Annotated in this window: 45 protein-coding genes and 2 pseudogenes (1 of these 47 running past the window's edge); 30 read left to right on the top strand and 17 right to left on the bottom strand. The window is 70.4% G+C overall.

Annotated elements, in window-relative coordinates:
• Positions 1 to 4 precede the first annotated feature (4 nt).
• The 7 genes and pseudogenes from LIV37_RS38980 to LIV37_RS39005 form a co-directional block, all read right to left on the bottom strand.
• Positions 5 to 475 carry a hypothetical protein gene (locus tag LIV37_RS38980; protein ID WP_020872566.1) on the bottom strand — a complete coding sequence of 157 codons (471 nt, stop codon included), beginning with the start codon at positions 473 to 475 and terminating at the stop codon, positions 5 to 7.
• 323 nt (positions 476 to 798) lie between these two features.
• Positions 799 to 1,353 (bottom strand): annotated as a pseudogene (locus tag LIV37_RS38985) (LLM class flavin-dependent oxidoreductase); the annotation flags it as partial.
• Positions 1,354 to 1,410: 57 nt separating this feature from the next.
• Complete coding sequence (locus LIV37_RS52175) at positions 1,411 to 1,500, bottom strand: putative leader peptide (protein WP_020872568.1); 90 nt, start codon at positions 1,498 to 1,500, stop codon at positions 1,411 to 1,413.
• A gap of 119 nt (positions 1,501 to 1,619) precedes the next feature.
• On the bottom strand, positions 1,620 to 3,233 hold the full coding sequence (locus LIV37_RS38990; protein WP_020872569.1) for a glycerol-3-phosphate dehydrogenase/oxidase: 1,614 nt from the start codon (positions 3,231 to 3,233) through the stop codon (positions 1,620 to 1,622).
• Between the two features lie 3 nt (positions 3,234 to 3,236).
• On the bottom strand, positions 3,237 to 4,784 hold the full coding sequence (gene glpK, locus LIV37_RS38995) for a glycerol kinase GlpK (RefSeq protein WP_020872570.1): 1,548 nt from the start codon (positions 4,782 to 4,784) through the stop codon (positions 3,237 to 3,239).
• Positions 4,785 to 4,817: 33 nt separating this feature from the next.
• A complete protein-coding gene (locus LIV37_RS39000; protein WP_020872571.1) occupies positions 4,818 to 5,615 on the bottom strand; it encodes an MIP/aquaporin family protein in 798 nt (265 codons plus the stop codon).
• A gap of 275 nt (positions 5,616 to 5,890) precedes the next feature.
• The gene (locus LIV37_RS39005) at positions 5,891 to 6,655 is read right to left on the bottom strand and encodes an IclR family transcriptional regulator (RefSeq protein ID WP_020872572.1); all 765 of its coding nucleotides are present in this window, start codon (positions 6,653 to 6,655) and stop codon (positions 5,891 to 5,893) included.
• Positions 6,656 to 6,892: 237 nt separating this feature from the next.
• Here LIV37_RS39005 and metH point away from each other — a divergent pair, with 237 nt between their 5' ends.
• From metH to LIV37_RS39025, 4 genes are all read left to right on the top strand, one after another.
• Complete coding sequence (gene metH, locus LIV37_RS39010; protein ID WP_020872573.1) at positions 6,893 to 10,396, top strand: methionine synthase; 3,504 nt, start codon at positions 6,893 to 6,895, stop codon at positions 10,394 to 10,396.
• A 159-nt stretch (positions 10,397 to 10,555) separates the two neighbouring features.
• The gene (locus LIV37_RS39015) at positions 10,556 to 11,257 is read left to right on the top strand and encodes an HAD family hydrolase (RefSeq protein ID WP_020872574.1); all 702 of its coding nucleotides are present in this window, start codon (positions 10,556 to 10,558) and stop codon (positions 11,255 to 11,257) included.
• A 338-nt stretch (positions 11,258 to 11,595) separates the two neighbouring features.
• Complete coding sequence (locus tag LIV37_RS39020) at positions 11,596 to 13,194, top strand: ABC transporter substrate-binding protein (protein ID WP_020872575.1); 1,599 nt, start codon at positions 11,596 to 11,598, stop codon at positions 13,192 to 13,194.
• Positions 13,195 to 13,246: 52 nt separating this feature from the next.
• Positions 13,247 to 14,842: an ABC transporter substrate-binding protein gene (locus tag LIV37_RS39025; RefSeq protein WP_020872576.1), complete on the top strand. Its 1,596-nt coding sequence runs from the start codon at positions 13,247 to 13,249 to the stop codon at positions 14,840 to 14,842.
• Positions 14,843 to 14,895: 53 nt separating this feature from the next.
• Here LIV37_RS39025 and LIV37_RS39030 read toward each other — a convergent pair whose 3' ends face one another.
• Both LIV37_RS39030 and LIV37_RS39035 read right to left on the bottom strand, forming a co-directional pair.
• Positions 14,896 to 15,567 carry a response regulator gene (locus tag LIV37_RS39030; protein WP_009719179.1) on the bottom strand — a complete coding sequence of 224 codons (672 nt, stop codon included), beginning with the start codon at positions 15,565 to 15,567 and terminating at the stop codon, positions 14,896 to 14,898.
• Between the two features lie 14 nt (positions 15,568 to 15,581).
• Entirely contained in the window at positions 15,582 to 16,487 is a 906-nt protein-coding gene (locus LIV37_RS39035; protein ID WP_020872577.1) for a RecB family exonuclease, read from the bottom strand.
• 129 nt (positions 16,488 to 16,616) lie between these two features.
• Between LIV37_RS39035 and LIV37_RS39040 the strand changes: the two genes are divergently transcribed.
• The 3 genes from LIV37_RS39040 (at position 16,617) to LIV37_RS39050 (ending at position 19,696) form a co-directional block, all read left to right on the top strand.
• Positions 16,617 to 17,867 (top strand): site-2 protease family protein, encoded by a 1,251-nt coding sequence (locus LIV37_RS39040; RefSeq protein ID WP_020872578.1) that lies wholly within the window; start codon positions 16,617 to 16,619, stop codon positions 17,865 to 17,867.
• Between the two features lie 49 nt (positions 17,868 to 17,916).
• The gene (locus LIV37_RS39045; RefSeq protein ID WP_020872579.1) at positions 17,917 to 18,930 is read left to right on the top strand and encodes a tRNA (adenine-N1)-methyltransferase; all 1,014 of its coding nucleotides are present in this window, start codon (positions 17,917 to 17,919) and stop codon (positions 18,928 to 18,930) included.
• Between the two features lie 178 nt (positions 18,931 to 19,108).
• The gene (locus LIV37_RS39050) at positions 19,109 to 19,696 is read left to right on the top strand and encodes a hypothetical protein (RefSeq protein ID WP_020872580.1); all 588 of its coding nucleotides are present in this window, start codon (positions 19,109 to 19,111) and stop codon (positions 19,694 to 19,696) included.
• 18 nt (positions 19,697 to 19,714) lie between these two features.
• Here the strand turns inward: LIV37_RS39050 and LIV37_RS39055 are convergent, their stop codons facing one another.
• Entirely contained in the window at positions 19,715 to 20,005 is a 291-nt protein-coding gene (locus LIV37_RS39055) for a ferredoxin (RefSeq protein ID WP_020872581.1), read from the bottom strand.
• Between the two features lie 257 nt (positions 20,006 to 20,262).
• On the opposite strand from LIV37_RS39055, the gene arc reads away from it, so the two are divergent.
• The 5 genes from arc (at position 20,263) to prcA (ending at position 25,931) form a co-directional block, all read left to right on the top strand.
• Positions 20,263 to 22,029, top strand: a complete 1,767-nt coding sequence (arc, locus tag LIV37_RS39060; RefSeq protein ID WP_121824000.1) for a proteasome ATPase — start codon at positions 20,263 to 20,265, stop codon at positions 22,027 to 22,029.
• A 259-nt stretch (positions 22,030 to 22,288) separates the two neighbouring features.
• Entirely contained in the window at positions 22,289 to 23,800 is a 1,512-nt protein-coding gene (gene dop / locus LIV37_RS39065) for a depupylase/deamidase Dop (protein WP_078956995.1), read from the top strand.
• A gap of 135 nt (positions 23,801 to 23,935) precedes the next feature.
• On the top strand, positions 23,936 to 24,154 hold the full coding sequence (locus tag LIV37_RS39070; RefSeq protein WP_020872584.1) for a ubiquitin-like protein Pup: 219 nt from the start codon (positions 23,936 to 23,938) through the stop codon (positions 24,152 to 24,154).
• A gap of 109 nt (positions 24,155 to 24,263) precedes the next feature.
• A complete protein-coding gene (gene prcB, locus LIV37_RS39075; RefSeq protein WP_121823999.1) occupies positions 24,264 to 25,109 on the top strand; it encodes a proteasome subunit beta in 846 nt (281 codons plus the stop codon).
• 54 nt (positions 25,110 to 25,163) lie between these two features.
• Positions 25,164 to 25,931, top strand: coding sequence for a proteasome subunit alpha (gene prcA, locus LIV37_RS39080; RefSeq protein WP_121823998.1), 768 nt, complete (start codon positions 25,164 to 25,166; stop codon positions 25,929 to 25,931).
• 85 nt (positions 25,932 to 26,016) lie between these two features.
• Here the strand turns inward: prcA and LIV37_RS39085 are convergent, their stop codons facing one another.
• Positions 26,017 to 26,997, bottom strand: coding sequence for a LacI family DNA-binding transcriptional regulator (locus LIV37_RS39085; protein ID WP_020872587.1), 981 nt, complete (start codon positions 26,995 to 26,997; stop codon positions 26,017 to 26,019).
• A 452-nt stretch (positions 26,998 to 27,449) separates the two neighbouring features.
• Here LIV37_RS39085 and LIV37_RS39090 point away from each other — a divergent pair, with 452 nt between their 5' ends.
• From LIV37_RS39090 to LIV37_RS39140, 11 genes are all read left to right on the top strand, one after another.
• Positions 27,450 to 28,733, top strand: coding sequence for an MFS transporter (locus LIV37_RS39090; RefSeq protein WP_020872588.1), 1,284 nt, complete (start codon positions 27,450 to 27,452; stop codon positions 28,731 to 28,733).
• Positions 28,734 to 28,742: 9 nt separating this feature from the next.
• Entirely contained in the window at positions 28,743 to 30,104 is a 1,362-nt protein-coding gene (gene pafA / locus LIV37_RS39095; protein ID WP_121823997.1) for a Pup--protein ligase, read from the top strand.
• 113 nt (positions 30,105 to 30,217) lie between these two features.
• Positions 30,218 to 31,213 carry an FKBP-type peptidyl-prolyl cis-trans isomerase gene (locus tag LIV37_RS39100; RefSeq protein WP_121823996.1) on the top strand — a complete coding sequence of 332 codons (996 nt, stop codon included), beginning with the start codon at positions 30,218 to 30,220 and terminating at the stop codon, positions 31,211 to 31,213.
• A gap of 39 nt (positions 31,214 to 31,252) precedes the next feature.
• A complete protein-coding gene (locus LIV37_RS39105; RefSeq protein WP_020872591.1) occupies positions 31,253 to 31,627 on the top strand; it encodes an FKBP-type peptidyl-prolyl cis-trans isomerase in 375 nt (124 codons plus the stop codon).
• A gap of 114 nt (positions 31,628 to 31,741) precedes the next feature.
• Entirely contained in the window at positions 31,742 to 32,707 is a 966-nt protein-coding gene (locus LIV37_RS39110; protein WP_020872592.1) for a helix-turn-helix transcriptional regulator, read from the top strand.
• A gap of 20 nt (positions 32,708 to 32,727) precedes the next feature.
• A complete protein-coding gene (locus LIV37_RS39115; RefSeq protein ID WP_121823995.1) occupies positions 32,728 to 33,687 on the top strand; it encodes a helix-turn-helix transcriptional regulator in 960 nt (319 codons plus the stop codon).
• Positions 33,680 to 33,943 carry a hypothetical protein gene (locus tag LIV37_RS39120; RefSeq protein ID WP_044577890.1) on the top strand — a complete coding sequence of 88 codons (264 nt, stop codon included), beginning with the start codon at positions 33,680 to 33,682 and terminating at the stop codon, positions 33,941 to 33,943. The genes LIV37_RS39115 and LIV37_RS39120 overlap by 8 nt, the downstream gene beginning before the upstream one ends.
• Positions 33,944 to 33,953: 10 nt before the next feature.
• Positions 33,954 to 34,157: a hypothetical protein gene (locus tag LIV37_RS39125; RefSeq protein ID WP_020872595.1), complete on the top strand. Its 204-nt coding sequence runs from the start codon at positions 33,954 to 33,956 to the stop codon at positions 34,155 to 34,157.
• A 297-nt stretch (positions 34,158 to 34,454) separates the two neighbouring features.
• Positions 34,455 to 34,745 carry a Sec-independent protein translocase subunit TatA gene (tatA, locus tag LIV37_RS39130; RefSeq protein WP_044582155.1) on the top strand — a complete coding sequence of 97 codons (291 nt, stop codon included), beginning with the start codon at positions 34,455 to 34,457 and terminating at the stop codon, positions 34,743 to 34,745.
• Positions 34,746 to 34,807: 62 nt separating this feature from the next.
• Positions 34,808 to 35,770 carry a twin-arginine translocase subunit TatC gene (tatC, locus tag LIV37_RS39135; protein WP_121823994.1) on the top strand — a complete coding sequence of 321 codons (963 nt, stop codon included), beginning with the start codon at positions 34,808 to 34,810 and terminating at the stop codon, positions 35,768 to 35,770.
• A 186-nt stretch (positions 35,771 to 35,956) separates the two neighbouring features.
• On the top strand, positions 35,957 to 38,779 hold the full coding sequence (locus LIV37_RS39140; protein WP_020872598.1) for a DEAD/DEAH box helicase: 2,823 nt from the start codon (positions 35,957 to 35,959) through the stop codon (positions 38,777 to 38,779).
• A 23-nt stretch (positions 38,780 to 38,802) separates the two neighbouring features.
• On the opposite strand, the gene LIV37_RS39145 is transcribed toward LIV37_RS39140, so the two are convergent.
• The 4 genes from LIV37_RS39145 to LIV37_RS39160 all read right to left on the bottom strand — a co-directional run bounded on the left by LIV37_RS39145 (position 38,803) and on the right by LIV37_RS39160 (position 43,465).
• On the bottom strand, positions 38,803 to 40,065 hold the full coding sequence (locus LIV37_RS39145) for an IPT/TIG domain-containing protein (RefSeq protein ID WP_121823993.1): 1,263 nt from the start codon (positions 40,063 to 40,065) through the stop codon (positions 38,803 to 38,805).
• Positions 40,066 to 40,220: 155 nt separating this feature from the next.
• Positions 40,221 to 41,003: an IPT/TIG domain-containing protein gene (locus tag LIV37_RS39150; RefSeq protein ID WP_121823992.1), complete on the bottom strand. Its 783-nt coding sequence runs from the start codon at positions 41,001 to 41,003 to the stop codon at positions 40,221 to 40,223.
• A gap of 621 nt (positions 41,004 to 41,624) precedes the next feature.
• The gene (locus LIV37_RS39155; protein WP_020872599.1) at positions 41,625 to 42,506 is read right to left on the bottom strand and encodes a siderophore-interacting protein; all 882 of its coding nucleotides are present in this window, start codon (positions 42,504 to 42,506) and stop codon (positions 41,625 to 41,627) included.
• A 47-nt stretch (positions 42,507 to 42,553) separates the two neighbouring features.
• Positions 42,554 to 43,465 carry a 5'-3' exonuclease gene (locus tag LIV37_RS39160; protein ID WP_020872600.1) on the bottom strand — a complete coding sequence of 304 codons (912 nt, stop codon included), beginning with the start codon at positions 43,463 to 43,465 and terminating at the stop codon, positions 42,554 to 42,556.
• Positions 43,466 to 43,712: 247 nt separating this feature from the next.
• Here LIV37_RS39160 and LIV37_RS39165 point away from each other — a divergent pair, with 247 nt between their 5' ends.
• The 6 genes and pseudogenes from LIV37_RS39165 (at position 43,713) to LIV37_RS39190 (ending at position 52,164) form a co-directional block, all read left to right on the top strand.
• A complete protein-coding gene (locus tag LIV37_RS39165) occupies positions 43,713 to 44,861 on the top strand; it encodes a quaternary amine ABC transporter ATP-binding protein (RefSeq protein ID WP_020872601.1) in 1,149 nt (382 codons plus the stop codon).
• Positions 44,854 to 47,475: an ABC transporter permease/substrate binding protein gene (locus tag LIV37_RS39170; protein WP_020872602.1), complete on the top strand. Its 2,622-nt coding sequence runs from the start codon at positions 44,854 to 44,856 to the stop codon at positions 47,473 to 47,475. Before LIV37_RS39165 ends, LIV37_RS39170 begins: the two co-directional genes overlap by 8 nt.
• 404 nt (positions 47,476 to 47,879) lie before the next feature.
• On the top strand, positions 47,880 to 49,520 hold the full coding sequence (locus tag LIV37_RS39175; protein ID WP_020872603.1) for a TROVE domain-containing protein: 1,641 nt from the start codon (positions 47,880 to 47,882) through the stop codon (positions 49,518 to 49,520).
• Positions 49,521 to 49,651: 131 nt separating this feature from the next.
• Positions 49,652 to 50,389 (top strand): helical backbone metal receptor, encoded by a 738-nt coding sequence (locus LIV37_RS39180; RefSeq protein ID WP_121823990.1) that lies wholly within the window; start codon positions 49,652 to 49,654, stop codon positions 50,387 to 50,389.
• Between the two features lie 131 nt (positions 50,390 to 50,520).
• Positions 50,521 to 51,234 (top strand): annotated as a pseudogene (locus LIV37_RS39185) (alpha/beta hydrolase); the annotation flags it as partial.
• Between the two features lie 33 nt (positions 51,235 to 51,267).
• Positions 51,268 to 52,164, top strand: a complete 897-nt coding sequence (locus LIV37_RS39190) for a Vgb family protein (RefSeq protein ID WP_420834389.1) — start codon at positions 51,268 to 51,270, stop codon at positions 52,162 to 52,164.
• 128 nt (positions 52,165 to 52,292) lie between these two features.
• On the opposite strand, the gene LIV37_RS39195 is transcribed toward LIV37_RS39190, so the two are convergent.
• Positions 52,293 to 55,592: an amidohydrolase family protein gene (locus tag LIV37_RS39195; RefSeq protein WP_121825012.1), complete on the bottom strand. Its 3,300-nt coding sequence runs from the start codon at positions 55,590 to 55,592 to the stop codon at positions 52,293 to 52,295.
• A gap of 347 nt (positions 55,593 to 55,939) precedes the next feature.
• On the opposite strand from LIV37_RS39195, the gene LIV37_RS39200 reads away from it, so the two are divergent.
• The gene (locus LIV37_RS39200) at positions 55,940 to 56,890 is read left to right on the top strand and encodes an alpha/beta fold hydrolase (RefSeq protein WP_020872607.1); all 951 of its coding nucleotides are present in this window, start codon (positions 55,940 to 55,942) and stop codon (positions 56,888 to 56,890) included.
• A gap of 32 nt (positions 56,891 to 56,922) precedes the next feature.
• Here LIV37_RS39200 and LIV37_RS39205 read toward each other — a convergent pair whose 3' ends face one another.
• On the bottom strand, positions 56,923 to 57,671 hold the 3' portion of the coding sequence (locus tag LIV37_RS39205; protein ID WP_020872608.1) for a transketolase family protein. It continues 154 nt past the right edge of the window; the window shows 749 of its 903 coding nt (coding positions 155-903); its start codon lies beyond the right edge, outside the window; the stop codon is at positions 56,923 to 56,925.

Below are 57,671 nucleotides of genomic sequence, written 5' to 3' on the forward strand. Positions count from 1 at the left end.
TGGCTCAGAAGGTGAACGGCCCCGGGGACTGCGGCGAGGTGGCGGTGCAGTTCACCGTGATCAGACCGAAGATGACCAGCTTGAGCGACTTGGCCTCCAGGACGTCGCCCGCGGCCACCGTGCCCTTGAGCGGGCCGGTGGTCACATCGGAGCCGGTCGGGATCGCCGGATTGGCGTTCCCGGTGAAGGTCTTGGTTCCGCCGCCGCTCTTCGACAGCGTCAGCGTCGAGCTCACCGAGCCCGCCGGAACGTCGATCGGGGCCTTGATCGCCCCCGACGACAGGGTGATGGTCGCGGAGGTCCCGCTCTGCGTGGCGGTCAGGGTGGCCAGGCCCGACCCGTACGTCCCGCAGTCCGCCGTGAGGGTGGCGGACGTGGGGTCGACCGCGGACGCGGTCGGTGCCAGCGCCAGCGCGCCGGCGGCCAGTGCTGCTGTTCCCATTGCCGTGCCGATCCCGAGCTTGAACCGTCTCATGGGATTGCCTTCCGGAGTGGGGGAAAGTGCGGCTGATGTGTGGGGGGTTCCCGCCCGTCATCCACGGGCGATGTCATTGATGCGCGCACCGCCGAAGAAGGCAAGAGCGATTCAGTTGATTTTTAACGCGCGAGTAAGTTCAAAGGCCCCCGGCGGCTCGGTCGCCAACTGCCCTCCGTGAGCGACCAGTTGGTGAGACCCTCAGCTCCAGAGCGCGCTGGGCGCCGCCCGGCGCACCACCGGGGCGATCTCCTCGGCGAACCTCTGCAAGGTCTCGATCTGCCGGGACCGGCTCAGCCCGATCCCGTCGACCGTGATCGACTGGCGGCCAGCTCGGGTGAGTTCCGGCTGGTGGCCGAGCCGTGCCAGATCCTGGGCAGCCCGTCGTAGGGGCGCGGCACGGTCGTCACCTCCTTCAGCGGCGGCCGGAACTCCCACTTCCAGGTGACCTTTTCCTCGCTCCACAGCCGCCGCAGCAGCTCGTACTTCTCGGCCTGGAGATCCCGCTGCCGGTCCTCGTCGAGGCCGAAGAGGCCGAAGTGCCCGGCCTCCGCGCCCTTGCCCACCACCAGCTCGATCCGGCGCCGGGAGATCTGGTCCAGCGTCGCGTAGTCCTCGGCGACCCGCACCGGGTCCAGGATCGCCACCACGGTCACACCGGTGAGCAGCCGGATCCGGGAGATGCGGACCGGGAGCGCGCCCAGCACCACCGTCGGGCTCGAGGACAGGAACGGCCCGGCGTGCCGCTCCCCGACGGCGTACGCGTCGAAACCGAGCCGCTCGGCGGCCACCCCCGTCTCCACTACGTCCTCGAACCACTCGGCGGCGGACGGCAGCTCACCGGTCAAGGCGTGAGCCGAGCATGGGGAGGTCTCCAGGCAGAACGAATCGAAAGAGAGGCGAAAAGGAGAAAGGGCCGGGCGGCGGAGAAGCCGTCAGCGGCCCTGACAGATCGCGCTGGAGACGCGGTGCAGATCGATATGGCGGCGGGCGGTGAGCGAGATGGCGTGCTCCCGGTAGGACATCGCGCGCTCACCCCCTCCTCGAATTGATTGCTGCCTCAAACTAGCAGTCCGGGCGGCCGGGTGAGAAGACGTTTCCTCTCACCCGGCCGCCCGGACCTGGGAAGGCGGCCCTGCGGGGGTCAGGGTCGCTTGGCCAGCAGATCCTCGACCCGGCTCCGGATGTCCTCGGAGTCCAGGCCGCGGATGGTCAGGGTGGTGCGGCGGCGCAGGACGTCATCCGCCGTGCGCGCCCACTCGTAGTCCCGGGCGTAGGCGACCTGCGCCCAGATCTCCGGGGCGTCCGGGTGGATCCGCTCCGCGAGCGCCGGGTCGCCGCCGGCCAGCCGGGCGATGTCGAAGGAGAGCGAGCCGTAGTGGGTCGCCAGATGGCGGGCGGTGTCGGCGGCCATGCGCGGGCCGGGGGTGCCGCCGTCCACCAGCAGCCGGTGCTCTACGGCGTGCGGATTGGCCAGGCCCGGCAGCGGCATGTGCCGGGGCAGCAGCTTGACCGGCTCCATGTCGTCGGCGAGCGGACGGCCCGGCAGCTCGGCCAGCTTCTGCATCACGGTGCGGCCGATGTGGCGGAAGGTGGTCCACTTGCCGCCGGCTATGGAGAGCATCCCGCCCTTGCCCTCGGTGACCACGGTCTCCCGCTTGGCCTTGGCGGTGTCGCCCGGGCCGCCGGGCAGCACCCGCAGCCCCGCGAAGGAGTAGGTGATCAGATCGCGGGAGAGCTGCTGGTCGCGGATGGAGAAGGCGGCCTCGTCCAGGATCTGGGAGATGTCCGCCTCGTTGACCGCGACATCGGCCGGGTCGCCCTCGAACTCCTCGTCCGTGGTGCCCAGCAGCAGCATGTCCTCCCAGGGGAGGGCGAAGGTGATGCGGTACTTGTCGATGGGGGTGGCCAGCGCCGCCCGCCAGGGGGAGGTGCGCTTGAGGACCAGGTGGGCGCCCTTGGACAGCCGGATCGACGGCGCCGCGCCCGGGTCCTCCATCCGGCGCAGATGGTCCACCCAGGGGCCGGTGGCGTTGAGCACCAGACGGGCGCCGACCCCGAACTCGGTGCCGTCGGTACGGTCCCTGAGCTCGGCTCCGGCGACCCGGCCGTCGTTCTTGCGCAGGCCGATGACCTCGGCGTGGTTGAGGACGGTGGCACCCGCCTCCACGGCCGCCCGGACCGTCATCAGGGCCATGCGGCTGTCGTTCATCTGGCCGTCGCCGTAGACCGCGACCGCCTTGAGGCCCTCGGTGCGCAGCTCGGGGACGTCGCGCGCGGCCCGCTCGGCGCCGATCACATGGCCCACGCCGTCACGGAACGCGGAGAGCGCCGAGTAGGCGAAGACGCCCGCGCCCAGCTTGGCCGCGCCGTGCGGACCGCCCTTGTAGACCGGCAGGTAGAAGGTGAGGGGGTTGGACAGGTGCGGGGCGACGGTACGGGAGACCGCGCGCCGCTCGAAGTGGTTCTCGGCGACCAGCTTGACCGCGCCCGTCTGGAGGTAGCGCAGGCCGCCGTGGAGCAGCTTGGAGGAGGCCGAGGAGGTGGCACCGGCGAAGTCACCGGCGTCCACCATCGCCACCCGCAGCCCGGACTGCGCGGCGTGCCAGGCAGTGGTGATGCCCAGGATTCCGCCGCCGATCACCAGGAGGTCGTACGTCGCCTTGGAGAGCTGTTCCCGGGTTTCGGCTCGGCTCGGGTTCGAACCGGCAGCCGGGTGCGTTCCGAGGGAGGACGGAACGCTCTGCAGGGTGGTCATTGATTACTCCTCGTCTTCGATCCAGCCCATGGTCCGCTGCACGGCCTTGAGCCAGCTCTTGTACTCGCGGTCGCGGACGTCCGCGTCCATTCGGGGGGTCCATTCGGCCGCCCGGCGCCAGTTCGCGCGCAGGGCGTCGGTGTCCGGCCAGAAGCCGACGGCGAGACCGGCGGCGTAGGCGGCGCCCAGGCAGGTGGTCTCGGCGACCATCGGGCGCACCACGGGTGCGTCCAAGGCGTCCGAGAGGGTCTGCATCAGGAGGTTGTTGGAGGTCATGCCGCCGTCGACCTTGAGCGAGGCGAGCTCGACCTCGGAGTCCTTGGTCATCGCGTCGACGATCTCGCGGGTCTGCCAGGCGGTGGCCTCGAGCACGGCGCGGGCGATGTGCGCCTTGGTGACGTAGCGGGTCAGGCCCGCGATCACACCGCGGGCGTCGGACCGCCAGTACGGGGCGAACAGGCCCGAGAAGGCGGGCACGAAGTACGCGCCGCCGTTGTCCTCGACCGAACTCGCAAGGGTCTCGATCTCGGCGGCGCTGTTGATCAGGCCCATCTGGTCCCGCATCCACTGCACCAGCGAACCGGTGACCGCGATCGAGCCCTCCAGGGCGTAGACCGGCTTCTCGTCGCCGATCCGGTAGCCGACGGTGGTCAGCAGCCCGTTGTAGGAGTTGACCGGCTTCTCGCCGGTGTTCATCAGCAGGAAGGTGCCGGTTCCGTAGGTGGACTTGGCCTCGCCCTCGGAGTAGCAGGTCTGGCCGAACAGGGCCGCCTGCTGGTCGCCGAGCGCGGAGGCCACCGGCACGCCCGCCAGGACGCCCCGGGCGGTGTGCCCGTAGACCTCGGCGGAGGAGCGTATCCGCGGCAGCACGGCGGCCGGGATGTCCATCGAGGCCAGGATCTTCTCGTCCCAGTCCAGGGTGTGCAGGTTCATCAGGAGGGTGCGGGAGGCGTTGGTGACGTCGGTGACGTGCACGCCGCCGTTGACACCGCCGGTCAGGTTCCAGATGACCCAGGAGTCCATGGTGCCGAAGAGGATGTCGCCCGCCTCGGCCCGCGCGCGCAGCCCCTCGACGTTGTCGAGCAGCCAGCGGATCTTGGGACCGGCGAAGTAGGAGGCCAGCGGGAGGCCGGTCTCGCGGCGGAAGCGGTCCTGGCCGACGTTGCGGCCGAGCTCGCGACAGAGGGCGTCGGTGCGGGTGTCCTGCCAGACGATGGCGTTGTGCACCGGCTCACCGGTGTTCTTGTCCCACAGCAGGGTGGTCTCGCGCTGGTTGGTGATGCCGATCGCCTTGACGTCGACGGCGGTGATCTCGGCCTTGGTGATGGCGCCGGCGACCACCTCCTTGACGTTCTCCCAGATCTCGGTGGCGTTGTGCTCCACCCAGCCGGGCTTGGGGAAGATCTGCTCGTGCTCCTTCTGGTCGACCGCGACGATGCGGCCGTCGCGGTCGAAGACGATGCAGCGGCTGGAGGTGGTGCCCTGGTCGATGGCCGCGATGAACGGTCCCTGGCCGTGGGACGAGGCGCTGGTGGTGTGGGTGTCGGTCATGATCTGCTGCTCTCCTGCGAGTGGTGGGGTGGACTAGGCGAAGGCGATCTCGTAGATCCCGCCGGCGATGGCGCCGCCGATGAGCGGGCCGACGACCGGGATCCAGGCATAGCCCCAGTCCGAGCCGCCCTTGTTGGGCAGCGGCAGGAGGGCGTGGGCGATCCGGGGGCCGAGGTCACGCGCCGGGTTGATGGCGTAACCGGTCGGGCCGCCGAGCGAGAGGCCGATGCCGACCACCACGAACGCGGTGATCATGACGCCGATGACGCCTAGGCCCTTGCCGTCGCCGTTGAGCCCCTGGGTGAGGATGGCGAGCACCAGCACGGCCGTGGCGATGATCTCGGTGGCCAGGTTCTGACCGACGTTCCGGATCTCCGGGCCGGTGGAGAAGACGCCCAGCACCGGGCCGGCGCCGGTGGCCTGCTGCTGCCGGTCCGCCGCCACCGTGTCCTGGGCGCCCGGGCCGCCGACGATCTCGCGGTCGGTGAGATGGGCGTGGAAGTGGCCGAGGTAGGCGAGCCACACCAGCGACGCGCCGATCACCGCGCCGAGCATCTGGCCGAGGAAGTAGATGGGCACCTTGTTCCACTCGACGCCGCCCTCGATGGCGAGGCCGATCGTCACCGCCGGGTTGAGATGCGCTCCCGAGAGCGGTGCGGAGATATAGGCGCCGGTGAGCACGGCGAAGCCCCACCCGAGGGTGATGGCGACCCACCCGGCCTCGAACGCCTTGGATTGCTTCAAGACAACGCCGGCGACGACACCGCAGCCGAGCAGAATGAGAACGGCGGTACCGATGGTCTCGCCGATGAAGATGTCGGAGCTGGACACCCGCGACTCCTTTGTCCTTCGTCCAGGGGAAGGCGAACCCCCGGGGCTGTCCGGTGGTCCGCGCCCTCGTGGGAGGGCGTTGGTCGGCCCGCGGCGAGTCCACCATAGCGAATATTGTCGTCAGGTGTTCGACAATGCCGACCGATGAACGGCAGTTTTCTTCACGCCGAAGACCCCGTCAAGGGTCGTGTGAAGGAAAAATCGCGCGTATGTGAAACCGTGATGAAGCAGGTCATGCCGGGATATGGGGGCAGATCCACCCGCGTTGGCGCGATTCAGAAACGCAGGGCACCCAGGTCCCGGGAGACGGCACGCGCACAGTCCCGTACGGCGGCCACGAGCTCCGAGCGCAGCACCCCGCCCTCGCACACCCGCTCGACCGCGCCCGTTATCCCCACCGCGCCCACGGGCAGCCGGCGCCGGTCGTGGATGGGCGCCGCGACCGAGGCCACGCCCTCCCAGGTCTCCTCCACGTCGCAGCCCCAGCCGCGCGCCCGGGTCAGGTCCAGCACGCCCTCGAACTCGCGCTCACCGGTCACCGTGCGCGGCGTGAACGCCTTACGGTCGCCGTCGGCCACCTCGCTGTGCGCGACCGGGTCATAGGCGGAGAGCACCTTGCCCAGGGCCGTGGAGTGCAGCGGGTGCATGGCGCCGACCTCCAGCACCTGGCGGCTGTCGTCCGGCCGGAAGACATGGTGGACGATCAGCACGCCCTGCTGGTGCAGCACGCCCAGGTACACGCTCTCGCCGCTGGAGCGGGCCAGGTCGTCGGTCCACACCAGGGCGCGGGCGCGCAGCTCGTGCACGTCCAGATAGCTGTTGCCCAGGCGCAGCAGCTCCGCGCCGAGCTGATAGCGGCCGGACGCCTCGTCCTGCTCCACGAAGCCCTCCTGCTGGAGGGTGCGCAATATGCCGTGCGCGGTGCCCTTGGCCAGCCCCAGAGTGGAGGCGATGTCGGACAGTCCCAGACGTCGCTCACCACCGGCGAGCAGGCGTAGCATCGCGGCGGCGCGCTCCAACGACTGGATGTTCCGGGCCATCACCAACCTCCTGACTGCGGTTCGACAATGCTGAACACTATCGGTCCATGTCGACTGCGTGGTACCTGGTGCCGCGTGTCGGTGATCGACGGACTCGCCGGGCCCCGATCGGCCGTGCCCATCCCGGCTGATGGAACGACCATCGTGAAATGACCACTGGCAGCTACCCTGGCGTGGTGCGCCGTCCCCAGGGGAGGGCGCAAAGCCGACAGCCGTCGCACTCCAGGGAGCACATCCATGGCCTCTCATACGCCATCGCCCACATCCGCCGCCCGAGCCGACGCGCTCCGCGAAGCGCTGGCCACCCGCGTGGTGGTCGCCGACGGCGCGATGGGGACGATGCTCCAGGCGCAGGAGCCCAGTCTCGACGACTTCCAGCAGCTCGAGGGCTGCAACGAGATCCTCAACATCACCCGCCCGGACATCGTCCGCTCGGTCCACGAGGCGTACTACGCCGTCGGCGTGGACTGCGTCGAGACCAACACCTTCGGCGCCAACCACGCGGCGCTCGGTGAGTACGACATCCCCCACCGCGTCCACGAGCTCTCCGAGGCCGGCGCCCGGATCGCCCGTGAGGTCGCCGACGAGTTCGGCGCCGACGGACGCCAGCGCTGGGTGCTGGGCTCCATGGGCCCGGGCACCAAGCTGCCCACCCTCGGCCACGCCCCGTACACCACCCTCCGCGACGCCTACCAGGCCAACGCCGAAGGAATGATCGCCGGCGGCGCGGACGCCCTCCTGGTGGAGACCACCCAGGACCTGCTGCAGACCAAGGCCTCGATCATCGGCGCCCGCCGCGCCCTCGAGGCCACCGGTGCCAACCTCCCGGTGATCTGCTCGGTCACCGTCGAGACCACCGGCACCATGCTGCTCGGCTCCGAGATCGGCGCGGCGCTCACCGCCCTCGAACCGCTCGGCATCGACATGATCGGCCTCAACTGCGCCACCGGCCCCGCCGAGATGAGCGAGCACCTGCGCCACCTGGCCCGCCACTCCCGGATCCCGCTGTCCTGCATGCCCAACGCCGGCCTCCCGGTGCTGGGCAAGGACGGCGCCCACTACCCCCTCACCCCCGGCGAGCTCGCCGACGCCCAGGAGACCTTCGTCCGCGAATACGGGCTCTCCCTGGTCGGCGGCTGCTGCGGCACCACGCCCGAGCATCTGCGCCAGGTCGTCGAGCGGGTCCGCGAGCTGACCCCCACCGAGCGCACCCCGCGCCCCGAGCCCGGCGCCGCCTCGCTCTACCAGACCGTGCCGTTCCGCCAGGACACCTCGTACCTGGCCATCGGCGAGCGCACCAACGCCAACGGCTCCAAGAAGTTCCGCGAGGCCATGCTGGAGGCCCGCTGGGACGACTGCGTGGAGATCGCCCGCGAGCAGATCCGCGAGGGCGCCCATCTGCTCGACCTGTGCGTGGACTACGTCGGCCGGGACGGCGTCGCGGACATGGAGGAGCTGGCCGGGCGGTTCGCCACCGCCTCCACCCTCCCCATCGTCCTGGACTCCACCGAGGTCGACGTCATCCGGGCCGGGCTGGAGAAGCTCGGCGGACGCGCGGTCATCAACTCCGTCAACTACGAGGACGGGGACGGCCCCGAGTCGCGGTTCGCCAAGGTCACCCGGCTGGCCCAGGAGCACGGCGCCGCCCTCATCGCGCTGACCATCGACGAGGAGGGCCAGGCCCGCACGCCGGAGAAGAAGGTCGAGATCGCCGAGCGGCTGATCGCCGACCTGACCGGCAACTGGGGCATCCACGAGTCGGACATCCTCATCGACACCCTGACCTTCACCATCTGCACCGGTCAGGAGGAGTCCCGTAAGGACGGCATCGCCACCATCGAGGCGATCCGCGAGCTCAAGCGCCGCCACCCGGACGTCCAGACCACACTGGGCCTGTCCAACATCTCCTTCGGCCTCAACCCGGCCGCCCGCATCGTGCTCAACTCCGTCTTCCTCGACGAGTGCGTCAAGGCGGGCCTGGACTCGGCGATCGTGCACGCCTCCAAGATCCTGCCGATCGCGCGGTTCGAGGAGGAGCAGGTCCGGACCGCACTGGACCTGGTCTACGACCGCCGCGCCGAGGGCTATGACCCGCTCCAGAAGCTGATGGGGCTCTTCGAGGGCGCCACCGCCAAGTCCCTCAAGGCGGGCAAGGCCGAGGAACTGGCCGCGCTGCCCCTGGAGGAGCGCCTCAAGCGCCGCATCATCGACGGTGAGCGCAACGGCCTGGAGGCCGACCTCGACGAGGCCCTCCAGGAGCGCCCCGCCCTCGACATCGTCAACGAGACGCTGCTGGAAGGCATGAAGGTGGTCGGCGAGCTGTTCGGCTCCGGCCAGATGCAGCTGCCGTTCGTCCTCCAGTCCGCCGAGGTCATGAAGACCGCGGTCGCCCATCTGGAGCCGCACATGGAGAAGTCGGACGACGAGGGCAAGGGCACCATCGTGCTCGCCACCGTCCGCGGCGACGTCCATGACATCGGTAAGAACCTCGTGGACATCATCCTGTCCAACAACGGCTACAACGTCGTCAACCTGGGCATCAAGCAGCCGGTCTCCGCGATCCTGGAGGCCGCCGAGGAGCACCGCGCCGATGTGATCGGCATGTCCGGGCTGCTGGTGAAGTCCACGGTGATCATGAAGGAGAACCTGGAGGAGCTCAACCAGCGCAAGCTGGCCGCCCGGTTCCCCGTGATCCTCGGCGGCGCCGCGCTCACCCGGGCCTATGTCGAGCAGGATCTGCACGAGATCTACGAGGGCGAGGTGCGCTACGCCCGCGACGCCTTCGAGGGGCTGCGGCTCATGGACGCCCTGATCGCCGTCAAGCGCGGCGTGCCCGGCGCCACCCTGCCGGAGCTCAAGCAGCGCCGGGTGCCCAAGCGGGACGTGTCCGTGAACGAGCCGGAGCCGGAGGGCCCGTCCCGGTCCGACGTGGCCACCGACAACCCGGTGCCCACCCCGCCGTTCTGGGGCACCCGCGTGGTCAAGGGCATCCAGCAGGCCGACTACGCCTCCTGGCTGGACGAGGGGGCGCTGTTCAAGGGCCAGTGGGGGCTCAAGCAGGCCCGCACCGGCGAGGGGCCGAGTTATCAGGAGCTGGTGGAGTCCGAGGGCCGTCCGCGGCTGCGCGGCTGGCTCGACAAGCTGCACACCGAGAACCTGCTGGAGGCGGCCGTCGTCTACGGCTACTTCCCGTGCGTCTCCAAGGGCGACGACCTGGTCCTGCTGAACGAGGACGGCAGCGAGCGGACCCGCTTCACCTTCCCGCGCCAGCGCCGCGGCCGCCGGCTGTGCCTGGCCGACTTCTTCCGCCCCGAGGAGTCGGGTGAGACAGATGTCGTCGGCCTCCAGGTGGTGACCGTCGGCTCGAAGATCGGCGAGGCCACCGGCGAGCTGTTCGCCGCCGACTCCTACCGCGACTACCTGGAGCTGCACGGCCTGTCCGTCCAGCTGGCGGAGGCGCTGGCCGAGTACTGGCACGCCCGGGTCCGCTCCGAGCTGGGCTTCTCCGGTGAGGACCCGAGCGAGATGGAGGACATGTTCGCGCTGAAGTACCGCGGCGCGCGCTTCTCGCTGGGCTACGGCGCCTGCCCCGACCTGGAGGACCGCGCGAAGATCGCCGACCTGCTGGGGCCGGAGCGGATCGGGGTGAAGCTCTCGGAGGAGTTCCAGCTCCACCCCGAGCAGTCCACGGACGCCATCGTGATCCACCACCCGGAGGCGAAGTACTTCAACGCGCGGTAGACGCGCGGTAGCCCCCCGGCGGCCTTCTGTGACCGCCTTGGGCTCTCACCGGGCGCGTCGGCGCGGCGCGACGTAGACTGGTCGATCCGGTAGAGGCCGGTCGCCTTCCCAACAGCGGAAGGGGGCCGGCCTTCGTGCCCCTTATCCGGAGGTGTTTGGATGACCAGCAGCATCCCCGCCGTCGACACCCGTACGGCCGAAGGCTCGGCCCTGCAGGCCGTTCTGCTCGACATGGACGGCACCCTGGTCGACACCGAGGGCATCTGGTGGGACGCGGAGGTCTCCATCTTCGCCGAGCTCGGGCACGCCCTCGCCGAGGAGTACCGCCAGGTCGTGGTGGGCGGTCCGATGTCCCGCAGCGCCCAGTTCCTGATCGAGGCCACCGGCGCCGAGATCGCCCTCGCCGAGCTCACCGGCCTGCTCAACAGCCGTTTCACCGAGCTGATCGACGGCAGCGTGCCGATGCTGCCCGGCGCCCACCGGCTGCTCACCGAGCTGGCCGCGCACGGTATCCCCACCGCCCTGGTCTCCGCCTCCCACCGGCGGGTGATGGACCGCGTCCTGCGCTCGCTCGGCCCGGCGCACTTCGCCCTGACGGTCGCGGGCGACGAGGTCGAGCGGACCAAGCCGCATCCGGACCCCTATCTGTTCGCCGCGGCCGGGCTGGCCGCCGAGCCGGGGCGGTGCGTGGTCATCGAGGACACCGACACGGGCGTACGGGCCGCGGAGGCGGCCGGGTGCCGGGTGGTCGCGGTGCCGTCCGTGGTGCCGATCGAGCCCGTGGCGGGGCGTACGGTCATCGGCTCGCTCGAAGAAGTCGATCTCGATTTCCTGCGCACTCTGGTCACGGCGGTGCACTGATCGCGCACCGAGCGTATTCCTGTAAATTACAAACTGAATAGCGCGGGCGGACTTTTCACGTTCCGTTGGCGACAACGGAACGTGATGTTTATCACTGCATATGCCGTAGACGAGTGCGACGGATGACTGTCGCGCGTCCCGTCTGGTGCGTTTTGGGTGAGCCCTTGTGTCCGGATTGGTGGCATGGCGTACGAATCGCGGCCACGTCCGAATATCGGTCGATGATCGCGCGTTATCGGGGCGTGATATCGCCTCAACTTCGTTGTGTCTGAGCATCACTGGCGCCGCGGACTAATCTCGTCGCGAGTAGTTGATCGATGGCAGGGAGACTCCCGACAATGACGCGCAAGTCGCTGGTGCTGCCGGCTGTGGCCGGCCTCCTGATCTCCACGCTCGCCGCGTGCGGTGGTACCGACGGCTCGGGCTCGGACGGCAAGACGCTCGTCCTGGGCAGCACGGACCGCATAGAGGCGTCGAAGGCGGCGCTCGCGCCGCTGGACCCCGCCCTGGCCTACGACTTCGCGTCCTGGAGCGTGCTGCACAACGCCTTCCAGACGCTGATGCGGCTGCCCCGCTCGGGAACCGAGCCGATACCCGACGCCGCCGAGAAATGCGGCTTCCAGGACAGACAGAGCGAGCAGTACCGCTGCACCCTGCGGGACGGGCTGAAGTTCTCCAACGGCCACGACCTCACCTCGAAGGACGTCAAGTTCTCCCTCGAGCGGGTGCTGCGCATCGACGACCCCAACGGCACCAAGTCCTTGCTGTCCAACGTGGACAAGATCGAAACTCCCAGCGACCGCGAGATCGTCATCCACCTCTCGCAGCCGGACGCGACCTTCCCGTCGAAGCTCACCACCCCGGCCGCCGCGATCGTGGACAGCGAGGTCTACAAGCCCGACGCGCTGCGCAACGGCTTCGACATGACGGGCTCGGGCCCGTACAGCGCCAAGACCGAGGTGCGCGACAACCGGCTGACGAAGGTCGTCTTCACCAAGAACTCCCACTACAAGGGCGATGTCGAGCCGAAGGCCGGCAAGGTGGAGATGCGGTTCTACGACTCCGCGTCGACCATGGAGCGGGCGCTGGTCAAGGGCGACATCGACGTGGTCCACCGCGGCTTCTCGCCCGAGCAGATCGACAAGCTCAACAAGGGCGATGTCAAGGGCGTCCGCCTCTTCGAGTCTTCCGGCCAGGGCATCCGCTACCTGGTGTTCAACACCTCCGACCCGACGGTGAAGAACAAGGCGGTCCGGCAGGCCATCGCCCATCTCGTGGACCGCCAGGCGCTGGTGCGAGATGTGTACAAGCGGACCGCCGAGCCCCTGTACTCGATGATCCCCACCAGCATCTCCTCGCATATCAACTCGTTCCACAACGAGTACGGCGACCCGGATCCCGCGGAGGCCCGGCGCGTGCTGAGCGAGGCCGGTATCAACACCCCGGTGAAGCTGACGCTGACCTACACCACCGACCACTACGGCCCGGAGACGGCCGGGGAGTTCAAGGAGCTGCGCAAGCAGCTCAACGGCAGCGGACTGTTCTCCGTCAAGATCAAGGGCTACCCGTGGCGGGACTTCCGGCCCGAGCTCGTCAAGCGCCAGTTCTCCGTCTCCGGGATGGGCTGGCTGCCCGACTTCCCGGACCCCGACAGCTACACCGCGCCGTTCCTCACCAAGGACAACTTCCTCAACTCGCCCTACAGCAACAAGACCATCCAGGACGAGTTGATCCCCAAGACCCGGCAGGAGGCCCAGCGCAGCCTCGCCGACAAGGACTACCAGTCCATCCAGAACGCCGTCGCCAGCGATGTGCCCTACCTTCCGCTGTGGCAGGGCAACACGTACGTGGCCGCCCGCGGGAACGTGACGGGCGCCGAGTACGCCTTCGACTCCTCGACCATGCTCCAGCTGTGGGAGCTCGGCAAGGGCGACTGAGAACGACTTACGGGGGTCGGGTACGAAGACGTCGAGTGTGTGAGGAATACCGTTGAGGAAACGTGATCAGTGGCTGGCAGCTCCCCTCGGGGCAGGACTGGCCGCCGCCCTGCTCACCGGCTGCGGCAGTGAGGACGGCGACGCGGCGGGCACCGGTGAGCACGTGGTCATGGGGATGTCGGACGAGGTGCTCGCCACCGACCCGGCGTCGGGCTACGACCCGGGCTCCTGGCTGCTGTTCAACAACGTCTTCCAGTCGCTGCTGAGCTTCCCGAAGGGCAGCACCACACCGCAGCCGGAGGCGGCGGAGAAGTGCTCCTTCAAGGACGACACCAGCCGGGTCTACTCCTGCACGCTGAAGGACGGCCTGAAGTTCTCAAACGGTCATCCGCTCACCTCCGAGGACGTCAAGTACTCCTTCGAGCGCACCAAGCGGATCAATGACCCGAACGGTCCGGCGCTGATGCTCACCTCCATCGGGAGCATCGACGCCCCGGACAAGCGGACCGTCGTCTTCCATCTGAAGGACTCCGACGCGACCTTCCCGCAGAAGATCGCCTCCGGCGCCGGGTCCATCGTGGACCACGCGGAGTACCCGGCCGACAAGCTGCGCACGGACCACAAGGCGGTCGGCTCCGGCGTCTACAAGCTGGACTCCTTCACCAAGGGCGAGGCGGACTTCTCCGTCAACGACGGCTACCAGGGGCCCGCCAAGCCGAAGAACTCCGGGCTGACCCTGAAGTTCTTCCACGGCGGGCAGGCGCGGCTCAAGTCCGCCGTGCAGAAGGGCGATGTGGACCTCGCCTACCGCGGACTGGCCATGCGCGACCTCGCCGACCTCCAGGCGCGGAGCCTCGGCGGCGGCAAGAGCCTGAACGTGGTCGAGGGCACCGGCGCCGAGGTCCAGCACCTGGTCTTCAACATGAAGGACCCGGTGGCGGGCAAGCTCGGAGTGCGCAAGGCCATGGCGTACCTCATCGACCGCTCCACCCTGGTGCGGGACGTCTACAAGCGCACCGCCGAACCGCTGTACTCGGTGGTCCCGGCCGGTATCACCGGCCACAACACCGCCTTCTACGACAAGTACGGCGACCGCCCGCAGCCCGGGAAGGCCAAGCAGGCGCTGCGGGACGAGGGGATCACCGGCAAGGTCAAGCTGACCCTGTGGGGCACCCCGATCCGCTACGGCCCCGGCACCGTTCCGGGCCTGCGCCGGATCGCCGCGCAGCTCAACGCCAGCGGACTGTTCGACGTCGACGTGAAGAGCGCGGACGTCGCCACGTACGAGAAGGGCGTCGCCGGGGGGAAGTACGGCGTCTATGTGAAGGGCTGGGTTCCGGACTACCCGGACCCGGACAACTTCGTCGCCCCGTTCTTCGGCGCCGGCAATGTCCTGGCCAACCACTACACCTCGCCGCGGCTGACCGCGCAGCTCATCCCCGCCACCGCCGAGCAGCCCAGCCGCGAGGCCACGGTCGGCGACTTCCAGCGGATCCAGGACATCGTCGCCGACGAGGTGCCGATGCTCCCGCTGTGGCAGGGCAAGCAGTACGCGGTGGCCCAGGACGACATCACCGGACTGCAGTGGACCCTCGACTCCTCGACGGTCTTCCGCTTCTGGGAGATCGGCAAGTCGTCCGACGGCTGACGGGTGCTACCGGCCCATCGGCAGGTAGCACCCGTCAACCGCCCCGGTGACGCCTACTGCGCGCCGGGGCGGACCAGCCCGCTCTCGTAGGCGTAGACGGCGGCCTGCACCCGGTCGCGCAGCCCCAGCTTGGTCAGCACATGGCCCACATGCGTCTTGACCGTGGTCTCGCTGACGAACAGATCGGCGGCGATCTCCGCGTTGGACAGCCCCCGGGCCACCAGCTTCAGCACCTCGACCTCGCGCTCGGTCAGCGTGTGCAGGGTGTCCGGCACCGGCTCCTCACCCGACGGCAGATGCCCGGCGTACTTGTCCAGCAGCCTGCGGGTGATGCTGGGCGCCAGCATCGCCTCGCCCGCCGCCACCACGCGGATGGCCTGCACCAGCTCGGTGGCGGGCGCGTCCTTCAGCAGGAAGCCGCTGGCCCCGGCGCGCAGCGCCTCCACCACGTACTCATCCAGGTCGAAGGTGGTCAGCACCAGCACCTTGGCCGGGCCGTCCCGCCCCGGACCGGTGATCTGACGGGTCGCCTCCACGCCGTCCATCCGCGGCATCCGGATGTCCATCAGGACCACATCGGGCTGCAGCGCCCGCACCTGATCGAGGGCCTGCAGACCGTCCCCGGCCTCACCGACGACCGCCAGATCCTGCTCCGCCTCCAGAATCATCCGGAAGCCGGTGCGCAGCAGCGGTTGATCATCGACCAGTAGGACGCGGATCGCCACGGGAACTCCTTCTCCTAGACCGCGTCCATTCTGCCGGACTGCCCCGGAAGGACCGCCAGCGGATAAGGCGGCGGCGTACCCCCGAATTCCGGACAGTGCGCCTGGTGGTCGCACCAGCCGCAGAGCCTGGTCTGCCGGGGCACGAAGGCACCGGTCTCCGTGGCCAGCCGGATCGCCTCCCACAGGGCCAGCACCTTGCGCTCCACGGCCCGCAGATCCCGCTCCTCCGGGTCGTACGTCAGCACATCCCCGCTGCCCAGATAGACCAGCTGGAGCCGCCGCGGGATCACCCCGCGCAGCCGCCACAGCACCAGGGCGTAGAACTTCATCTGGAACAGCGCCTCGCCCGCGTACTGCGGCGCGGGGGCCTTGCCCGTCTTGTAGTCCACGATCCGCACATCACCGGTGGGGGCGATGTCGATCCGGTCGATGATTCCACGGAGCGTCAGCCCGGACTCGAGCTCGGCCTCCACGAACAGCTCGCGCTCCGCGGGCTCCAGACGGGTCGGATCCTCCAGCGAGAACCACTGCTCCACCAGCGTCTGGGCCCCCGTCAGCCACTCGGCCAGCCGGTCCGGCGCCGGAGCGCCGTCCTCCTCCTGGAACAGCTCCGCCAGCTCCGGCTTGGCCGCCAGCAGCCGCTCCCACTCGCCCGGCACCATCGACCGGGCCCGCGGGGCGGTGCGGTCGGCGGCCGGGGCGTCGAAGAGCCGCTCCAGCACCGCGTGGACCACCGTGCCGCGGGTGGCCGCCGCGCTGGGCTTCTCCGGCAGTTTGTCGATCACTCGGAAGCGGTACAGCAACGGGCACCGCATGAAATCGGCCGCCCGTGAGGGTGACAACGAGGCGGCGGGGCCGGACTTCGGTGGCCCGTCGGAGGGTTCGGCCTTCCCGGTGGTGGTTCCCGTGGTGGTTCCCATGGCGAAGACCCTACGACCCGCCACCGACAGCCGGACGCATACCATCGACGTTCGAGCCCCCGGCACTGCATGATCGTGGGGACCGTATCAAAAAGAAGGGTGCGATCGAGCATCCGACGAGGGGACACCGTGGACAACAGCGGGCAGCGGCAGTCCGACAACGGGGAATCGGACCGCGCGACCGAGCCCGAGGGCGGCAAGCCGCCGCGCCCACGCGACGTGGGCGGCGGCATTCTCATGGGCCGGCCCTTCGGCGTGCCCGTGTACGTCTCGCCCAGCTGGTTCCTGGTCGCCGCCCTCATCACCTGGGTCTTCGGCGGCCAGCTCGACCGGGTGCTGCCCGAGCTCGGCGCGGCCCGCTATCTGGTCTCGCTCTTCTTCGCGGTGGCCTTCTACGCCTCGGTGCTGGTGCACGAGCTCGCCCACACCGTGGCCGCGCTCCGCTTCAAGCTGCCGGTGCGCCGGATCCAGCTGCAGTTCTTCGGCGGTGTCTCGGAGATCGAGAAGGAGACCGAGACCCCCGGCCGGGAGTTCGTGCTCGCCTTCGTCGGCCCGCTGCTCTCCCTGGTCCTGTCGGGCGTGTTCTACCTCGGCATGATGGTCGTGGAGCCCGGCACGGTGCCCGGGGTGCTGCTCGCCGGGCTGATGATCTCCAACCTGATCGTGGCCGCGTTCAACCTGCTGCCCGGGCTGCCGCTGGACGGCGGGCGGATGCTGCGGGCCGTCGTCTGGAAGATCAGCGGCAGGCCCATGACCGGCACCGTCGCCGCCGCCTGGAGCGGCCGCGCGCTCGCCGTCGCGGTGCTCGTCGGGCTGCCGCTGCTCACCCAGGCGGGCGGGCTCGGCGAGGAGCCCAAGAGCTTCGGCAGCGTCGACTCGCTCACCGACGCGCTGCTGGCCGCCATACTCGCCGCGATCATCTGGACCGGCGCGGGCAACAGCCTGCGGATGGCCCGGCTGCGGGAGCGGCTGCCGGACCTGCGCGCCCGTACGCTCACCCGGCGCGCCGTCCCCGTGGCGGCCGACACCCCGCTCTCCGAGGCGCTGCGCCGGGCGAACGAGGCGGGGGCCCGGGCCCTGGTCGTGGTGGACGGCCACGGCGCCCCGACCGCCGTGGTGCGCGAGGCGGCCATCGTGGGGATCCCCGAGCACCGCCGCCCCTGGGTCGCGGTCAGCGGTCTCGCCCAGGACCTCAAGGACGGTATGCGGGTCTCCGCCGAGCTCACCGGCGAGGAACTGCTGGACACCCTGCGTGCCACCCCCGCCACCGAGTACCTGGTGGTGGAGGAGACCGGCGAGATCTACGGGGTGCTCTCCACGGCCGATGTCGAGCGCGCCTTCGTGGCGGCCATGGCCAGGACCCCCTCGGGCCGCTCCTGAGGCCCCGGGCGTGGTCCGGGCACGGCGAAGTGCCCGGTAGGCTGTTCACATGTCCGAACCGACCGGTGCCGCCCGCCGTCGCGGGCCCTTCCAGGTCGGGGACCAGGTCCAGCTCACCGACCCCAAGGGACGCCACTACACCTTCACGCTCGAGTCAGGGAAGAACTTCCACACCCACAAGGGATCCTTCCCCCATGACGAGCTGATCGGTGCCCCCGAGGGAACCGTCGTGCGCACCACGGGAAACGTCGCGTATCTCGCGCTGCGCCCCCTGCTCCCCGACTATGTCCTGTCCATGCCACGAGGCGCCGCCGTGGTCTACCCCAAGGACGCGGGGCAGATCCTGGCGATGGCCGACATCTTCCCCGGCGCGCGCGTCGTCGAGGCGGGCGTCGGCTCCGGCTCGCTCTCCACCTTCCTGCTGCGGGCCATCGGCGACCAGGGCATGCTGCACTCCTACGAGCGCCGGGCCGACTTCGCCGAGATCGCCGCCCAGAACGTCGAGCGCTACTTCGGCGCCCCGCACCCCGCCTGGCGGCTCACCGTCGGCGACCTCCAGGACAACCTCAGCGACACCGACGTGGACCGCGTGATCCTGGACATGCTCGCCCCCTGGGAGTGCCTGGAGCCGGTGTCCAAGGCGCTCGTCCCCGGCGGCATCCTGTGCGCGTACGTCGCCACCACCACCCAGCTCGCCCGCACCGTGGAGGCCATCCGCGAGCACGGCACCTTCAACGAGCCGTCGGCCTGGGAGACCATGGTGCGCACCTGGCACGTGGAGGGCCTGGCGGTACGGCCCGACCACCGCATGATCGGCCACACCGGCTTCCTGCTCACCGCCCGTCGGCTCGCGGACGGTGTAGAGCCCCCGATGCGCCGCCGCAGGCCCGCCAAGGGCGCCTACGGCGAGGACTACGTGGGCTGGGGCACCGCCAAGGACAGCGGCACCGCCAAGGACAACGGCACCGCCAAGGGCACAGGCGCCACGGAAGGCTCAGGAGCCGACAGGCGCCCCTCCGGCGGCCAGGACACCCAGGCGGACACCCCCTCCGGCGACGTCTGACGGCCGTCCGGGATCCGTCCGGCGGCCGCCCGAGGGCCCGCCCCCGGCGGAGACCGGCACCACAACGGCTCGGCGCGGCCACCGAATTCCTCGTGTGAGGGCGGTGGCCGCGCCCCTGTGAGATGTGGCACCATGCGGGTCATCTCCCGCCTCAGCCCCTCACATGGAGTCATCCCGCGTGCAGCCTCTGGGCCCGGATCTCGCGCACACCCAACCCCGTCCGGTGCACTGGGTGGCGACCGCGGCCGCCGTGGCCGCCGTCATCGCCGGAGGGTCGTTCTTCCAGCCCTCCGACGCCAAGGCCACCACGTCCACCACCGCCTCCGCGCCGGGCACCGGGGGGCTTCCGGCCGCCAAGGCCCCCGACCCCCGCGCCGCGGACTATCCGATGAACTGCGGACGGGCCCGGCCCGACGTCATCGACCGGGGCTCGGCGGACCTGGACGGGGACGGGCGGCCGGAGACCGTCGCCGTGGTGCGCTGCCCGACCGCCTTCGGCACCCCGCCCAGCGGCGTCTATGTGCTCTCCCAGCCGACCGGCCGCGCGGGCGCCGCGCCCCGTGTGGTGTCCACCTTCGTGGATCCGAAGGAAGGGATGAGCATCAGCGATTTCGCGGTGCGCGGAAAGAGGGTTTCGGCCACGTTGCTGGGATACTCGTCGGCCAAGGTCCCGCGGTGCTGTCCGGATCTGCAGCGCAAGGTCAACTGGCAGTGGCGGGACGGAAAGTTCGTACTGAAGGCGCTGCCGGTCCCGGGGAGTGTGTGAGCGGTTACTCGCGGCGTGTCACCCCGCGTCGGGTCCGTAGACCTCGACCCGGTCCGTGACGCGGCGTACATGGATGCAGTCGCCGGGGCACTCCTTGGCGGAATCCCTGACCTCGGTCAGCAGGGCCAGGGGGACCGGGGTGGTCGCGCCCTTGTCCTGCAGCAGCTCATCGTCGGCGCTCTTGACGTAGGCTAGACCGTCGATGTCGAGTTCGAAGACCTCGGGAGCGTACTGGGCGCAGATGCCGTCCCCGGTGCACAGATCCTGGTCGATCCAGACCTCAAGACCGCCGAGCTCCTCGTTCCGCACGGTGTGCCCCCTCCTGTTCCTTCGATACGCGATTCAACATTGTCTAAATATCGCCAACCCTGGCGGGTGTTGACCGTGTCGACGATACAACCGCTCGCTTTCCGATGTTGTTGGGTGGGTATTCACCTGGCGTGAGGGAGTGCGCAAGGGTGAAGATCGGACACACGCCGACCGGGTTTGTGATCTAGGGGTTTCAACCCGCACCGGCCCAGGTAGGGTCAGGAAGCGTCCAGCTCCCCTTGGAGGAGGTGAGGACCGTGGCAGCCCACGACGACGACATCAACCGCGGCATCCGGCCGGGGCGGGGGTCTGACGACCCTGCCGGCCAGGTTGCCTATCTCGAGCAGGAAATCGCCGTCCTGCGCCGCAAGCTCGCCGACTCTCCGCGTCATACGAGGATTCTCGAAGAGCGGATCGTCGAGCTGCAGACCAATCTGGCGGGAGTCTCCGCACAGAACGAGCGGCTCGCGAACACACTCCGTGAGGCCCGCGATCAGATCGTGGCCCTCAAGGAGGAGGTCGACCGGCTCGCGCAGCCGCCGGCCGGTTTCGGTGCCTTTCTGCAGGCGAACGAGGACGGTACGGCGGACATCTTTACCGGGGGCCGTAAACTCCGGGTGAATGTCAGCCCAAGCGTCGAGCTCGACGACCTCAGGCGCGGCCAGGAGGTCATGCTCAACGAGGCGCTCAATGTGGTCGAGGCCATGGAGTTCGAGCGCGCCGGGGACATCGTCACCCTCAAGGAAGTCCTTGAGGACGGCGAGCGCGCCCTGGTGATCGGGCACACCGACGAGGAGCGGGTGGTGCGGCTGGCGGAGCCGCTGCTGAGCACCACCATCCGGCCCGGTGACGCCCTGCTGCTCGAGCCCCGGTCCGGCTATGTCTACGAGGTGGTACCGAAGAGCGAGGTCGAGGAGCTCGTCCTCGAAGAGGTGCCGGACATCGACTACAACAAGATCGGCGGTCTGGGAAACCAGATCGAGCTGATCCGCGACGCGGTCGAGCTCCCGTATCTCTATCCCGACCTCTTCAAGGAGCACGAACTGCGGCCGCCCAAGGGTGTGCTGCTGTACGGCCCGCCCGGCTGCGGTAAGACGCTGATCGCCAAGGCCGTGGCCAACTCCCTTGCCAAGAAGGTCGCCGAGGTGACCGGCAAGCCCGCGGGGAAGAGCTTCTTCCTCAACATCAAGGGCCCCGAGCTCCTCAACAAGTACGTCGGCGAGACGGAGCGGCACATCCGGCTGGTCTTCCAGCGGGCTCGGGAGAAGGCCAGCGAGGGCACGCCCGTCATCGTCTTCTTCGACGAGATGGACTCCCTGTTCCGCACCCGTGGCTCCGGGGTCAGCTCGGACGTGGAGAACACCATCGTCCCCCAGCTGCTCTCCGAGATCGACGGTGTGGAGGGCCTGGAGAACGTGATCGTCATCGGTGCCTCCAACCGCGAGGACATGATCGACCCCGCGATCCTGCGCCCCGGCCGCCTCGATGTGAAGATCAAGATCGAGCGTCCGGACGCCGAGGCCGCCAAGGACATCTTCTCGAAGTACCTGACGGAGTCCCTGCCGATCCACGGCGACGACCTCTCCGAGCACGGCGGGTCGCCGAAGGCCGCGATCGGCGGGATGATCCAGTCGGTGGTCGAGCAGATGTACACCGAGTCCGAGGAGAACCGCTTCCTGGAGGTCACCTACGCCAATGGCGACAAGGAAGTCCTCTACTTCAAGGACTTCAACTCCGGCGCCATGATCCAGAACATTGTGGACCGCGCCAAGAAGATGGCGATCAAGGACTTCCTGGACCACAACCAGAAGGGCCTTCGCGTCTCCCATCTGCTCGCCGCCTGCGTGGACGAGTTCAAGGAGAACGAGGACCTGCCCAACACCACGAACCCGGACGACTGGGCCCGGATCTCCGGTAAGAAGGGCGAGCGGATCGTGTACATCCGCACCCTGGTCACCGGAAAGCAGGGCGCGGACACTGGACGCTCCATCGACACGGTGGCGAACACCGGTCAGTACCTGTAACACCGCGGTCCGGCTGCGGATGTCCTGGACGGGGCATCCGCAGCCGGATGCGCTTTTCGGACCGCATTCTTCGTATGAGTCCTACGAGCCCTACCGGAGCAATGACTGTAATGATCTCCGCAGCACCGCTTGGCCGTTCTAGGCTCTTCGGTACCGCAGTATCGCGGCACGGGGGATCGGGGGCCGCAGATGGACCGGGAGCGCAGCGGTACTTGAGCGCCGATCCCAGCCGGGGGCGGCGCCGGGCAAGGAGGGCCGCATGACCGTACGGCGCGTAATGGGAATCGAGACGGAGTACGGGATCTCCGTCCCGGGGCACCCGAACGCCAATGCCATGCTCACCTCATCCCAGGTCGTCAACGCCTACGCGGCGGCGATGCACCGGGCGCGCCGCGCCCGCTGGGACTTCGAGGAGGAGAACCCGCTGCGGGACGCCCGCGGATTCGACCTCGCACGCGAGTCCGCGGACGCCAGCCAGCTCACGGACGAGGACATCGGCCTGGCCAATGTGATCCTCACCAATGGCGCGCGGCTCTATGTGGACCATGCCCACCCCGAGTACTCCGCCCCCGAGGTCACCAACCCCCGGGACGCGGTGCTCTGGGACAAGGCCGGTGAGCGCATCATGGCCGAGGCCGCGCTGCGCGCCGCCGAGCTGCCCGGCGGCCAGCCCATCCACCTCTACAAGAACAACACCGACAACAAGGGCGCCTCCTACGGCACGCATGAGAACTACCTGATGAAGCGGGAGACCGCCTTCTCGGACATCGTGCGCCACCTGACGCCCTTCTTCGTCTCCCGCCAGGTCGTCACGGGCGCGGGCCGCGTCGGCGTCGGCCAGGACGGCCATGAGCACGGCTTCCAGATCAGCCAGCGGGCGGATTACTTCGAGGTCGAGGTCGGCCTGGAGACCACGCTCAAGCGCCCGATCATCAACACCCGCGACGAGCCGCACGCCGACGCCGAGAAGTACCGCCGGCTCCATGTGATCATCGGCGACGCCAACCTCTCCGAGCTGTCGACGTACCTCAAGCTCGGCACCACCGCCCTGGTGCTGTCGATGATCGAGGACGGCTTCATCGCCGTGGACCTCGCGGTGGACCAGCCGGTGCGCACCCTGCACCAGGTCTCGCACGACCCGACGCTGCGCCGTCTCGTCACGCTGCGCAGCGGCCGTACGCTTACCGCGGTGCAGCTCCAGATGGAGTACTTCGAGCTGGCCCGCAAATACGTCGAGGACCGCTACGGGGCGGACGCCGACGAGCAGACCCGGGACGTCCTGGCCCGCTGGGAGGACGTGCTGAACCGGCTGGAGCGCGATCCCATGAGCCTGTCCGGCGAGCTGGACTGGATCGCCAAGCGGGAGCTGCTCGAGGGCTACCGCCGCCGCGACGCCCTGGAGTGGGACGCGGCCCGGCTCCATCTGGTGGACCTCCAGTACGCCGACGTGCGCCCGGACAAGGGCCTGTACAACCGGCTGGTGGCCCGCGGCAAGATGAAGCGGCTGCTGGACGACCAGGACATCGCGCGCGCCCAGAACAAGCCCCCGGAGGACACCCGCGCCTACTTCCGCGGCCGCTGCCTGGAGCAGTACGCGGACGACGTGGCCGCGGCCTCCTGGGACTCGGTGATCTTCGACCTGCCGGGTCGTGACTCTCTGCAACGGGTTCCCACCCTGGAGCCGCTGCGCGGCACCCGCAACCACGTCAAGGAGTTGCTGGACCGTTGCCGCACGGCCGAGGACCTGGTCCGGGTGCTGTCCGGAGGCTGAAATGCCCTTGGGCCGGGAATCATCGAGGTGGCCTCCGTACGTTGTAGCGAGTGGGAGGCCGATGTCGGACCCTGCTTGTAGGGTCTGATCTTGAGACCGATCGAATCAGCGGGCGAACCGAGCGGGGTGAGGGAAATGGCGACCAAGGACACCGGCGGCGGTCAGCAGAAAGCGTCGCGCTCGACCGAAGAGGTCGAGGAGCAGACGCAGGACGCACAGGCCGCGGACGACCTCAAGGAGCGGCAGGAGAAGCTCTCGGACGACGTCGACTCCGTGCTGGACGAGATCGACGACGTGCTCGAGGAGAACGCGGAGGACTTCGTGAGGTCTTTCGTCCAGAAGGGCGGACAGTAAGGCGCGTCTTCTCCGTCCTGCGTCCCCGCGGAGGGGACGCAGGACGGATGACTTCCATGGCCAGGGGTATGGTCCGTGCATCATTTCAAGATCTGGTGGAAGGAAACGTGTGGAAGCCAACACTCGTAGCACAGGGCGTCTGCCGGCTGCCTTCCTGACGCCCGGCTCCTCGTCGTTCATGGACTTCCTGGGCGACCACTCGCCCGAGCTGCTTCCGGGGAACCGTCCACTGCCTCCGGTGCAGGGCGCCATCGAGGCCCCCCACGGCACCACCATCGTGGCGGTGACCTTCTCCGGCGGCGTGGTGCTCGCCGGTGACCGCCGCGCCACCATGGGCAATGTCATCGCGCAGCGTGACATCGAGAAGGTCTTCCCCGCCGATGAGTTCTCGGCGGTCGGGATCGCGGGGACCGCCGGTATCGCGGTGGAGATGGTCAAGCTCTTCCAGCTGGAGCTGGAGCACTTCGAGAAGGTCGAGGGCACCGTGCTCTCGCTCGAGGGCAAGGCGAACAGGCTGTCGACCATGATCCGCGGCAACCTCGGCATGGCGATGCAGGGCCTTGCCGTGGTCCCGCTCTTCGCGGGGTGGGACGTCGACCGGGAGAAGGGCCGCATCTTCTCCTACGACGTGACCGGGGGGCGTTCGGAGGAGCGCGGCTTCGCCGCCACCGGCTCGGGCTCGATGTTCGCCCGGGGCGCGCTCAAGAAGCTCTATCGCGAGGATTCGACCGAGGAGCAGGCCGCCACGACCGTGCTCCAGGCGCTCTATGACGCCGCCGACGACGATTCGGCCACCGGAGGGCCGGATCTCGCCCGCCGTATTTATCCGATCATCACCTCCCTCACCGAGGACGGTTTCAAGCGGTTCAGCGAGGACGAGGTGTCCGAACTCGCCCGCGCCATCCATGAACGGCGCCTCGAAGAGCCGGACGGCCCCCGCGCCGCCCTGCTCTGATCAGGACGGTCCTACCGGAATGCATTCGCCAATGACAGAAGGGACGGACAGCCGGTGACGACGCCGTTCTATGTTTCTCCTCAGCAGGCCATGGCCGACCGCGCGGAATACGCCCGCAAGGGCATCGCACGCGGCCGCAGCGTGGTCGTGCTGCAGTACGCCGACGGCATCGTCTTCGTTGCGGAGAACCCGTCCCGCGCGCTGCACAAGGTCAGCGAGATCTATGACCGGATCGCCTTCGCGGCGGTCGGTAAGTACAACGAATTCGAGAATCTGCGCATCGGCGGTGTCCGTTACGCCGATCTGCGTGGCTATACCTATGACCGTGAGGATGTCACCGCCCGCGGGCTGGCGAACGTCTACGCCCAGACCCTGGGCACGATCTTCTCCAGCGCCGCCGAGAAGCCGTACGAGGTCGAGCTGATCGTCGCCGAGGTCGGGGAGGGCCCCGAGGACGACCAGATCTACCGGCTTCCGCACGACGGCTCCATCGTGGACGAGCACGGCTCGGTCGCCGTCGGTGGCAACGCCGACCAGATCAGCAGCTACCTCGACCAGCGCCACCGCGACGGCATGACCCTGGCCGAGGCCCTCAAACTGGCCGTCGACTCGCTCTCCCGTGACAACAACGGCGGGGAGCGCAGCCTCACCGCCGAGCAGCTCGAGGTGGCGGTCCTGGACCGCACCCGCCCCCAGAAGCGCAAGTTCAAGCGCGTCCTGGGCGGCCAGCTCTCCCGGCTCCTGGAGTCCGGAGAGGGCGGGGCCGACGCGGAGGCGCCGGCCGAGTCCTCGGAGGAGTCCTCCTCGGAGTCCGAGGACTGACCCACCCGCCGCCGTTTCGTCTCACCGCCCACCGCCGCCCCGGCCCACCGGGGCGGCGGTGGGCGTTATGGGTCCCGGGCCCGGGTCAGAGCCGTGGGGGAGGGGCCGTGGAGCCCCGGCGGAGCAGGTCGACGGGGAGCACGGTGTCCTGGGGCGTCTCGCCGTCCAGGAGCGTCATCAGGGCCCGCATGCCCGCCGCGCCCACCGCCTCCGCCGAGAGCCGGACCGTGGTCAGCTCCGGCTCCACCGCCGTGGCCAGGGCCAGATCGTCGAAGCCGGTCACCGAGATGTCGTCCGGGATCCGCAGCCCCAGCCGCCGGGCCGCCTTGCAGGCGCCCGCGGCCAGGATGTCGTCGTCGCAGACGAGCGCGGTCGGCCGGGGCCCGGGGCGGGCCAGGACGCGCTCGGCGGCCCGGCGGCCCTCCTCGACACTCAGCCCCGCCGGTTCCGCGCTCAGCGCGGCGCCCGGAACCCCGTCCACCGTCTCCGCCAGGGCCCGGGCGCGGACCCGGAAGGTCCAGGAGTCCACCGCCGCCGCCAGATGGGCCACCCGGCGGTGCCCGAGCCCCAGCAGATGCTCCGCCACCTGCCGTGCCCCGTCCGCGATGTCGAGGTTGACCGTGGCCGCCGCGGCCGCGTCGTCCGGGTCGCTGTCGAGCATCACCAGCGGCAGCCCGCCGCCGCGCACCGCGACCAGGGCGTCGGCCGCCATGGAGGAGGCGATCACCCCGTCCAGCGAGGCGCGCGCCGAGTCGAACGGGTCGCGGGCCGGGCCCACGCCCTCGGGGGACGGGTAGAGCACCACACCGAAGCCGTTGTCGGCGGCGACCCGCTCGGCGCCGGTGTAGACGCGGGCGAAGAACTCGGTCGTGAGGGCGGGCACCACCAGCAGCACGGTCCTGGTGCGGCCCAGGCGGAGGCTGCGGGCCGCGAGGTTGGGGCGGTAGCCGAGGTCCCGCGCGGCGGCGCGCACGGTCTCCACGGTGCGCTCGGAGACCCGTCCGGGCCACTTCTCCCCGAGCACCAGGGAGACGGTCGCCTGGGACACGCCCGCCGCGCGCGCCACATCCCGGCTCGTCGCCGGCCGTCCCGCGGCCTCCCCGCCGCCGCCCGGAGCCGCTCCGCGGCTGCCTGGACCTGCTCCGCCGCCGCCCGCTGTCGCCCCACCGCCCGGAGCCGTCCCGCGGCCCGGACCTGCCCCGCCGTCGCCCGGACCGCCGCGCCGCGCCCGCTCACCCGTCCGGCCGGTTCCCCGGGAACCTTTCCCGGCGGCCCCGCCCGCCGTGTGGGGGCGGTCCGCGCTCGCCACCATCGTCTCCGCTCCCCTCGGTCGCCGTACGGCTGACCGCAGGCTGCTCATTCCGGCCCCGCGAGTGGACCCGCGGTGGCGGCCATGGTACGTATGACGCTGGACGTTATACGTACAACGTCACTCACGACCCGCGACGCGCTCGCGACAACCCGGCGGAACCCACCGGAACCACCGGAACCACCGGAACCCGCAGGAAGGGGCAGGCAATGGCGGCTGGCTACGGGGAACTGCTGCGCACCCCGCACGCGGCACGGCTGCTCACCGGCACGCTGCTGGGGCGGCTTCCGAACGCCACCGCCGCCCTCGCCGTGCTGCTCTTCGCCCGCGCCGAGGGCGGCAGCTACGCCCTCGCCGGGGCGCTCTCGGCCGTCTACGGCGCGGCCAACGCGGTGGGCCAGCCGCTGCTGGGCCGGGCCGTGGACCGCCTCGGCCAGCCCCGGGTGATGCTCCCCGCCGCCGTGGCCTCCGCGCTCGGGATGGTCCTCTTCGCCGTCGTCGGGCTCGAGCCGCTGCCCGTGGCGTACGCGGCGATGCTGATCGCCGGCGTGTTCACCCCGCCGCTGGAGGGCGGGCTGCGGGCGCTGTGGCCCACGGTGCTGCGGCGCGAGGACCAGGTGCACGCGGCGTACGCGCTGGACGCCGTGGCCCAGGAGGTGATGTTCGCGGTCGGCCCGCTGCTGGTCACCCTGTCCGTGGCCGTGTGGTCCGAGGCGGCCGCGCTGCTGGTCATCAACGCCGTCGGGGTCGCGGGCGCGCTCTCCGTCGTGGTCTCGCGGCCTTCGCGGCAGTGGCGCTCCGCGCCGCGCGAGGCGCACTGGCTGGGCGCGCTGCGCTCGCCCGGGCTGCTGGTGCTGCTCGGCTCGTTCTTCTTCATCGGGCTGGCCCTCGGCGCCATCGCGGTGGCCGCCGTGGCGTACGCCGACGAGCACGGCGGTGGCGCGGTCTCCAGCGCGCTGCTCTCCGCCCTCGGCGTGGGCGCGCTGATCGGCGGCATCGTCTACGGCGGCCGCACCTGGCCCGGCGCGCCCGAACGGCGGCTGCGGCTGCTGGTGGCCGCGCTGGCGCTGGGCTATCTGCCGCTGATACTGGTGCCGGGCGTCGTCGCGATGACCGTCCTCGCCGGGGTGGCGGGCGTGTTCCTCGCCCCGGCGCTGGCCTGTGCCTTCGTCGTAGTGGACCGCCATGCGCCGTCCGGCACGGTCACCGAGGCGTTCTCCTGGCTGGTGACCACCTTCGTGGTGGGCAACGCGGTCGGCACCGCCGTGGCCGGGCCCGCCGTCCAGTTCGGCGGGGTGGCCCCCGGATTCACGGTGCCCGCGGCCGGTGGCGCGGCCGCGCTGGCGGTGCTGCTGGCGGCCCAGCGGTTCCTCCTGGACGGGCCGCGGCCCGTCGTTCAGCCCACCACGTACCGAACACCGGATGAACCTCGTGCGGAAAATGATCGCAACCATGCCGCCGAACCCGGTTTCAGAGCACGCCATCAGGCGTAATGTTCAGGCATGGACCGCCGCATTTTCGGGCTGGAGAACGAGTACGGCGTCACGTGCACATTCAGGGGACAGCGCCGGTTGTCTCCTGACGAAGTGGCGCGGTACCTCTTCCGCCGTGTTGTCTCCTGGGGCCGCAGCAGCAATGTCTTCCTGCGCAACGGCGCCCGCCTCTATCTGGACGTGGGCTCGCACCCGGAATACGCGACACCCGAGTGTGACAACGTGACCGAGCTGGTCACCCACGACAAAGCGGGCGAGCGCATTCTCGAAGGTCTGCTCGTGGACGCGGAGCGCCGCCTGCACGAGGAGGGAATCGCGGGCGACGTCTATCTCTTCAAGAACAACACCGACTCCGCGGGCAACTCCTACGGCTGCCACGAGAACTATCTGGTGGCACGGCACGGGGAGTTCTCCCGGCTCGCCGACATTCTCATCCCGTTCCTGGTGACGCGACAGCTCCTGTGCGGCGCGGGCAAGGTCCTCCAGACCCCCCGCGGCGCGGTCTACTGCGTCAGCCAGCGCGCCGAGCACATCTGGGAGGGCGTCAGCTCCGCCACGACCCGCTCCCGGCCGATCATCAACACCCGCGACGAACCCCACGCCGACGCCGAGCGGTACCGCCGGCTGCATGTCATCGTGGGCGACTCCAACATGTCCGAGACCACCATGCTGCTCAAGGTCGGCGCCACCGACCTGGTGCTCCGCATGATCGAGGCGGGCACGGTGATGCGCGACCTGACCCTGGAGAACCCCATCCGGGCGATCCGCGAGGTCAGCCACGACATCACCGGGCAGCGCAAGGTGCGGCTCGCCAGCGGGCGCGAGGCGTCCGCCCTGGAGGTGCAGCAGGAGTACTACGAGAAGGCCGTCGACTTCTGCGAGCGCCGGGGCATCCGCACCGGCATGGTCGAGCGCGTCCTCGAACTGTGGGGCCGCACCCTCGACGCGATCCGCACCGAGGAGCTCGACCGCATCGGCACCGAAATCGACTGGGTGATGAAGTACCAGCTCATCGAGCGGTACCGGGCGAAGAACAACATCACCATGTCGCATCCCCGCATCGCCCAGATAGACCTCGCCTACCACGACATCCACCGCCGCCGCGGCCTCTACTACCTGCTGGAGAAGCGCGGCCAGGCGGCCCGGGTCTGCAACGACTTGAAGATCTTCGAGGGCAAGTCGGTGCCACCGCAGACCACCCGCGCCCGGCTGCGCGGCGACTTCATCCGCCGGGCCCAGGAGCAGCGCCGCGATTTCACCGTCGACTGGGTGCATCTGAAGCTCAATGACCAGGCGCAGCGCACCGTGCTGTGCAAGGACCCGTTCCGCTCGGTCGACGACCGGGTGGAGAAGCTGATCGCCGGTATGTGACCGGCGTACGGCTTACCTTCCCCTCGGGCCCCGTGCGTTCTCCGGACGGGGCCCGAGTCACGTCGTAGAGTGGCGCGCACTGGCCATCTCAAGATCTACCTAACGAGGACTCCGTGCGTCGACGCTCCGTACTCCTTGCCGTGCCCGCGGGCCTGCTGACACTCGCGGGCTGCGGTGACGATGAATCAGGGTCCGACAAGACCAAGCCGTCCCAGGAGCCGACGAGCCCGAGTCCCTCACCGGCCCCCACCGGCAAGATCGTCTCCGGCCCGGTGCCGGCCATTACCGCGGGTAAGAAGTTCGGTGAGAAACCGAAGGTCGCCAAGGGCACGGGGAAGCCCTCGCAGAGTCTCGCGGTCAAGACGATCAGCCAGGGCGACGGCAAGAAGACAGCCAAGGGCGACTGGCTCCAGATCAACTACCTGGCGCAGATCTGGGACACCGGGAAGGTCATCGACAACACCTTCGACAAGAAGAAGACCGCGGCCTTCCCCGTCGGCAAGGGCCAGGTCCTCCCGGGCTGGGACCAGGGACTGCTGGGCCGGAACCTCGGCAGCCGGCTGGAGCTGGCCGTCCCGCCCGCGTACGCCTACGGCAAGCAGGGGCAGCCGCAGGCCGGTATCAAGGGCACCGACACGCTGGTCTTCGTCATCGACCTCGTCGGCGCCTACAACGCCAAGAGCGCGGCCAAGGGCAGCAAGGTGGACCAGACCGACGCCGACCTGCCCAAGGTGTCCACCAACACCGACGGCAAGGCGCCCAGCATCACCGTCCCCAAGAAGTCCGCGCCGAAGAAGCTGGTCTCCGAGTACGTCATCGAGGGTGACGGCAAGGAGGTCAAGAAGACCGACGCGCTGCTCGTCAACTACAAGGGCGTGCTGTGGGACGGTGGCAAGGAGTTCGACTCCAGCTACAAGCGCGGCGAACTCGCCCAGTTCTCGCTCCAGCAGGTCGTCAAGGGCTGGTCGCAGGGGCTGACGGGGAAGAAGGTGGGCAGCCGGGTGCTGATCGTCGTGCCCCCGGACCTGGGCTACGGCAAGGCGGCCCAGAAGGGCATCCCGGCCAACTCCACGCTGGTGTTCTCGGTGGACATCCTGGCGGTTCTGTAGCCTGTGCGGGTTGCCCACCACGTCACAAGGAGCAATTTCGTGAGCATCGAGAAGCCCGAGGTCGACTTCCCGGGCGGCGAGCCGCCGGCCGAGCTGGAGATCAAGGACATCTGGGAGGGCGACGGGCCCGCGGCCAAGGCCGGCGACAACATCGCCGTGCACTATGTGGGCGTGTCCTTCAGCACGGGCGAGGAGTTCGACGCGAGCTACAACCGCGGCACCCCGCTGCGGATCCAGCTCGGCGTGGGCCAGCTCATCTCCGGCTGGGACCAGGGTCTGCAGGGGATGAAGGTCGGCGGCCGCCGCCAGCTCATCGTCCCGCCGCACCTCGGCTACGGCGACCGGGGCGCCGGTGGTGGCCGGATCAAGCCGGGCGAGACGCTGATCTTCGTCTGCGACCTGGTCTCCGTCTGAGACGGCCGTCCGTCGCGCCGAGGGCTCCTGCCGGTGAGCGGGGGCCCTCGGCTTTTGCCGCGCGTCCCGGTAGCGGTACGGTCACGTGCGTAAGGTCACGAAGAAAGGGCGTCGATGGCGATTGCCAAGGCCGAGCGGTTGATGAACCTGGCCCTGTGCCTGCTGGGAACGCGGCGTCCGCTGACCAAACGGGAGTTGCGGGGCTCCATAGAGGCGTACCTCCAGACCGACACGGCCAACGACGAAGCGTTCAACCGCATGTTCGAACGCGACAAGGACGATCTGCGTGAACTCGGCCTGATCATCGAGACGGTGGAGGGCCTCGACGGCGAGATCGGCTATCTCGCCCGCCGGGACAGCAACCGCCTCCCGCCGATCACCCTGGACGCCGAGGAGGCCGCCGCCCTCGGCCTCGCCGCCAAGGTCTGGCAGCAGGCCCGGCTCGCGGGCGCCGCCAGCGGCGCCCTGCAGAAGCTGCGCGCCGCCGGGATGCCGGTCGCCGAGGATCCGTACGACACGCCCGGGCACAGCGCGCTGGAGCCGCGCATCCCGGTCCATGAGAGCGCCTTCGAACCGCTGATGCTCGCCTGCCGCGACCGCCGCCCCGTCGTCTTCGACTACCGCAAGGCGAACGCCGCGCGCCCCGGGCAGCGGCAGGTCGAGCCCTGGACCCTGGAGTGCTGGCGCGGCCACTGGTATCTCGCCGGATGGGACCGCGAGCGCGCCGCCGAGCGGGTCTTCCGGCTCTCCCGGATCACCGGCCGGGTCCGGCTGCGGTCCGGCGCGTTCACCGCCGAGGTGCCCGACCACGTCACCGTCCGGGAGACCGTGGAGAGCTGGGCGGGCGAGACCGCCAACGGCACCGCCCGGATCCGGCTGCGCTCGGGCCACGGCTATCCGCTGCGGGCGAAGGCGCTGTCCACCCGGGAGGCCGGCGACGGCTGGGACGAGCTGGAGATTCCCTACGGGCACGGCCTGGACGCCTGGCTCGTGGAGTTCGGCCCGGATGTGGTCGTACTGGCGCCCGAGGAACTGCGGGCGGATGTCGTGGACCGGCTGCGCGCGGTCGCCAAAGGCTGAGGGGACGGATCTACTTCACCATGGCCGGAAACGCCATTGACCAGACTCGGCGGATGCTCTCCCTGGTGACGTATCTGCGCGAGCGCCCCGGCGCCCGCGTCGCCGACGTCGCCCGGGCCTTCGGCATCAGCGAGGACGAGCTGATCGCCGACCTGGATGTGCTGCCGCTGTGCGGCACCAGCTTCCGCGGCGGCGACCTGCTGGACATCGACACCGACGGAGAGCGGATCTGGTGGCACAACCCCGATGACGTGGCCGAGCCGCTGCGGCTGGCCGCCGACGAGGCCACCGCGCTGCTGGTCGCCGCCCGCGCCGTCGCCACCCTCCCCGGGCTGCGCGAGGGCGACCGGGACGCGCTGCTGCGGGCCACCGCCAAGCTGGAGGCCGCGGCGGGCGAGGCGGCGGGCGCCAGCTCCCGGCTCTCGGTGATCTTCGAATCGGAGGGCGGGGTCTTCGCCGACGTCGACCGCGCCATCTCCGAGCGCCGCAGGCTGTGGCTGCGCTACTACTCACCCGCGCGTGACGAGGTCACCGAGCGCGAGGTCGACCCGATCCGGCTCTTCGCCGTCGGCCGCACCTACATGGAGGCGTGGTGCCGCCTCTCCGAGGCGCGGCGGACCTTCCGGCTGGACCGGGTCGTCGAGATCAAGCTGCTGGACGAGGCGTCCGACCCGCCGCCGATCGAGCTGCGCGACCTGTCGGAGCTGTCCTCCGCCCTGGTGCAGACCGGCGCCGAGGACCCCGAGGTGGTCGTCGAGGTCGGCCCCGGCGGGCGCTGGGTCGCCGAGTACTACCCGCACGACAGCGCCGATGAGCTGCCCGACGGCGGCCTCCGGATCACGCTGCGCGCGCCCGACCCCGGCTCGCTGCGGCGCCTGGCGCTGCGGCTGGGCAGGGACGGCAGGATCGTCTCGCCGCAGGAGCTGTCGGACAGTGCTCGGGACGCGGCGCGGCAGGCGCTCGCGGCGTACGGTGAGTGAAGGGACGCACACAGTGACCGCACGGGGGAGTGCCACGTCGGTGATCTTCAAGGCAGCCTGTCCGCAGTGCCGCGGCCGGTTCGAGCTGGCCGCGGGCGCCCTGCGGCTGGCCATTGGGGCCAGCCACCGCACCACCTTCTACTCCTTCACCTGCCCCGACTGCGGAACCGCGGTGCGCAAACCGGCGGGGGAGCGGATCGTGGAGCTGCTCACCGGTGGCGGGGTGCGTACACTGAGGCTGCACTCCACCGTCTAGGCTCTGCCGCATGCTCTGGCCGATGCTCGCCCTCGCCCTCGCCTTCTGCGGAATCGCCGTTCTCGCCGTGCTCTCGGTGCGGGTCTACGCCGAGGTCCGCCGGCTGGCCCGGCAGGTGTCGGACAGCTCGGAGCGGATCACCCGGGCCGCGGAGGACCTGGAGCGGGCCTCGGCTCCGCTGGGGTCGACCGTCGACGCGCTGCGTCGGCAGTGACAGCCGCTCTGCGTCGGCAGTGAGGGGTCGCTCTGCGTCGGCGGTGAGGGCTCGCGCCGCGTCGGCGGTGAGGTTCGCCGCTGATGGGCACTCTGCTGCCCCACAGCCAAGCGGGGTACGCTGAGATTTCGTGGCCCCGGAAACGAGGCGGAGGGCCGCAACCCGGAGTCCGCACGGGGATTGCTTCCGGTTTACCCCCGCGCGCTACGATCGCTGACAGCACGGCTGCCGGACACCTGTCCGACCGGTCGGGCAGCCCCACCCCCAGCCGCCTCGGTGAGAAGGTAGACGCTTATGCTGTTCGGAAAGATCGGCGTTCCCGAGATTCTCCTCATCCTTGTCGTCGTGCTGCTGCTGTTCGGTGCCAAGAAGCTTCCGGACATGGCGCGCTCGCTGGGCAAGTCGGCCCGGATCCTCAAGAGCGAGGCGAAGGCCATGAAGTCGGACGGTCAGCAGCAGCAGAACGCTCCGGCCGACCCGCCCCACCCCGGTCAGGACGACGCCACTCACCGCACCATCCAGGCCGCGCCCGGAGACGTGACCAGCTCGCGCCCGGTGTCGGAGCCGAGCGACACCACCAAGCGCTGACCCAGGGCCACTTGAAGGCGGCGCGAAGGGCCGCCACCGGACGCACGAGATGAGGACGTGGGTTGCTCAAGTCTGCCCGCAAAAAGGAGAAGGACCCCGAGGGGCGGATGCCCCTCTCCGAGCATCTGCGTGAGCTGCGCAACCGGCTGCTCAAATCGGTCCTGGCGATCTGTGTGGTCACCATCGTCGCGATGTTCTACTACATGGACATCGCCGAGTTCCTGATGCAGCCGGTGCTGGACTCCGTCGGCTGTGGCGATGTCACGCTCTCCAGCCTCTCGGACAAGGGGAGTGGCGGTGGCCCCTGTGCGAACTTCACCACCAATGGTCTGCTGTCGCCGTTCACGATCATGCTGAAGGTCTCCTTCATGACCGGTGTGGTGGTGGCCACCCCGATCTGGCTGTACCAGTTGTGGGCCTTCCTCGCACCCGGGCTCCACCGCAATGAGAAGAAGTACGGCCTGTTCTTCGTCGGACTCGGCGTACCGCTCTTCGTCTGTGGCGCGTACTTCGCGTACATGATCCTGCCGACCAGCGCCAAGGTCCTCCTCGGCTTCACCCCGGGCGGGGTCAGCAACCTCCTCCCACTGGACGACTTCCTCGATCTGCTCGCCCGGATGGTCGTCGTCTTCGGGCTCGCCTTCGAGCTCCCGCTGCTGCTGATACTGCTGAACTTCACCGGCGTCCTCAGCGGACGCCGGATGCTCGGCTGGTGGCGCGCCATGATCATGGGGATCACGGTCTTCGGCGCCATCGCCACTCCCAGCACCGACCCGATCGGCATGTTCGCCCTGGCCGGGCCGGTCGTCGTGCTCTACTTCGGTGCCGTGGGCGTCTCGCTGCTCAACGACCGGCGCAGGGCGCGCCGCCGGGCCGCCGACCCGGACTTCGGGCTGAGCGACGACGAGGCGTCCCAGCTGGATCTGACCCCCGAGGCCGTGGCCGCGCCCAGCGCCGCGCCGGAGCTCACCGACGGGGACGACTCCGGCCCCGCCCGGCGCAACGGCTACGACGACGTCACATAGCCGTACCCGGCTGTACGCAGTCATATCCGGTCATATCCGGCCGTACCCGCCCATACCCGCCCGCCCGCGGCCGTCCATCGGACGGCCCGGCGGGCGGCTCGGTGAGCGGCCCGGCCGGTGGGCCGAACAAAGCCCCGATAAAGATCGCGTGCGCTGTCGGAGGTGGCCGGTAGGCTCGTAGATACGATGACCGACGAGCTATCTCCCGCCGAGCGCTATGCGGCGTCCCGCGACCGGGCCGCCGAGCAGGCCACCGCGCTGGCCCCCTTCCGCGAGATGTACGACTTCGAGCTGGACCCGTTCCAGATCGAGGCGTGCAAGGCCCTGGAGAGCGGCAAGGGTGTGCTGGTCGCCGCTCCCACCGGCTCGGGCAAGACCATCGTGGGCGAGTTCGCCGTCCACCTGGCGCTGACCCAGGGCCGCAAGTGCTTCTACACCACGCCCATCAAGGCGCTGTCGAACCAGAAGTACACCGACCTGGTGAAGCGCTACGGCGCCGACCAGGTCGGCCTGCTCACCGGCGACAACAGCGTCAATTCCGAGGCACCGGTGGTCGTGATGACCACCGAGGTGCTGCGGAACATGCTCTATGCCGGCTCCCAGTCGCTGCTCGGCCTCGGCCATGTGGTGATGGACGAGGTCCACTACCTCTCCGACCGGTTCCGGGGCGCCGTCTGGGAGGAGGTCATCATCCACCTCCCCGAGTCGGTGACGCTGGTGTCACTCTCCGCGACCGTCTCCAACGCCGAGGAGTTCGGCGACTGGCTGGACACCGTCCGCGGCGACACCGAGGTCATCGTCTCCGAGCACCGTCCGGTGCCGTTGTGGCAGCACGTGCTGGCCGGGCGCCGGATGTACGACCTGTTCGAGGAGAAGAGCGGCCAGGACGGCGACCAGGGCGGACGCCGCGAGGTCAACCCCGATCTGGTCCGGCTGGCCCGGATGGAGAACAGCCGCCCCTCCTTCGGCCGTGACAAGCGCCGCGGCCGCAATATGCGCGAGGCCGACCGGGAGCGCGAGCGCCGCCAGCGCAGCCGGATCTGGACCCCCGGCCGCCCCGAGGTGATCGACCGGCTCGACGCCGAGGGGCTGCTTCCGGCCATCACCTTCATCTTCAGCCGGGCCGGCTGCGAGGCCGCCGTCCAGCAGTGCCTCCACGCGGGGCTGCGGCTCAACGACGAGTCGGCGCGCTCCCAGGTGCGGGCCGTCGTCGAGGAGCGCACCGCCGGGATCCCCGACGAAGACCTCCATGTGCTGGGGTACTTCGAATGGCTGGAGGGCCTGGAGCGGGGCATCGCGGCCCACCACGCCGGAATGCTCCCCACCTTCAAGGAAGTCGTCGAGGAGCTCTTCGTCCGCGGCCTGGTCAAGGCGGTCTTCGCCACCGAGACCCTCGCCCTCGGCATCAACATGCCCGCCCGCTCGGTGGTGTTGGAGAAGCTCGTCAAGTGGAACGGCGAGCAGCACGTCGACATCACCCCCGGTGAGTACACCCAGTTGACCGGCCGCGCCGGGCGGCGCGGTATCGACGTCGAGGGCCATGCGGTGGTGCTGTGGCAGCGCACCATGGACCCCGCGGCGCTCGCCGGGCTGGCCGGCACCCGCACGTATCCGCTGCGCTCCTCCTTCAAGCCGTCGTACAACATGGCGGTCAACCTGGTCTCCCAGTTCGGGCGGCACCGCTCGCGCGAGCTGCTGGAGACCTCCTTCGCGCAGTTCCAGGCCGACAAGGCGGTCGTCGGGATCTCCCGTCAGGTGCAGCGCAACGAGGAGGGCCTCGAGGGCTACCGCGCCTCCATGACCTGCCACCTCGGCGACTTCGACGAGTACGCGCGACTGCGCCGCGAGCTCAAGGACCGCGAGACCGAACTGGCCCGGCAGGGCGCGGCCCAGCGGCGCGCGGCCGCCGCGGTCGCCCTGGAGAAGCTCCGCCCCGGCGATGTCATCCACGTGCCCACCGGCAAGTTCGCCGGGCTCGCCCTGGTGCTGGACCCCGGGCTGCCCGCCGGGCGGGTGGGCGGCCACCGCGGCATGGAGTACCACGACGGGCCGCGGCCCCTGGTGCTCACCGCCGAGCGGCAGGTCAAGCGGCTGGCGTCGATCGACTTCCCGGTCCCGGTCGAGCCGCTGGACCGGATGCGGATCCCCAAGTCGTTCAATCCGCGCAGCCCCCAGTCGCGCCGCGACCTGGCGTCCGCGCTGCGCACCAAGGCCGGCCACCACGATATGCGGCGCCACCGCAAGGAGCGCTCAGCCGCCGCCGACGACACCGAGATCAGCAGGCTGCGCGCGGCCATCCGCGCCCACCCCTGCCACGGCTGCAGCGACCGCGAGGACCACGCCCGCTGGGGCGAGCGCTACCACCGGCTGCTGCGCGACACCCGGCAGCTGGAGCGGCGCATCGAGGGCCGTACGAACACCATCGCCCGCACCTTCGACCGGATCTGCTCCCTGCTGAGCGAGCTCGGCTATCTGCGCGGCGACGAGGTCACGGACGAGGGCAGACGGCTGGCGCGGCTGTACGGCGAGCTGGACCTGCTGGCCAGCGAATGCCTGCGGGAGGGCGTCTGGGAGGGGCTGCCCCCCGCCGAGCTCGCGGCCTGCGCCTCCGCGCTGGTCTACGAGGCGCGGACGGCCGATGACGCGCTGCCGCCCAAGCTGCCCACGGGCCGGGCCAAGGACGCGCTCGGCGAGATGGTGCGCATATGGGGGCGGCTGGACGCCCTGGAGGAGCAGCACAAGATCAACCAGGCGGAGGGCGTCGGCCAGCGCGAACCGGACCTGGGCTTCGCCTGGGCCGCCTACCGCTGGGCCTCCGGCCATGGGCTCGACGAGGTGCTGCGCGAAATCGACGTGCCAGCCGGTGACTTCGTGCGCTGGACCAAGCAACTGATCGATGTGCTCGGCCAGATCGCCGCGGCGGCCCCCGAGGGCACCGTGGCGCGCAGCGCCCGCCGTGCGGTCGACGGGCTGCTGCGCGGAGTCGTGGCGTACTCCTCGGTCGGCTGAGCCCGTCGCCCGCAGCGGTGCGCTCAGGCCGGATCGTAGGTGAAGGGGAGGGTGTTGCTGTTGCCCGCGGGGGTGTGGAGCTGAACATTGACGGTTCCGGCCGCGTGCGCCGGAGCCGTCGCCACGGTCAGGTTGTCCGAGAGGACGCTGAAGGAGGCCGGGACTCCCCCGAAGGTCACGGAGTCGGTGTAGGTGAGGTTGGAGCCGTTGATCGTGACCGAGTCGCCGCCCAATGACGAACCCTCGTCCGGGATCAGCGAATTGATCACCGGGGTGCCGAGATAGGTGTAGTACGGGTTTCCCGGGCCCAGGGTGCTGGTGCCACCCGGCGTGGTCACGGTGACCACGACCGTGCCGGTGCCGGGAGGAGCGGTCGCCGTCAGCTGGTTGTCGGAGATCACGGTGAAGCCGGTGGCGAGGCTGGGGCCGAAGTTGACGGCGCTGGCCAGGGCCAGGCCGCTGCCGGTGATGGTGACGGAGTTACCGCCGGTGTCCGGACCGAACTGCGGGCTCACACCGGTGACGACCGGGGCGGCGACATAGATGTACGACAGCGGATTGCTGATGCCCCCCGGCGTGGTGACGGTCACGTTCACCACCGACGCCGGTCCCGCCGGCGCGCTGACGGTGATCTGGGTGGGGGTGTTGGTGAGGATGGTGGCGGGGGTGGCGCCGAAGAGGACTTGGGTGGCGCTGGTGAGGTTGGTGCCGGTGATGGTGATGGTGTTTCCGCCGGAGGTGGGTCCTGAGGTGGGGGTGAGGTTGGTGAGGGTGGGGGCGGGGGTGGTGGTGTAGGTGTAGGGGAGTGGGTTGCTGGTGCCGGCTGGGGTGGTGACGGTGACGTTGATGGTGCCGGTGCCTGCGGGGGCGGTGGCGGTGAGTTGGGTGGGGGTGTTGGTGAGGATGGTGGCGGGGGTGGCGCCGAAGAGGACTTGGGTGGCCCCGGTGAGGTTGGTGCCGGTGATGGTGACCGTATTGCCGCCGCCGGTGGGCCCCGAGGCCGGGCTGAGCGCGGTGAGCACCGGAGCCGCGACCGTCGTATAGGTGAAGAACACGTTCTGGGTGCTGGTGCCCGTCGGCCCCGTGACCGTGACCTTGGCCGTGCCGCTTCCCGGCGGAGTCCTTGCCGTGATCTGTGTGGCGCTCACGACGACCACATTGGAGGCGAGATTCGGGCCGAACCTGACCACGGTGGCGCCTATGAAGCCGGAACCATTGATGGTGACAGGGGTGCCCCCGGCCGGATTGCCTTGTGTGGGGCTGACGCTGGTCACTACGGGGGCCATGATGCCCTTCTCCTTCTTGAGCCGTGCGGACGGCCGTGCCCTGACCGGCGGGACGTCGGTCAGGGCACGGGGGATCGGAAATCACCGTGTGCCATGCGGGGTACTGACTGACCCGGGGATGACCGTGCGGGGCTTGCCCGCCCACGGTCGGTGGATCAGGTGACGGTGAAGGCGCCGGGGCCGGATGTGCCGCCACAGGTGGTGATCGTGAAGGCTCCCGCGCCCGCGGCCGCCGCGGCGGGCACCGCGGTGACGATGGACGTGGCGTCGATGGGCGTGAAGGGCAGACCCGTGAACGCGGTGGCGGCCGAGTCGGTGAACGTGACGTCGGTGATGCCGATGAGGCAGGTGGCGCCGGAGATGGTGGTCTCGGTCCCCGCCGCGCCCGTGGCAGGGGTCAGCGTGGCGGCGGTCAGAGTCGGCGCGTTGTAGTAGTCGATCAGGGTGGTGCCCGCGGTGCCCGTGCCGCCGACCGTGGTGACCGTCACCTGCTGGGTGTCGAAGCAGCCGGCCGGGGTGTGGGCCGGGGCCGTGACGGTGACCTGGGTGTTGCTGCCGCCGGCGGCGAACGCGACCGGAGTGAGCGCGCCCACGTTGACGGTGCCCCCGGCCGCGAAGCCGGTGCCGAAGACCGTGATCGAGCCACCGGCGGCGGGCAGGCAGGTCTCGTCCAGCCCGGTGGTCGTCGGCCGCACGATGACGAAGAACGGCACCGCGTTGGTCCTGGTCCCGTTCGACAGGTTGGTACTGACCGAGACCTGACCCGAACACGGCGCGGAGGAGGGAACCACGAAGGTGACCACGGTGTTGGAGACCGCCGTCGGGCTGACGACGGCGCCGCCGAAGTTCACCGAGATGGTCGTGCCCAGCGATGTGCCATTGATGTTGACAGTGGTGCCGACCGTGCCCTGGCTGGGGGTGAGGGAGGTGATGGGCATGAGTTTTCTCCTGTTCGATCGTCTTGCTGTGGGCGGGTGTGCCGAGAGAGGAGGGATGGGCACGTGGCCGTTGCCCGCACCGGCTTCCGTCGCGCGGAGGGGTGGAAGCGGAGGGGTGGAAGGGGAGACGGATCCTCGGGGGCCTGGGACGCCACGGCTTTCAGCGGGGACCGCAAGACCGGTGATGGCGACTTGAGAGGGACTCGACTCGTGCCCGGGTGCCGGCCGTAATGGGGCGAGTCATGCGTGGAACGGGTCGGCGCCGAGGTCACCGTGGTGCCGAAACTCTCGCTCGATGTGAGTGAACCAAAAGTGGGATAGGTGCGGAAGGTGCGAAAAAGGCTCGAACGGAGCTCATATGACGATATGTCAAGCCTCCGTGGTGGGCTCCCGTGAGCCGGAGTGCGCCCTCCGCGCCGCCGGAGCGATGCCGGTTGCTCTGCCGTCCCCGCCGAGGCCGGGATACGCGACGGCCCCGGCTCGTCACCGGGGCACGCGAAGGCCCCGGCCGGATGCTCCCGGCCGGGGCCTGACGGTCGTACGCGCCGCTTCGCCTACGCGACGGCCTCCTGTGCCGCGCCCCCCCCGCGCGACGACTTCGACTTCCTGGGCGGCGTCCCCCTACGCGGCGGCCTCCTCGGGCCCCGCGCTCTCCTGCTCCGCCTCGACCTGCTGGTTCCACTCCCGCTTCGACGCCTGCCAGCCGTCCTCGTCATGGCCGCGCCGCCAGTACCCGGAGATGGACAGCCACTCGCGCGGGATCTGGCGCTCCAGGCGCAGATGGCGGCGGATCTCCTTCACGAAGCCCGCCTCGCCGTGAACGAAGGCGTGCATCTGCCCGGGCGGGAACTCCAGCCCCCGTACGGCCGCCACCAGCGTCTCGCCGACCGGCGCGGCGCCCCGGTGCAGCCAGCTCACCTGGACCCCCTCGGGCGCGGTGACCTTGAGCTCCTCCGTCTCGTCCGCCACCTCGATGAACACGTGCACCGGTACCTCGGCCGCGCCACCCGCCCGGCTGTCGGTGAGCCGCTCCAGCGCCGTGGCGATCGCGGGCAGCGCGCTCTCGTCGCCCGCGAGCAGATGCCAGTCGGCCTCGGTGCTGGGGGCGTAGGCGCCGCCCGGCCCCATGAAGTGGATCTCCTCGCCGGGCCGGACCCGGGCGGCCCACGGCCCGGCCAGCCCTTCGTCGCCATGGGTCACGAAGTCCACCGTCAGCTCGCGGGCGGCCGGGTCCCACGCCCGCACCGTGTACGTCCGCGTGACCGGCCACTGCTCGCGCGGGAACTCGGCACGGATCCGCTCCAGGTCGAACGGCTCGGGGTAGACGGCGCCCCCGGTCGGGAACAGCAGCTTGATGTAGTGATCGGTCCACTCGCCCGCATGGAAGTCCGCGAGGCCGTCGCCGCCCAGGACGACCCGCACCATGTGCGGGGTCAGCCGGTCGGTGCGCACCACCTGTGCGCGATGCGGCGTGCGCGTCTTACGGGCCGGACGGTCCGCCATGGAGACCTCCCTGATCAACAAGAGTTAGGTTTACCTAACCTAACAGCTCATTCCTCAAGAGTGGACAGCAACCTGCGCAAAGATCCGCCCAATCCCCAGCGCTCCGCCAGCGCCGCCACGGCTCCAGGGTCGCGCGGCGTCCTCGGCAGCGCCGGGTCGAAGGCGGGAAGCGCCACGTCCGAGGCGACACGGACCACCTTCGGGGCGACCTCGACATACGCCCGCGCCTCGGCCAGCCGCTTGCGCTGGGCGGGGGTCAGCTTGGCGGCGGGGTCGTCGACGGCGGCCATGATCCCGGCCAGGTCACCATGGGCGGCCAGCAGCTTGGCGGCGGTCTTCTCGCCGACGCCTGGCACCCCCGGCAGGCCGTCGCTGGGGTCGCCGCGCAGCAGCGCCAGCTCCGCGTACCCCCGGCCGGTCACTCCGTACTTCTCGCGCACATAGGACTCGTCGACGAGCTGCAGGGTGCCCACGCCCTTGACGGGGTAGAGCACCCGCACCCCGCGCTCGTCGTCCACCAGCTGGAACAGATCGCGGTCGCCGGTGACGATGTCGACCGGGCCGGCCGCCCGGCCGGTGAGCGTGCCGATCACATCGTCGGCCTCGTAGTCCGCGGCGCCGACCCGGGCGATGCCGATCGCGTCCAGCACCTCGTCGATCACCGGGACCTGCGGGGAGAGGGTGTCCGGCACCTCCTCCTGGTCCACCCCGGCCCCCTCCGGGGCCTCCTCGGCCACCCGGTGGGCCTTGTAGGTGGGGATCAGGGCGACCCGCCAGGCCGGGCGCCAGTCGAAGTCCATGCAGGCCACCAGGTCGTCCGGGCGGTGGTCCTGGACGAGCCGGGCGATGAAGTCCAGGAGCCCCCGCACGGCGTTCACCGGCGTGCCGTCGGGGGCCCGGACCGAGTCCGGGACCCCGAAATAGGCTCGGAAGTAGAGAGAGGCGGTGTCGAGGAGCATCAGGCGTCGCGTCACGAACCCGACTATGCACTACCCCACTGACACCGATCCCGAGGATAATGTGAAGTGGATCACCGTTTGGTTTACGCCAAACCGATCGGGGCAGGCGCGCCCCCGGAGCGAACCCGTTCAGTGATTCAACTATTGGATTCAACTATTGCGGCGGTCAGCGGTCCGATGCCGTACCGCTCCACGACCCGCCGGCGGGGGTGGCGGGTCGTTTTTTGGTGCGATCTGAGAGGTACATGTGGCCAAATTGCGAGCCGAGCACCTGTACAAGGTGTTCGGCAGACGACCCGATGAGGCGGTGGCGCAGCTGGAAGGCGGCGCGGACCGCGAGGAGCTCCGAGCGAACGGTACGACCGCAGCGGTCATCGATGCCTCCTTCGCCGTCGAGGCGGGCCAGATCTTCGTCGTCATGGGTCTGTCCGGGTCCGGCAAGTCCACCCTGCTGCGGATGCTGAACGGGCTGCTGGAGCCGACCGCGGGGCGCGTGCTCTTCGACGACGACGACCTGACCGCGCTCACCCCCAGGGGTCTGCGCGAGGTCCGGTCCCGCAAGATCAGCATGGTCTTCCAGCACTTCGCCCTCTTCCCGCACCGCAGCGTCCTGGAGAACGCCGCCTACGGCCTCGAGGTGCAGGCCGTGCCGCGCGAGGAGCGCATCCGGCGCGCCACCGAGGCGCTGGAGCTGGTGGGCCTGGCCGGCTGGGAGAAGTCCTGGCCCGACGAGCTCTCCGGCGGTATGCAGCAGCGCGTCGGCCTCGCCCGGGCCCTGGCCACCGACGCCGACATGCTGCTGATGGACGAGTCCTTCAGCGCGCTGGACCCGCTGATCCGCCGCGATATGCAGGATCAGCTGCTCCAGCTCCAGAAGCGGCTCAAGAAGACCATCGTCTTCATCACCCACGACCTGAACGAGGCCATGCGGCTCGGCGACCACATCGCCGTGATGCGCGACGGCCAGATCGTCCAGATCGGCACCGCCGAGGACATCCTGGTCACCCCCGCCAACGACTACGTCGCCTCCTTCACCCAGGACGTGGACCGCAGCCGGGTGCTCACCGCCGGCGCGATCATGTCCGAGCCGGACGAGGTGCTGGGCACCAAGACCGACGACGGCACCACGCTCCGCACCGCGGAGGACGTGCTGGCCGCCGCGCCCGCCACCGTCACCGAGGGAACCCCGATCATCGAGCTGTTCCAGCCCTGCTCGCGCAGCGGCGTCGCGGTCGCCGTGATCGGCGACGACGGCGCGCTCACCGGCGTCGTCACCCGCGCCCGGCTGCTCGCCGCCCTCGGCGAGCCGGACGGCGGGCCCGACGGGGCCCAGCCGCCGTCCGGTGGCTCTCCGGACGCGCCCGAGACCACCAAGAAGGTGATCACCGGTGCCTAGGCTTCAGCTCGGCGACTGGATCAACTCCGGCGTCAACTGGCTCCGAGACAATCTGAGCTGGCTCTTCGACTTCATCTCCAGCGTCGTCCAGGGCATGTACGACGGGTTGAACACGGTGCTCAGCGGCCCCGAGCCGCTGCTGCTCGCGGGCATCCTGGCGCTGCTCGCCTGGTGGCTGCGCGGGCTGCTGCCCGCCGTGCTCGCCTTCCTGGGATTCGCCCTCATCGACTCGATCGAGTTGTGGGGCGAGGCGATGAACACCCTCGCACTGGTGCTGGTCGCCGGTGTGATCACCATCGTGTTCGCGGTGCCGCTCGGCATCTGGGCCTCGCGCAACCGCGCGGTGAGCGCCGTGATCCGTCCGGTGCTGGACTTCATGCAGACGATGCCCGCCTTCGTCTACCTGATCCCCGGCATCTTCTTCTTCGGCCTCGGGGTGGTCCCCGGTGTCGTCGCCACCGTCATCTTCTCGATGCCTCCGGGCGTCCGCATGACGGAGCTGGGTATCCGGCAGGTGGATGCGGAGCTGGTCGAGGCGGCCGACGCCTTCGGCACCCATCCGCGCCGCACCCTGATGCGCGTCCAGCTTCCGCTGGCCCTGCCCACCATCATGGCGGGCGTCAACCAGGTGATCATGCTGGCACTGTCCATGGTCGTCATCGCCGGTATGGTCGGCGCCGAGGGCCTGGGCTCCACCGTCTTCCAGGCGATCAGCTCCGTCGACGTCGCCATGGGCTTCGAGGGCGGCATCGCGGTGGTCATCCTGGCCATGTACCTGGACCGGATGACCAGCGCGCTCAATCAGCGCGTCTCCCCGCTGGCCCGCCGCGCGCTGGCCAAGGAGAAGGTCAAGGCGCTCAGCGGTCTGAAGGTGCTGCACTGGCGCCCCGCGACCTCCGTCGCCATGGTCGGCGTGGTCGTCCTGGCGCTGGTCGCCGGCGGCATGAGCATGTTCGGCAGCGACGACGAGGGCCCCAAGGTCTCCGCCAACGTCGGCAAGGGCCAGTCGGTCAACATCGGCTACATCAACTGGGACGAGGGCGTCGCTTCCACCTTCCTGTGGAAGGAACTCCTGGAGCAGCGCGGCTTCAAGCCCAAGGTGCAGTCGTACGACGTCGGCGCGCTGTACACCGGTATGGCCGCGGGCAACATCGACTTCGAGACGGACTCCTGGCTGCCCACCACCCACGCCTCGTACTGGTCGAAGTACAAGAGCAAGCTGGAGAACCTCGGCTCCTGGTACGGCCCCACCTCCCTGGAGGTCGCGGTCCCCTCGTACGTCAAGGGTGTGAAGACCCTTGAGGACCTCGAGAAGAAGTCCAGCACCTTCAAGAAGAAGATCGTCGGCATCGAGCCCGGTGCCGGTGAGATGAAGCTGATGCAGGACAAGGTCATGCCGGGCTACGGGCTGAACAAGAACTTCAGCCTGGTCAAGGGCTCCACCGCGGCCATGCTCTCGCAGCTGGACCGCTCCTACTCCAAGAAGGAGCCGATCGCGGTCACCCTGTGGTCCCCGCACTGGGCGTACGACAAGTACAAGCTCACCAAGCTGAAGGACCCCAAGGGCGCCTTCGGCAAGGGCGACCGCATCGACTCCCTCGCGCGCAAGGGCTTCTCCAAGGAGAACCCGCAGGTCGCCAAGTGGATCAAGAACTTCAAGCTGGACGAGAAGCAGCTCACCAGCCTGGAGTCGGCCATCCAGGACGCCGGTAAGGGCAAGGAGCAGCAGGGCGTGCGCGCCTGGCTGAAGCAGAACCCGGGCATCGCCAACAAGCTCGCCCCGGTGCCCGGCGGCGCCGACCAGAAGGGCAAGGACGCGGGCGCCGCGCCGATGATCGGCTACTTCCCGTGGGACGAGGACATCGCCACCACCTACCTGTGGAAGAACGTCCTCGAACGGCGTGGCTACAAGCCGGAGATCAAGCAGTACGACGTCGGCTCGATGTTCACCGGTATGAGCACCGGACAGGTCGACGTCGAGTTCGACGGCTGGCTACCGGTCGCCCAGAAGCAGTACTGGGACAGATACAAGAAGAACCTGGTCGACGTCGGGTCGTGGTACGACAAGACCTCTCTGGAGATCGCGGTGCCGTCCTACGTCAAGGACGTGAAGTCGCTCGCCGACCTCAAGGGGAAGTCCGGCACCTTCGACGGCAAGATCGTCGGTATCGAACCCGGGACCGGTGAGATGAAGCTCCTGAAGGGCAAGGTGCTCAAGGAGTACGGCCTGGACAAGGAGTACAAGGTCAGTGACGGCTCCTCGCCGGCGATGCTGGCCGAGCTGGAGCGGTCGTACGCCAAGAAGGAGCCGGTGGCCGTGGTCCTGTGGACCCCGCACTGGGCCTACAGCAAGTACAAGCTGACCAAGCTCGCCGACCCGAAGAAGGCGTTCGGGGCCAGCAACCAGCTCCACACTCTCGCCAACAAGTCCTTCCCGAAGAAGTTCCCCGAGTTCAACGGGTGGCTGAAGAAGTGGCACATGACCGAGAAGGAGCTGGCGAGCCTGGAGCAGGCCATCCAGGACGCCGGTAAGGGCAACGAGGAGAAGGGCGTCCAGAAGTGGATGGACGCCCACCCCGGCATCGTCGACAAGATGGCGCCGGTGGCTTCCTGACCCACCGTCCGCACCACACACACCGCGGCCCGGAGCGCATGCTCCGGGCCGCGGTGCCGTGCTGTGCGGGCGGTGCCGCGCAGCGGGGCGGAAAACCGGATGACGGCCTGGGAGGCGGCCCCCTACTGTCGTATCCGTGAACGCACCTCCCGGTGCGAAGACGACGGTTACTTCGGTCGATTTGGGTTCGATTCCTGAAACACTCCGCCCGGTGCGGGGTGGGAAACACACCGTCGTCGACTGTGATCTCGGGAGGCGCGCGCACGGCATCGGAGCGCCTGGTGCGCGGGCCGCGGTTACTTCCCTTCCAGAACGGTCCGCCGCCCACTCCTGACCTCAGGCGCTGCCGACGCACCGGCGCGCCGCCTCCTCCCAATGCCCACTCGGGGGAGAGGCATGACCGCATGACCAAGTTCAACCGCGTCCTCCGGCGCACCAGGGCCACGACGACCACCTACGAGGGCGGCGCCGCCGTCACCCGCGACAGCAAGTCCGAACTGGTGCTGCTGGCCGTGGTGAACATGGCCGGCGAGCAGACCTTCTACGAGCCCTCCGGCGACCGCGACGACCGCTTCCGCACTCTCGTCCGCACCGTCGCCGTCGAGGACGCCGACTGGACCGCCCGTTTCATCGGCTGGCTGCGCGCCGAGGCCCTCATGCGCACCGCGGCGCTGGTCGCCGCGGCCGAGGCCGTCGCGGCACGTCTCGCGGCCGGGCTGCACGGCGGCAACCGTCCCATCGTCGCCGCCGCGTGTCTGCGCGCCGACGAGCCCGGTGAGTTCCTCGCCTACTGGACCGCCCACCACGGCCGCGCGCTGCCCAAGCCGGTCAAGCGCGGCCTCGCCGACGCCGTCCGCCGCCTCTACTCCGAGCGCTCGCTGCTCAAGTACGACACCGAGAGCCACGGCTTCCGCTTCGCCGACGTCCTGGAACTGGTGCACGCCGCCCCGGACCCCGACAAGCCGTGGCAGAGCGAGCTGTTCCGGCACGCCATCGACCGCCGCCACCAGCGGGACGCCGCGCCCCCGGTCTCGCTGCGCACCCTGCGCGCCCGCGCCCGGCTGACGGCCCTGCCGCAGTGGGAGCGCCGCGCCGTGCTGGAGCGGCCGGACGCCGCCGACGCGCTCCGTACGGCGGGCATGACGTGGGAGGCGCTCGCGGGCTGGCTTCAGGGGCCGATGGACGCCCCGGCCTGGCAGGCCGTGCTGCCCTCCATGGGCTACATGGCGCTGCTGCGGAATCTGCGCAACTTCGACCAGGCCGGGCTGCCGGACGCGGTCGCCGAACGGTTCGCGGCACGGCTGGCCGACCCGGCGGAGGTGGCCCGCTCCCGCCAGTTCCCGTACCGCTTCCTGTCCGCGTACCGGGCCGCGCCGTCGCTGCGCTGGGGCCACGCCCTGGACCGGGCGCTGACCGCGTCCACGGCGGCCGTCCCGGCGCTGCCGGGCCGCACCCTCGTGCTCGTCGACACCTCCGGCTCGATGCAGACGCAGGTCTCGAGCCGCTCCCAGGTGCGCCATGTGGACGTCGGCGCGCTCTTCGGGGTCGCGCTCGCGCACCGCGGCTGCCAGGTGGACCTGGTCGGCTTCGCCTCCGGGCACTTCGGCCACCGGCTGACCCCGGGCGGCTCGGTGCTCCGCGACATCGAGGCGTTCTGCGGGCGGATCGGCGAGGTCGGGCACGGCACGGAGACGGGTGCGGCGCTGCGGGCGGCCTACCGCGGCCATGACCGGGTGGTGATCGTCTCGGACATGCAGGCGTTCGCGGAGGCGCGCCGCGGCCGGTCCGCTCCGGTCTCGGAGGCCGTCCCGGCGCGGGTGCCGGTGTTCGGCGTCAACACCACCGGCTACGCGGCCACGTCCATCGACACCGGCCGGCCGAACCGGTACGAGATCGGCGGCTTCAGCGACAAGCTGTTCACGATGGTCGGGCTGCTGTCGGAGGGCTGCGGCGGCGACGGCGGCGACGGTGGGGGCCATGGCGGCCATGGCGGCCATGGCGGCCGGACCGTCTGGCCGTGGGAGACGCCGCAGGAGGCGGCGTAGGGGGTCGGGCGGTGGGGCGGCGGGGCATTGGGGCGGCCGAGGGACATGGGAGCGCGGCCGTTGGGGCGCGTGGGTATCGGGGCGGCCGGGCGCATGGCTGGATACGCCTCGTCGCGCCGTACGGTGGGGCGATGAGCACTCGTACCCCTGTACGGCGCGTGGTGTCCCTCGTGCCCTCGCTCACCGAGGCCGTCGCCGCCACCGCGCCGGAGCTGCTGGCCGGGGCGACGGACTGGTGCACCCATCCGCCCGGCCTCACCGCGGAGCGGATCGGCGGCACCAAGAACCCCGACACCGCCCGGATCGCCGCCCTCGCCCCCGACCTCGTGATCGCCAACGAGGAGGAGAACCGCCCCTCCGACCTCGCCGCGCTGCGCGCCGCCGGTCTCGACGTCCTGGTGACCGAAGTGCGCACCCTGGAACAGGCGTTCACCGAGCTGGAACGGGTCCTGGTGCGCGGCTGCGGACTGGCCCGGCCCGGCTGGCTGGACGAGGCCGAGGCCGCCTGGGCGGACGCACGGGCCGGTGGCACGGTGCGGCACGCCGTCGTACCGGTGTGGCGGCGTCCGTGGATGGTGCTGGGCCGGGACACCTTCGCCGGGGACGTCCTGGCCCGGCTGGGCGTACGGCACCTCTACAGCTCGCATCCCGAGCGCTATCCCCGGATCCCGATCCAGGAGCTGACGGCGGGGGAGGCGGATCTGGTGGTGCTGCCCGACGAGCCGTACCGCTTCACGGCCGACGACGGCCCCGAGGCGTTCCCCGGCCTCCCGGCGGCCCTGGTCAGCGGCCGTCACCTCACCTGGTACGGCCCCTCGCTGGCGGAGGCGCCCGCCGTCCTTACGGCCGCGTTGTCGGCGGCGCGCTGACCGTAAGGGGCCGGGGGCGGTCTGGGGGAAGACGATCCGGCCCGCCCTCACCGGCCCGGACCAACCTCACCGGACATCTTCACCGGAACACTTCCAACGGAGGACCGTTGCTGAACGTCATCGCCGTACCCATGGACCCCGAGGCGGCCCGAGCGGTCCGCGACCACTCCGACGCGCTGATCGCCGCCCCGCTGCCGGACGACGCCGAGGTACGGGGCGACTGGGTCCGCGCGCCCGGCGCACGCGGCGGCGCGGTGATCTATGTGCACGGCGGCGGGTTCGCCCACACGATGCCCGAGGCCGAGCGGGTGATGACCTACCGGCTGTCGAAGGCGACCGGACGCCCCGCCCTGCGGGTGGACTACCGGCTGGCGCCCGAACACCCCTTTCCCGCGGCCCTCGAGGACGTGCTGGCCGCCTGGCGCGGCGTGCTGGACGACGGCGTCCCGGCCGCCGAGGTCGTCCTCGCCGGGGAGTCGGCCGGGGCCACGCTGGTGCTCTCCGCCCTGCTGGAGATCCAGCGGACCGGAGGCCCGCGGCCCGCCGCCGCGATCGCCGTCTCACCCATCACCGACTTCGCCCTTACGGGTGCGTCGATCGCCGCCAACGACGGTAAGGACGTGCTGAGCCGGGCGGTGCTCGGCTCCGTCAGCGCCCAGTACCTGGCCGACGCGCCCGCCGACCGGGCCCCGCAGTCGCCGCTGTACGGGGATCTACGTGGGCTGCCGCCGCTGCTGATCGCCGCGGGTACGGACGAGGTGCTCCTGGACGACGCCCGCCGCTTCGCCGAGGCGGCCGACGCCGCCGGGGTGAGCGTGCGCCTGGAGGAGTACGAGGGCATGCGGCACGCCTTCCACCTGTCCGAGCCGGGCGAGGTACTGCTGGACCGGATCGGCCGGTGGCTCGCCGACCCGGTCCGCGTCTTCACCGTCAGCGACCCGGAAGCGGGTCCCTACGCGCTCACCGGCGGCCCCGACGGCGCCCTGTGGTTCACGCTGGTCCACCAGGGCGCGATCGGCCGCAGGGACGCCGACGGCCGGATCACCGTCCACTCCGTCGGAGCCAAGCCGACGATGATCGCCCAAGGGCCCGATGGCGCCCTGTGGTTCAGCGAGTACGGCACCCACCGCATCGGCCGGATCGAGGCGGACGGCACGACCTCCTCCTTCGCCCCGCCGACCGCCGACGGCGGGCCGTACGGGATCGCCGCGGGCCCGGACGGGGCCATATGGTTCACGCTGTCGGCCGCCGACCGCATCGGGCGGATCACCATGGACGGCGGCATCACCGAGTACCCCGCGCCCGGAGCCTTCCCGTCCGCCATGGCGGCGGGGCCCGACGGCGCCATGTGGTTCACCCTCAACCAGGGCAACGCCATCGGCCGGATCGCCATGGACGGCCATACGACCGCCCACCCCCTGCCCACCGAGGCCGCCGCGCCGGTGGGCCTCGCCCAAGGGCCGGACGGCGCCCTGTGGTTCACCGAGATCGGCGCGGGCCAGATCGGCCGCGTCACGGTGGACGGAACCGTCACCGAGTACCCGCTGCCCGACCGGCAGGCCCGGCCGCACGCCATCACCAGCGGCCCGGACGGGGCGCTGTGGTTCACCGAATGGGGCCGCGGCGGGGTCGGACGCATCACCACGGACGGCCGGATCACGGCGTACGACCTGCCCCGAGCCGACTGCGAACCGCACGGAATCGCCGCGCACGACGGCGCGCTGTGGTGCGCCCTGGAGACGGGAGCACTGGCCAGGCTCGACGTCCCCCGGTGACCTTTCCGCACACCTGGCTCGACATGGCCGAGGGCCGGGCATGGCCGAGGGCCGGGCGGGGCCGGGCGGGGCGGCGCGGGCCGGGCCGGGCCGGGGGCCGAAGCCCCCGCCCCCCCCCCCCATCACCCTCAGCCGTCCACCGAGCAGCAGGAGTCACGCCGCAGCAGCCGTCCCACCTCCAGCCACTCATCCGCCGACTTCCCGTGCGGTGCCGCCGCGGCACCGGCCCCCGGGAAGGACTCGACCAGCTCGCGCTGCTCGTACGGCATCCCGCCCCGCAACACCGACACCGTCCGTACCAGCGAGTCGAAGTCCGTGAAGGGATCGCCGTCCACGACCGTCAGGTCCGCCAGCTTGCCGACCTCCAGGGTGCCCAGGTCGCGGTCGGCGCCGAAGGCCCGTGCCGGGAGGACGGTCGCCGTGCGCAGCGCCTCCTCCGGCGACAGCCCGAACCGGTGCAGGGCGCGCAGCGCCATGTGCAGATGGAGGCCCACCGGCACCAGCGGCTGGTCCGTCCCCAGGGCCACCACCCCGCCCCCGGCGAGGATCCGCTGGTAGACCCCGATCTCTATGCGCAGCGTGGCCAGTTGGTCCGAGGTCGGGGGCGTCCCGGCGAGCTGCTGTACGAGCGCGGTGTCCCACGGCGGCATCAGCCGGGTGACCCGCTCGTCCTCCGCCAGCGAGGGATCCGCCCCGACCAGGGGCGAGGCCGTGAACGGCGTGGCGATGAGCCGGAAGTCGGAGGTCGCGGTGTAGATCTCCGTCAGGTCCTGCTGGGAGTGCCCGGTCGCCGTCGTGGCGTGGCCGTACTCCAGCCGCTGGGTGGCCTGCAGATGCGTCGTCAGGTCCTGCCCGAGCTGTATGCCGGGTGAGCACAGATGGCTGCCGGTGCGCACACCGAGCCGCTCATGCGCGAACCGGGCCGCCTCCTCCATGATCCAACCCGGCGCGCGCACATAGGTCTTGACGAAGTCCCAGTCGAGCGCGGCGCCGCGCGCCAGAGAGCGCCGCAGACCGTCGCGGGTGCGATGCGCCCGGCCCATGCTGTACGCGACGCGCGGCCCGTCCAGCAGCTCGCCGGTGGCCAGCAGCCGCGGCCCGGCCAGGGCGCCCGCCGCGACGGCCTCCCTGAGGCGCGCCTGCTCATAGGCGAACCCGCCGAGGGAGACCGCGGTGGTGATGCCGTACGCGAGCTGCAGCGCGGTCTGACGGCCGCCATAGGTGTACTGCCAGGGGTGGGTGTGGGCGTCCCACAGCCCGGGGATCACGGTGCGGCCGGAGGCGTCGACGCGCCGCTTCGCGGGCCGCCCGGCCCGGTGTGCCTCCACGGCCGCGATGCGTCCGCCGCGCACCACGATGTCCACGTCCTCGCGGACCGTGCCGCCCTTACGGCCGTCACGACCGGCGCCGCCGCCCTCGTCGCCGGTGCCGTCCCAGAACCGCCCGGCGTGGACGACGGTGTCCGCGGGGCGCGGCCGCCGGTGGTCCAGCGGGACACGGACCGTCCGGGCGGTGCCGCTCCTGACGTCCAGCAGCCGCAGCCGGCCGGCCGAGAGATACAGGACGCTGCGGGAGTCCCCGGACCAGGAGGGGTGATCGGCGGCCTCGTCGGTCAGCCGGCGCGGCGCGCCGTCGGGGGTGCCATCCGCCCTCACCGGCAGCAGCCACAGGGCGGACTCGACGATGAGCGCCATATGGCGGCCATCGGGGGACCAGACCGGCCCGGAGTCATAGCGGTCGGAGAGGGAGGTATGCGGTGCGACGGCGTGCTGCCTGGCCGCACCCGTGCTGATGTCGATCACCCGGATCAGGTTGTAGCCCTCGCGGAACCGCTGGTTCAGGCGATTGCGATCGCACAGGGCGACATGGCGCCCGTCGGGCGACCAGCTCGGCCGGCCCGGCAGCCCTCCGGCGCCCATCGGCGCGGCGAGCACCCGTTCCGTACCGGCGTCGAGGTCGCGCAGGACCAGGTTTCCCGACATGTCGACACTGACGAGCCGCTTGCCATCGGGGGAGAGCGCCGGATGCACCCGGCCGCCGGAGGTCAGCACGGTCTCCTCGCCCGAGGCCAGGTCCCGGCGGCGCACGGCCAGCAGCCCGTCGCGGTCGTCGGCGTACACCAGGGCGCGCCCGTCGGGCGTCCAGGTGGGGGCCAGCAGATAGCGGGTGGGGGCCGCCCGTACGACCCGGCGCGGGGCCCGGCCGCCGGAGACATCGGCGACCCAGAGGGAGTTGAGGGCGGCGAAGGCCACCTTACGGCCGTCGGGAGAGAGCGCGGGCAGATGCAGCCCGCGCACCGGCCGCACCCCGCCACCGTCGAAGTCGTACCGCTTGACGCGATACCGGGGCCGGTCGACGGGGAGGGTGGCGGAGAAGGGGATCTCCTCGTAGGCAAGCGCCTTACGGTCGGCATCAGCACCGGCCCGCCCGGCCCGGGCAGCGCTCTCACCGGCAGCCTCTCCGTCTCCGTCGGCGCCGGACCGCATGGCCGAAGGCACCCGGAACACCCGGAACCGCCCGTCCACCGTGAGCAGCAGCTCATCCCGCGACACCCAACGGGGCGGCACGGGCTGCACATCGCCCGTGATCGCCACCGGCTCCCCGTTCACGACCAGCACGCAGGAGGCGGCGGGAGCGGCCGTGGTGCGCAGATAGGCGAGATGGCCGCCCGCCGACACGGACGGGGTCATCACCTGGGCGTCGGCGGTGGGATCCGTGCGCTCGGTCGTGACGGGCCCGGTGCCGTCGGCCCGTACGGAGGCGACCGTACGGGCGTTCAGCGCCGTCCCGGCGAGCGCGCCGCGCACGAACAGCACCCGCTCGCCGTCCGCGGACCAGGTGGGGTCGAAGTCCTCCCAGGCGCCGTCCTGGAGCGGCCCGTCCTGACCGTCCACCCCGGTGAGCCGGGTGAGCTCACCACTGGCCACCTCCAGCACCCAGATCCGGTACGGGCTGCCCGCCACGGGGTCGCCGCCGCGCTCGGAGGCGAAGGCGATCCGGGTGCCGTCGGGCGACCACGCCGGGCCGCGGTCATCCCACGGACCGTCCGTTCGCTGCCGCAAACCGGAGCCGTCGGGGCGCAGCGTCCAGATGTGGAATCCGCCACCCCGGTAGGCGCAGACGGCCAGCAGCTTTCCGTCGGGGGAGTGCACCGGCCGGGTGGGCTCCAGATCGGCCGGTGTGAGCGCGACGGCCTCGCCGCCCTTACGGGCGACCGACCACAGGACGTTCTGGACCTCGGCGATCAGGCGGTCGCCGGATGGGGAGAGGGTCGCCGCGCCGTTGGTGGCGGCCGTGAAGGAGAGCGAGCCCGTCCGGGCCGGTGCGGCGGCGGCCGCCTCGAAGGGCAGGGTGGCCGCGGTGGCGGCGGCGGTCCCTACGGCGGTGGTCCCCACGGCGGCGGCCTGCAGAAAGCGCCGCCGCGACAGGGCGAAGACAGCCGCCGAGGCGGGTGAGCCGGAAGCGCCGGTCGAATCAAGCGAGGTGGGCGAACCGGAAGCGCCTTCCGAACCGGGGGAGTTGGGGGAGCTGGTGGATAGCGAAGCGTCGTGCGAGTCCAACGGTCCTCCTGGAGCAAGGGAGTTGTATGGATCGGCAGTCGATACGCGGTACCAAGCGGTTGATCGTTACACACCCCGAGCTCCGGAGGACAGGACCGCGTCGACGCCCTTGGCTTGCGGGCCGGGCAAAGGGAGAGTGGGCTTCCACTCGCACTAGATCCATCCGCATCAGATCGATTCGCATCAGATCGATTCGAGCCAGGAGATGAGACGGCATGCCCGACGGCGGTATCACCCACCGCACCGACCAGCTGCCCATGCCCGACGGCGCGCGGGTCGTGACCTACAGCTGGCTGCCGGAGAACGGCGCCGTGCGCGCGATCGTCCAGATCGCCCATGGCGCCGCGGAGCACGCCCGGCGCTACGACCGGTTCGCCCGCTTCCTCGCCGCCCACGGCTATGCGGTGGTCGCCTCGGACCACCGCGGCCACGGAGCCACCGCCGAGTCGACGGGCGGCTTCGGTGTCGTGGGCGAGGAGGGCGACGGCTGGCGGGCGATCGTCTCGGACCTGCGCGCCATCGGTGAACGCGCGCGGGCCGCGCACCCCCGTGCGCCCCTGGTCCTGCTCGGCCACAGCATGGGCTCGATGCTGGCCCGCGACTGCGCCCAGGAGTACGGCGAGGAGCTGACCGGGCTGATCCTCTCCGGGACCTTCCGCTCACTGCCGGGGACCGAGACCGAGGAGGCGCTGACGGGCATCGCCCAGGAGATCGCGGAGCGGGGCCGGAACGCGCGGTCCACCTTCACCCCGACCCTCTTCGCCTCGTTCAACGACCCGTACGAGCACATCCAGGACCGGACCGGCTTCGAGTGGCTGTCGCGCGACGCGGCGGAGGTGGCCACGTACGCGGGGGACGAGCGGTGCGGCTTCGCGTTCAGCGCCGGGCTGTCCCAGGACTGGGTCCGTGGCGTCCGTAAGATCAACGACCCGCGCCACCAGGCCCGCACCCCGGCCGCGCTGCCGGTTCATGTGGCGGTGGGCACCGAGGACCCGTGCAACCAGGGGATGACGCTCGTCTACGAACTCCTGGAGGACTTCCGTTACGGCGGCACGCGGGAGCTGACCTGGAAGGGATACCAGGGGGCCCGGCACGAGATCCTGAACGAGACCAACCGGGACGAGGTCCAGCAGGACCTGCTGACCTGGCTGGAAAAACACACCTGAACCACCGCCCCGGCTCGAAGCCGACCCGCCCCTCACCGCAGGAATGCGGAGATCCGCTCGCGCAACCCCACCGGATCCAGCCCCTGCCCCGCGAGATGCTCGTCGATCGTGCCGTAGCGGCGCAGCTCGCGCCGGGGAATGCCCAGGCCGAGCACCCGATGCGGGCGATCGGCGAGCGCGTCGTTCACGGCGGCGGTCGAGGTGCCCTCGAGATAGGGCTCGACCAGTACGACATCGACGCCGCCCGCCGCCGCTCCGGCGGTGGCACGCACCGCCCGCTCATCGAAGGGCCGCACAGTCGTGGCGTAGAGCACGGTGACGTCCAGCCCCTCGACGGCCGTAAGGACGCCATCGAGCATCGGCCCGACCGCGATCACCACACCGCGGCGCCCCTCCCGTACGGTCAGGAAGCCGCCGGGGGCGATGTCCCGCGGGGCGGAGTTGGAGTGCGCCGACAGCCGTACGTACACCGAGTCGTCACCGGCCGCGGCCGCGTCCCGCAGCAGGGTCTCGGCCTCGTCCGGATGGCCGGGCACATGGACGGTCCAGCCGTCGAGCGTGTCCAGCAGGGCCACATCGCCGGGCGCCATATGGGTGTAGCCGCCCGCCGGCCAGTCGTACGAACCTGCCGCGCTCACCAGCACCCCGCCCACGCCCTGATGCCCGAAGTCCAGCTTGACCTGCTCAAAGGGCCGCTCGACCAGAAAGCTGGCGAAGGTGTGCAGAATCGGCCGCATCCCGGTCAGAGCCAGTCCACCGCCGACACCGATCAGCAGCTGCT

This window comes from Streptomyces rapamycinicus NRRL 5491 (assembly GCF_024298965.1).
Classification (GTDB): Bacteria; Actinomycetota; Actinomycetes; order Streptomycetales; family Streptomycetaceae; genus Streptomyces; species Streptomyces rapamycinicus.

Coding starts and splice junctions, on each gene's coding strand:
- LIV37_RS39150 (WP_121823992.1), bottom strand. CDS start 41,003: ATGCCCATCACCTCCCTCACCCCCAGCCAGGGCACGGTCGGCACCACT.
- LIV37_RS39145 (WP_121823993.1), bottom strand. CDS start 40,065: ATGGCCCCCGTAGTGACCAGCGTCAGCCCCACACAAGGCAATCCGGCC.
- LIV37_RS39035 (WP_020872577.1), bottom strand. CDS start 16,487: ATGGGAACCACCACGGGAACCACCACCGGGAAGGCCGAACCCTCCGAC.
- LIV37_RS39200 (WP_020872607.1), top strand. CDS start 55,940: ATGCCCGACGGCGGTATCACCCACCGCACCGACCAGCTGCCCATGCCC.
- dop (WP_078956995.1), top strand. CDS start 22,289: ATGACCGTACGGCGCGTAATGGGAATCGAGACGGAGTACGGGATCTCC.
- LIV37_RS39125 (WP_020872595.1), top strand. CDS start 33,954: ATGCTCTGGCCGATGCTCGCCCTCGCCCTCGCCTTCTGCGGAATCGCC.
- LIV37_RS39175 (WP_020872603.1), top strand. CDS start 47,880: ATGACCAAGTTCAACCGCGTCCTCCGGCGCACCAGGGCCACGACGACC.
- metH (WP_020872573.1), top strand. CDS start 6,893: ATGGCCTCTCATACGCCATCGCCCACATCCGCCGCCCGAGCCGACGCG.
- LIV37_RS39110 (WP_020872592.1), top strand. CDS start 31,742: ATGGCGATTGCCAAGGCCGAGCGGTTGATGAACCTGGCCCTGTGCCTG.
- LIV37_RS39015 (WP_020872574.1), top strand. CDS start 10,556: ATGACCAGCAGCATCCCCGCCGTCGACACCCGTACGGCCGAAGGCTCG.
- LIV37_RS52175 (WP_020872568.1), bottom strand. CDS start 1,500: ATGTCCTACCGGGAGCACGCCATCTCGCTCACCGCCCGCCGCCATATC.
- glpK (WP_020872570.1), bottom strand. CDS start 4,784: ATGACCGACACCCACACCACCAGCGCCTCGTCCCACGGCCAGGGACCG.
- LIV37_RS38990 (WP_020872569.1), bottom strand. CDS start 3,233: ATGACCACCCTGCAGAGCGTTCCGTCCTCCCTCGGAACGCACCCGGCT.
- LIV37_RS39070 (WP_020872584.1), top strand. CDS start 23,936: ATGGCGACCAAGGACACCGGCGGCGGTCAGCAGAAAGCGTCGCGCTCG.
- LIV37_RS39160 (WP_020872600.1), bottom strand. CDS start 43,465: ATGCTCCTCGACACCGCCTCTCTCTACTTCCGAGCCTATTTCGGGGTC.
- LIV37_RS39045 (WP_020872579.1), top strand. CDS start 17,917: ATGTCCGAACCGACCGGTGCCGCCCGCCGTCGCGGGCCCTTCCAGGTC.
- LIV37_RS39005 (WP_020872572.1), bottom strand. CDS start 6,655: ATGGCCCGGAACATCCAGTCGTTGGAGCGCGCCGCCGCGATGCTACGC.
- LIV37_RS39140 (WP_020872598.1), top strand. CDS start 35,957: ATGACCGACGAGCTATCTCCCGCCGAGCGCTATGCGGCGTCCCGCGAC.
- pafA (WP_121823997.1), top strand. CDS start 28,743: ATGGACCGCCGCATTTTCGGGCTGGAGAACGAGTACGGCGTCACGTGC.
- LIV37_RS39180 (WP_121823990.1), top strand. CDS start 49,652: ATGAGCACTCGTACCCCTGTACGGCGCGTGGTGTCCCTCGTGCCCTCG.
- LIV37_RS39020 (WP_020872575.1), top strand. CDS start 11,596: ATGACGCGCAAGTCGCTGGTGCTGCCGGCTGTGGCCGGCCTCCTGATC.
- LIV37_RS39090 (WP_020872588.1), top strand. CDS start 27,450: ATGGCGGCTGGCTACGGGGAACTGCTGCGCACCCCGCACGCGGCACGG.
- LIV37_RS39115 (WP_121823995.1), top strand. CDS start 32,728: ATGGCCGGAAACGCCATTGACCAGACTCGGCGGATGCTCTCCCTGGTG.
- LIV37_RS38980 (WP_020872566.1), bottom strand. CDS start 475: ATGAGACGGTTCAAGCTCGGGATCGGCACGGCAATGGGAACAGCAGCA.
- LIV37_RS39155 (WP_020872599.1), bottom strand. CDS start 42,506: ATGGCGGACCGTCCGGCCCGTAAGACGCGCACGCCGCATCGCGCACAG.